This window comes from Comamonas sp. B-9, assembly GCF_000410635.1.
In the GTDB taxonomy this organism is placed as follows: domain Bacteria; phylum Pseudomonadota; class Gammaproteobacteria; order Burkholderiales; family Burkholderiaceae_C; genus Comamonas.
In genome coordinates this window covers 20622-61520 of sequence record NZ_KE148545.1, presented here as the reverse complement: position 1 = coordinate 61520, position 40899 = coordinate 20622, and the positions used below count along the sequence as shown (strand labels likewise).

Here is a 40899-nt window from a genome sequence, read left to right as displayed (position 1 = left end):
CCGGGGGCGCCCCCCCGCCAGTGCCGCCGCTGGCGCTGCTGCGCCCGCGCAGCACCGAAGAGGTCAGCGCCTTGCTGCGCATCTGCCATGCCCACCGCGTGCCGGTGGTGCCCCAGGGCGGGCTGACGGGCCTGGCCGGTGCGGCGGTGCCAGTCGCCCAGGGCGTGGCGGTGGCGATGGACCGCATGCAGCAGATCGAGGACGTGAATGCGCGCACCGGCCTGATGACGGTGCAGGCCGGCGTCACGCTGCAGGCGGTGCAGGAAGCAGCCGTGGCGGCGGGCTGGGTGTTTGGCGTGGACCTGGGCGCGCGCGGCAGCTGCCAGATTGGAGGCAATGTCTCGACCAATGCGGGCGGCAATGGCGTGCTGCAAAACGGCATGATGCGCGAGCAGGTGCTGGGGTTGGAGGTGGTGCTGGCCGATGGCACGGTGCTGCCGATGCTGCGGCCCATGCTGAAGAACAACACCGGCTACGACCTCAAGCAGTTCTTTATCGGTGCCGAAGGCACCTTGGGCATCATCACCCGCGTGCTGCTGCGCCTGCGGCCCGCCCCCCAGACCAAGGCCACCTGCATGGTGGCGCTGCCCGGCTTTGACGAGGCGCTGGCGGTGCTGGCGCGCATGCAGGCCCGCTTTGGCAACAGCGTGGCCGCGTTTGAGCTGATGTGGAGCGACTTTGTGCAGACCTCCATCCAGTGGCAAAAGCTGCAGCCGGCCTTTGACCAGCAGCACCCGCTGCAGGCGCTGATCGATGTGGATGGCAAGGACGAGGCTGCGCTGCGCGCTGCGGTGGAAGAGGCCTTGGGCGAGGCCATGGAGGCCGGTGAGGTGGTGGATGCAGTGATTGCGCAGTCGAGCGAGCAGGCCAAAAGCCTGTGGAAGCTGCGCGAGGCACCCGCCGAGATGACCGCGCACATGCACCCGCCGGTGAACTTTGACGTCAGCCTGCCCCAGGTGGACATCGGCCGCTTTGCCGCCGCCTGCCGCGCCGCCTTTGATGCGCGCTGGCCTGGCCACCACAGTCTGTTCTTTGGCCATGTGGGCGACGGCAACCTGCATGTCACCACCGACAGCCAAACCATCCATGGCGAGGACGAGGCGCTGGAAGCCGTGCTGTACGGCCTGGTGCAGCAGTTCCAGGGCAGCGTATCGGCCGAGCATGGCATTGGCCTGCACAAGATGCCTTACCTGGGCTTTAGCCGCACCTCGCAGGAGCTGGCCGCCATGCGGGCGATCAAGCAGGCGCTCGATCCGCTGGGGCTGATGAACCCGGGCAAGGTGCTGGCGGCGGACTGAACCCCGCTTTAACCCCTTCCTACAGAACCGGCGCCTGCAGCGATGCAAGCGCCGGTTTTCTTTTGGGGGCTGGTCCATCGCCCAGGGCACCGATGTGGTGCGATCGGGCTTTAGCCGGCAGCGCTGGCCAGCACTGCGCATGCCTGCAGGCCCCGTATCCAGGCGCTTTCCCGGCCGATGGCATAGAAACTGCTACCTTTTGAAACAAACCCGCAATGGATGACAACGTACAAAGGGGATGGCATGCAAATGGTGCAGATGGCTGCGATTGACAAGGCCGATACGGCCTGGCTCTTGGTCTCTACGGTGCTGGTGTTGCTGATGACACTGCCGGGCATTGCGCTCTTCTATGCCGGGCTGGTGCGGCGCAAGAACGTGGTCAACACGATGGTGGCCGTGTTTGCGGTGGCGGCCGTGGTGGCGCTCACCTGGTTTGCGCTGGGCTATTCGCTGGCCTTCAGCAAGTCCAGCGCCTGGCTGGGCGGGCTGGACCGGGCCTGGTTCTCATCGATGCGCCTGGATGCGGCAGCGGGCACCGTGTCGGTCAGCCACCTGGCGCCCCATCTGCCCGAGTCGCTCTATGCGCTGTTCCAGATGGCCTTTGCTGTCATCACCACCACCTTGATCATTGGCGCCGTGGTCGAGCGCATGCGCTTTTCGGCGCTGCTGCTGTTCTCGGGGCTGTGGAGCGTGCTGGTCTATGCGCCGGTGGCCCACTGGGTCTGGGAGAGCGATGGCTGGCTCAACAAGCTGGGCGCGCTGGACTTTGCCGGTGGCGCGGTGGTGCACGTCAATGCGGGCGTCTCGGCCCTCGTCTGCGCGGCCATGCTGGGCCGGCGCCAGGGCTATGGCCGCCAGGCCTTTGAGCCGCACAGCCTGGGCTGGACGGCGATGGGCGCCGCGCTGCTGCTGATTGGCTGGTTTGGCTTCAATGCCGGCTCGGCGCTGTCGGCCGATGGCCGTGCCGCGCTGGCGATGCTGGTGACCATGGTGGCGGCCGCTGCGGGCGCGCTGTCCTGGATGCTGGTGGAGTGGTGGGTGCGCGGCGCGCCCACCTTGCTGGGCGTGCTCTCTGGCCTGATTGGGGGCCTGGTGGCCATTACCCCGGCAGCCGGTTTTGTGCAGGTGGGCGGCGCGGTCGCCATTGGCCTCATTGCGGGCGTGGCCTGCTTTTGGGGCGCCACCTGGCTCAAGCGCCGCCTGGGTGTGGATGACTCGCTTGATGTGTTTGGCGTGCACGGCGTGGGCGGCATTGCCGGCTCGCTGCTCACCGCCTTGTTTGCCGACCGCGCCATTGCCGGTGTGGATGCGACCGTGCTCAACCAGCTGGTGGCCGTGGCGGCGGTGGCCGTCTACAGCGCAGCGGGCACCGCTATTTTGCTGACCATCATCCGGGTGCTGCTGCCTTTGCGGGTGACGGCGCAGCAGGAGCTGGATGGCTTGGACCAAAGCCTGCACCAGGAAAGCCAGCATTGAGAGTCGCTCACACGCCCCTGGATACGTCGTTGCAAACCCTTGTCGTACGCGGTGTACAGCCTACGGATTTGCGCCTCGTCTCCACCGCAAACCTGCGGTGTGCGGGGCCGTGTTAGCGCCTCTTGTTGAGGCAGGTTGCGCCGCCTGGGGCGCGCAGCCTATCCATCAGGTTCTGCCACGGAGGAGCTTGTATGAATGACAGTGAACGCCTGGCCATCGCCGCGCATTTGCATGTGGCGCTGCGCCGCAAGACGGGCCGGGTCACCGATACCGAGTGGATGGCCAGCGATACCGCCTACGGCCAGGCCATGGCCCAGTTTGCGCTGAACCATGCCCGCAGCAACCAGGATGCGGAGCTGGAGCGGCTGGCGCTGCGTTTTGCGGCCAGCTTGCCGGGCGCGCCAGCACCGGCGGCAGCAACCATGGCCGCTGCGGCGGCAGGGCCGGCTGCGGATGCCGTTGCGCCGGGCCTGGTGGCTAGCGCCAAGCGCTATGTAGGCGGCTTGCGTTGAAGGGATAGCGAGAGAGGGAGGGAAGGGGAAGCCTGGGAACAGAAATAGATCGAAATGGAACAAATGATCCAATAATATATTGAAAAATTACAAATGATCCTTATACTGTGCGTATCGCTGCCGGCGCAGGGCTGGTGACGCATTGTGAAGGAGTGCTCGCATGAGCCATGTCATCCATCGTTCTCTGGCCCAGGTTCCTCTTGTTGCGGTCGGCGGCAAAGGCGTGGAATTGTTTGACCAGGCCGGCAAGGCCTACCTGGATGCCAGTGGCGGCGCGGCGGTCTCGTGCCTGGGCCATGCGCACCCGGATGTGCTGGCGGCGATGCACCGCCAGCTTGACCAGCTGGCCTATGCCCACACCAGCTTTTTCACCACCGAGGTGCAAGAGGCGCTGGCCGACCACCTGGTCGCGCATGCGCCAGCGGGCATGACGGATGTCTACTTTGTCTCCGGCGGCTCCGAGGCGGTCGAGGCCGCGCTGAAAATGGCGCGCCAGTATTTTGTCGAGATCGGCCAGCCCGAGCGCACCCACTTTGTCGCGCGCCGCCAAAGCTACCACGGCAACACCCTGGGCGCCTTGGCCGTGGGCGGCAATGAATGGCGGCGCAAGCAGTTTGCCCCCATCCTGATGGACGTGGGGCGCGTGGCCCCCGCCTATGAATACCGCGACCGCCTGGACGGCGAGAGCCAGCCCGCCTATGTGGAGCGTTTGCTGGCCGAGATCGATGCCAAGTTCCAAGAGCTGGGCCCAGACAAGGTGATCGCCTTTGTCGCCGAGCCGGTGGTGGGCGCGACCCTGGGCGCGGTGGCCGCCCCTGCCGGCTACTGGCAGGGCCTGCGTGCGCTCTGCGACCGCTATGGCATCTTGCTGATCGCCGATGAGGTGATGTGCGGCATGGGCCGCACCGGCACCCTGCATGCGGTCGAGCAAGAGGGCATCAGCCCCGACCTGATGACCATTGCCAAAGGCCTGGGCGGCGGCTACCAACCGATTGGCGCGGTGCTGGCGCAGCGCAAGATTGTGGACGCCATGCGGCGCGGCAGTGGCCTGTTCCAGCATGGCCACACCTACATCGGCCATGCAATGGCGGCGGCCGCCGCGCTGGCAGTGCAGCAGGTGATACAGCGCGACCAGCTGCTGCCCCAGGTGCTGGCACGCGGCGCCTATCTGCAAAAGCAGCTGCATGCGCGTTTTGACGCGCACCCGCATGTCGGCGATATCCGGGGCCGGGGCCTGTTCTGGGGCGTGGAGCTGGTGCAGGACCGCAGAAGCAAGGCGACCTTTGACCCGGCGTTCAAACTGCATGCCAAGGTCAAGGCGCAGGCCTTGGCCCATGGCTTGCTGTGCTACCCCATGGGTGGCACGATCGATGGCCTGCATGGCGACCATGTGCTGCTGGCGCCGCCTTTTATCAGCAGCGAGGCCGAGCTGGACCAGGTGGTCGAGCGCCTGGGCGATGCGATTGACAAAGTGCTGGCCCAGCAACCGGTAGCCGCCTGAATACGCCCCCGAAACGATCTGAAAGAACCCATCCGATGACGTCCTCCCAGGACCGCATGCCGCCCCTGCCCCCCGAGGCCTGGAGCGAAGAGCAGCGCCGCTATGCCCAGCCCATCATCGATGGCCCGCGCGGCGCGCTGATATCGCCCTTTGTGCCCTTGCTGCGCAGCCCCGAGCTGATGGACCACACCCAGCGCCTGGGCGAGTACCTGCGCTACCGCAGTGCCATCGGCGTGCGCCTGACCGAGCTGGCGATTCTGGTTACGGCCCGCCAGTGGACGCAGCAGGTGGAATGGGCCATCCATGCACCGATTGCGCTGCGCGAAGGCCTGAGCCAGGCCACCGTGGACGCCGTGGCCCAAGGCCGCCGCCCCGATGCGATGCCTGAGGATGAGGCCGTTGTGCATGACTTCTGCATCGAGCTGCACCTGCAGCGCCAGGTGAGCGACGCCACCTGGGCGCGCGCGCAGCAGCTGTTTGGCGACAAGGGCGTGATGGACCTGATCGGCATCAATGGCTATTACAGCCTGCTGTCGATGGTGATGAATGCAGCGCGCACGGCGGTGCCAGCATCCACCGCCCAGCCATTGGCGCCCTTGGCCTGATGTGATGGCTGCCGCATCGCCGACAATGGGCCGATGCGTTTTCATTCCAACGACCAGCCCCTTTGGTCCCTTGAACCCCTGACCGCGCAGCACCTTGAGGGCCTGATGCAGGTGCAGCTGGCCTGCTATGGCGCGGACTTTATGGAGAGTGCCGCGCTGTATGCGGCGCGCTTGGCCAGCCCGGTGCAGTGCTCGCTGGTGGCCGTGCAGCAAGGCCAGGTGCTGGCCTATCTGGCCGCCTACCGCTCCGTGCTGGGCAAGGTGACCCCGCTGCATGGCGGCTTTGCTGGTGCAGCGCCTGCTGACACGCTGTACCTGCATGACATGGCCGTCGCGCCCGAGCGCGCTGGCGAGGGCCTGGCCTCTGCGCTGCTGCAGGCGATGCTGCAGCAGGCGCAGGCTGATGGGTTGCGCTACTCGGCGCTGGTGTCGGTGATGGGCTCGCAGCCGTACTGGCAGCGCAAAGGCTATGCAGCGCTGCTGCCCTGGTCGGCCCAGGAGCGTGAGGCCTTGCTGAGCTACGGCGAGGATGCGCAGTACATGGCGCAAGCTTTGGTCTGAGTCCAAACCCCGGGCGCAAAAAAGGCCAGCACGGGGCTGGCCTTGGCATCTTGCATTTAATGCCGCTTACTGGTGGATATTGCCTTCAACGGCGTTGACGCGCACTTCCACCTCGGTATTGGCCGCGTTGAGGATCTTGACGTCATAGGTCAGCACGCCCAGGTGGTCGTCCAGGTCCACTTCGATGGCCTTGCCGGGGGTGTGCTTCAAGGCGGTGGCGATGGCATCGTTGATGCCGATCTTGGCGGCAGCCAGGCGGTCGGTGTCCTTTTTCTCGGCGGCGCCATCGTCCTTGTTTTCCGTCACCTTGGCGGCGTCCAGCGCGCTGAACTTGAGCTTGATCTCACGGCCCTGGGCGTTGATGCCGCTGACTTCGTAGATGGGCTGCTTTTTCTTGGTATCGATCTCGGCCTTGAGCACCTTGAGGCCATGCTGGCTCTGCGCGCTCTGGACGGCCTGGGCCAGGTCGAAGCGGGCCGCTTGCACGGCGGCGATCTTGTCGGCGGTGCTGGCCAGGGCGCTGCCGCTCAGCGATGCCAGGGCGAGCGTCAAGGCCAGAGCGGTGGTGGAGAGGGTGCGTTGCATGGTCAATCCTTTCAAGCGGTAGCTAACAAACGATAGTCAGTATAAATAATATTAATAGAATTTTATTGGCGATAGCTTGCGCATTGTCAGTGTTTGCCCAAGCCCTTGGGGTAGGCGGTGGCCCTGCACCGACGTAGGCCAAGACTGGCGTATAGGACGCCGCGAACGGCAGGCCGCTAAAATGCGGCCTTTGTCGCTTTTTTCTTCCTCCACTCCCATGGTCAACAATCAGAATATGGCGAATGCGATCCGCGCACTCGCAATGGATGCCGTTCAACAAGCCAATTCCGGCCACCCCGGTGCGCCGATGGGCATGGCCGACATGGCAGTGGCCTTGTGGAGCAAGCACCTCAAGCACAACCCGCTCAATCCCCAGTGGATCAACCGCGACCGTTTCATCCTGTCGAACGGCCACGGCTCGATGCTGATTTACGCGCTGCTGCACCTGACCGGCTACGACCTGCCGATCAGCGAGCTGAAGAACTTCCGCCAGCTGCACAGCAAGACCCCGGGCCACCCCGAAGTGGACATCACCCCCGGTGTGGAGACGACCACCGGCCCGCTGGGCCAGGGCGTGACCAATGCCGTGGGCTTTGCGCTGGCAGAAAAGCTGCTGGCCGCTGAATTCAACCGCCCCGGCCACGATGTGGTGGACCACCACACCTATGTGTTCCTGGGCGATGGCTGCCTGATGGAAGGCATCAGCCACGAAGCCTGCGCACTGGCCGGCGCCTGGAAGCTGAACAAGCTGATCGCGCTGTACGACGACAACGGCATCTCGATCGACGGCAAGGTGCAGCCCTGGTTTGTGGACAACAGCGCCCAGCGTTTTGAAGCCTACGGCTGGAACGTGATCGGCCCGATCGACGGCCACGACCCCAAGGCCGTGAGCGACGCGATTGCCAAGGCCAAGAAGGTGGCTGACAAGCCCAGCTTCATCATCTGCAAGACTTCCATCGGCAAGGGCAGTCCCAACCGCCAGGACACCAGCAAGGCCCACGGCGAGCCGCTGGGTGCCGAAGAAATCGGCCTGACCCGCGCCGCGCTGGGCTGGACCTCGGCCCCGTTCGAGATCCCTGCCGACGTCTACGAAGCCTGGGACCACAAGACCTTTGGCGCCAAGGCCGAATCCACCTGGGATGCGCAGTTTGCCGAATACGCCAAGGCCTTCCCCGAGCTGGCCGCAGAACTGAAGCGCCGCATGGCCGGCGACCTGCCCAAGCAGTTTGCCCAAGTGGCCGTGGAAGCCGTGGCCCAGGCCCACACCCAGGGCGAGACCGTGGCCAGCCGCAAGGCCAGCCAGCTGGCGCTGGAAGCCTTTACCGCTGCCATGCCTGAGCTGCTGGGCGGCTCGGCCGACCTGACCGGCTCCAACCTGACCAACACCAAGTCGACCCCCGCTTTCCGCGTGGACGACAGCGGCGCTGTGGTCAAGACCGAAGACGGCAAGATCGGCCGCCACATCAACTACGGTGTGCGCGAGTTCGGCATGGCCGCCATCATGAATGGCGTGGCGCTGCATGGCGGCTTCATCCCCTACGGTGGCACCTTCCTGACCTTCAGCGACTACAGCCGCAATGCCATCCGCATGGCTGCGCTGATGAAGCGCCGCGTGGTGCATGTGTTCACCCATGACTCCATCGGTCTGGGCGAAGACGGCCCCACCCACCAGTCGATCGAGCACGCCGCCAGCCTGCGCCTGATCCCCAACCTGGATGTGTGGCGCCCGGCCGATACGGCAGAGACCACCGTGGCCTGGAGCGTGGCACTGACCAACCGCAACAAGCCCACCGCGCTGCTGCTGTCGCGCCAGAACCTGCCTTATGCGCCCAAGAATGGCGACGCGATCGGCAACATCAGCCGCGGCGCCTATGTGCTGTCCGAGCCCTCGGACATCGGCCTGAACAAGAAGGCGCAAGCCGTGATCATCGCCACCGGCTCGGAAGTGCAGCTGGCCTTGAAGGCCCAGCGCCTGCTGGCTGAGCGCAAGATCGCCGTGCGCGTAGTCTCGATGCCGAGCACGACCACCTTCGACCGCGAAGACGTAGCCTACAAGCGCAGCGTGCTGCCCGCTGGCCTGCCACGCGTGGCCGTCGAGATGGGTGTGACCGACTTCTGGTGGAAGTACGGTTGCGCGGCCGTGGTGGGTATTGACTCCTACGGCGAGTCGGCCCCCGCCGGCGTGCTGTTCGAGCACTTTGGCTTTACCGCCGACAACGTGGCCAACACGGTGCAAGTGGCGCTGCAAAAGCATTAATCGCTCAGCGCCTCAGCAACCAATAACGCAGGGATGCGGGCCGCAGGGCCTGCAGCCTGCGTTTTTTTATGCCTGTTGCTGGGAGATCGCGGTAGCTGGCAGGGCAGTGCTTATCGGCCCAGGCCTTCGCCGTCGTGGCGGTGCGATTGCGTGGGCTCGGACGCCACATCGAACGCGATAAAGGCCAGCACGAGTTGGACGCCCAGGATGATGGGCAGTGCGCTGACCATGACGGTGCCCGCGGTGGTGGCCACATTGGAGACGATGGACTGGACCCAGTGGAACAGGCCAAACACGGTGCCCCAGGTGATGAGCAGCAGGCCCAACGGCAGCTCCAGCGAGGCCACCGACATGCCGCGCAGGTAGTAGTTGTAGAAAATGCGCTTGCAGAAGTTGCGCAGATGGCCGCTCATGAACTCGGTCAGCACCTTGGAGATCTTGAGGTTGCTGACCTCGTCCTCGTAGCGCGAGTCGATGGGGATGTCCAGAACCACCGCGCGCACCGTGTTCAGGCGGAACAGCATGTCGGTCTCGAAAAAATAGCGCTGGCTGATCTTGTGCAGCGGCAGCTGCGCGGCCGTGCTGGCGGCAATGGCGGTAAAGCCATTGGTGGGGTCAAAGCTGCTCCAGTAGCCGGTGGAGAACTTGGTCATGAACGACAGCACCGCATTGCCAAAGATGCGGATGCGTGGCATGCGGGCGATCTTTTCGAGGTTGAAAAACCGGTTGCCCTTGGTGTAATCGGCGCGGCCACTGGCAATGGGGGCCACAAAGCGGGGCACCAGGGTCGGGTCCATCTGCCCGTCGCCATCGATCTTGACGAGCACGCCATAGCCGTCTGCAATTGCTGCGCGGTAGCCCGCCATCACGGCGCCGCCAACGCCCAGGTTGACCTCGTTGAACAGCACCCGCACGCGCGCGTCGGGGCAGTGCTCCTGCACAAAGCGGCCGCTGCCGTCGGGGCAGCAGTCGTCGACGATGTAGATGCCATCGACCTCTGGGCCGATCTCGGCAATCACCGCCAGGATATGGCGCGTCACCTTGTAGCAGGGAATGACGACTGCCGTGCGCAGGCTGGAAGGCGAAGAGGGGAGCGACTGGCTCATGGCGTTTGTGAGGCGGCCCACCATCTGGGGCAGTGTTGCTGCAGGCTGTTGAAAGGATGCCGGGAGGGCGCCCGTGCTGGCAAGGATTGTTGCACAGCCTGGGGCCCGGGCCGGCAACGGCTGGTGCGCGCTGGCAGTCACGCCGGCGATAGCTGGCGCTGGGCTGGCAATGGCCCACTATTCCAGGGCCCAGCCAGTGTTCTCTACAATACGCGGCAAAATCAGACCGCCCCTCCTCGCACCTCCCCGGCCCGCTCTCTGTAGCATGCCCCTGGCTGCGGTTTGGCAGGTCTGGCCCCTCCGGCAAGTGGCGCCAGCGGCAGCGAGCGTGGCCCAGGCCGGCGGGCATGCGGCATTTCATTACTTGGAGATCACTATGGCAATCAAGGTAGGCATCAACGGCTTTGGCCGTATCGGCCGCAATGTGCTGCGCTCTGCAGTGCAGAATTTTTCCGATATCGAAATCGTTGCGATCAACGACCTGCTCGAGCCTGACTACCTGGCCTACATGCTGCAGTACGACAGCGTGCACGGCCGCTTCCAGGGCACGATTGCCGTCGAAGGCAACACCCTGATCGTCAACGGCAAGAAGATCCGCCTGACGCAAGAGCGCGACCCTGCCAACCTGAAGTGGGACGAAGTCGGCGCCGATGTGGTGATCGAATCGACCGGCCTGTTCCTGACCAAGGAAACGGCACAAAAGCACATCGATGCGGGCGCCAAGAAGGTGATTCTGTCGGCCCCGTCGAAGGACGACACCCCCATGTTCGTGTTTGGCGTGAACTGCAAGACCTATGCCGGTCAAGCGATCATCTCCAACGCATCGTGCACCACCAACTGCCTGGCCCCTGTGGCCAAGGTGCTCAACGACAAGTGGGGCATCAAGCGCGGCCTGATGACCACCGTGCACGCAGCGACTGCCACCCAAAAGACCGTGGACGGCCCCTCGAACAAGGACTGGCGCGGCGGCCGTGGCATTCTGGAAAACATCATCCCATCGAGCACCGGCGCTGCCAAGGCCGTGGGCGTGGTGATTCCTGAGCTGAACAAGAAGCTGACCGGCATGTCCTTCCGCGTGCCTACGTCTGATGTGTCCGTGGTCGACCTGACCGTGGAGCTGAACAGCGAAGCGACCTACGAAGAGATCTGCGCCGAAATGAAGGCCCAGTCGCAAGGCGCGCTCAAGGGCGTGCTGGGTTACACCGAAGACAAGGTCGTGGCCACCGACTTCCGTGGCGAGACCTGCACCTCGGTGTTCGATGCCGAAGCCGGTATTGCCCTGGACAAGACCTTTGTGAAGGTCGTCTCCTGGTACGACAACGAGTGGGGCTACTCGAACAAGTGCCTGGAGATGGTGCGCGTCGTCACCGCCAAGTAAGCGCCTGGCGCGGTCTGTGCCCGGGCGATGGCCCGGGGCATGCGACACACACAACCAGCACCGGCAACGGCGCTGGTTTTTTTGTGCCCGTTTGCAACCGTGCTTGGGCAGAAAGGCCTATATTGCCTTATCAAATTGAGGAGATCTACCGATATGGCGCAGCAGGCACAAGCCCAGGCACAGAGCACGAACAGCAATTACCGCGTGGATCTGCAAGATCCGCAGGGCCATCTGTGGCATGGCGATGAGCCCCAGGCCGTTGGTGGGGGCGATACGGCCCCCAGCCCCATGCAGCTGCTGCTGTCGGCCCTGGGTGCTTGCACGACGATTACGGTGCAGATTTATGCACAGCGCAAGGCCTGGCCACTGACGGGGGTGCGGGTGGAGCTGGCGCTCAACCCCGATGGCGCCGCCGCAGCGGGCAACGACATCGTGCGCCGCATTCACCTGGAGGGTGATCTGAGCGACGAGCAGCGCAGCCGGCTCCAGCAGATTGCAGAAGCCTGCCCCGTGCACAAGTTGTTGGTGGGGGAGGTGCGGGTGGTCACAGCGCTGGCTTGAGGCTGGCCGGACACCCAATAAAGCGCGCAGGCCGTACAGAGCGGCATGCAGGTGAAAGCGCTTTGCAGCGCTTGAAAACGTTCAGAGTGGCTCACACAACCTGGGGAAGATGCACAAAGCGGTTAAGGAAATTAACAGCTCTGTAGCAAGGTTTCAAAGGCCGTGGTCGTCGCTCTTATTGCACAACGATATTGTTGTGGTCGATGTGGTAGTCAAAGTCGGGCTTGGCCAGCGACACGGTCACGGGTTGGCCCTCGATGGTCCAGGACAGCACAAAGCTGGCGATGGCCGTCGAGACATCGACTTCCATGGGGCTTGGGATGGTTTCGAGCTGACCGTCGCCGATGCGGTGCTGAACAATGCCTACCACGCGAGCCTTGAAGTTCTCGGGGTAGTTGTGGGAGTGTTGAGTCGTCATTGGTTGTCTCCTTTCAATGAGGGGGCACCGAATTCCAGCCTGGCATCATGCGTTGCCAAGCCGGAGTCATGGAAGCCGCCAGCACGACCTGGCAAATCTGAGAGTTGCACCGGCTGCCAGAGCGAATCCCTGGGAGCCTGTCGTCGCGCCAGCTGCTGCCGGGCGCTAACACGTTGGAATATGTGGCAGTGATGCCCTCTCTGGTCATCACGTCCGCACCACTTGTTTGTACCATACCCGCAAGACAGTCACGTGTAGGTCTGTTTCGGCGGAATGTGCGCGCCCTTCGCGCAAGCGCTCCCGCCCCCGATGAAGGAGATGGAATATGAGTATCGATAACAAGGCCTTGCGGCATTACCCCGGGCGCATTGCGGATGTGGGCGGTGTGCCGGTGCTGCGCGCGCTGCCCCAGCGCGGACGGCGCATGGTGGGCGCCTGGTGTTTTCTGGACCATGCGGGCCCCTCGCACTTTGAGAGCGGGCCTGGCATGCAGGTGGGCCCGCACCCCCACACCTGTTTGCAGACCTTCACCTGGATGATCGAGGGCGAGATCCTGCACCGCGACAGCCTGGGCAGCGAGCAGCCGATCCGCCCCGGCCAGGTCAACCTGATGACCGCCGGCAAGGGCATTGCGCATTCGGAAGAGAGCCTGGGCAAGCCGGACTTTCATGCGGTGCAGCTGTGGATAGCGCTGCCCAAGGACCAGCGCTTTATGCCGCCGCGCTTTCAGCACTACCCGCAGCTGCCCCGGCTGCAGGAACAAGGCATCCAGATGACGGTGCTGGCGGGCGATTGGCTGGGCCAGCAGGCACCCACCGAGGTGCACAGCCCGCTGGTAGCCGTCGATATGGAAGCGGCGCAGGCCAGCAGTGCCAGCCTGGCGTTGCGGCCCGATTTTGAATACGCGGTGCTGTGCCTTTACGGCGAAGTGCAGGTCAATGGCGAGCCGGCCCCCAGCAACGAACTGGTTTACCTGCCCGATGGCCAAACCAGCCTGGATCTGCAATGCGGCGCCGGCAGCCGCTGCATTCTGCTGGGCGGCACGCCCTATGAAGGCGGCGTGATGATCTGGTGGAACTTTGTCGGCCAGAGCCAGAAAGAGATCGAGGGCTTTTTGCGCGACTGGCAAAACGGTGAAGGCTTTGGGGCGCCGGTGGCCTCGCCGCTGCCGCCGCTGGTGCCACCGTCGCTCGAAGGCGTGCACCTGCGCAGCCCGGGCGAGGCGCCCGCCAAGGACTAAGATTCGCTAACACAACCCTTGATACGTCGTTGCCGAGCCTTGTCGTACTACTGTACTGCCTGCGGCTCGGCGCCTAGTCGTGGACGCCTAGTCTCAACCGCAAACCTTCGGTTTGCTGAGTCGTTTTAGCGACTCTAAGCAGTGCTGGCTGTGCGGCGCTGCAGCGTAAAAGGCGGCAGGCTGGCCAGCAGCCGCTGGCCATAGCCGGTGCGCACCAGGCGTTTGTCGTAGCAGTAGACATGGGCCTGGTCCACCTCGGTGCGGATCGCGCGCCCGACCCACTGGGCCAGGCGGATGGCGGTGGCGGGCACCACAATCTCGCTGAAGGGGTCGCGGCCCGAGTTTTTCAGCCATTCGGCGCGGGCCTCATCCACGGGGTCATCGGGCGGCGCAAAGGGCAGCTTGGTGATGAACAGCGATTCGCACAGCGCGCCAGGCAGGTCCAGCCCTTCGCCAAAGCTTTGCATGCCAAAGATGATGCTGGGCATGCCCGCGGCCACACGCTCGCGGTGCTGGTGCAGCAGCTGGCTGCGTGGCAAGGTGTTTTGCACCAGCACATGCTGGCGCATCGCGGTGGGCAGTGCATCAACGGCCAGGCGCATCTGCTCGCGTGAGGTGAACAGCACCAGGCCACCCGATTGCACCTGGGCCAGGTCTTCCAGCAGCGCATCGACCATCTCGTTGGCAAACTGCTGGGGCGTGCGCGGATCGGCCTGGGTCTCGGTGACGATCAGGCTGCCTTGTTCGGCATAGTTGAAGGGGCTGGCGACCTCCAACGTAGAGACGGCCGGGTCGTTGTAGAGGCCCGACTCGCGCAAGAAGAAATCGAACTGACCGCCGCTGGTGAGCGTGGCCGAGGTCAGCACCGCGCCGCGCACCTGGCTCCACAAGTGGTGGCGCAAGGTGGAGCCGGGGATTACTGGGCTTGCATAGGCCTTGATCGCGACAAAATCGCCCACGACATCCAGGGTGAACCATTTGGCAGCCGGCACGCTGCCCTGGGGCGCATCCTGCAGCAGCAGCTGGGTGGTGTCATGCACGGCCTCCAGGCGCGGGGCCAGGCTGCCCACCTGGGCATACAAGGTGGACAGGCGCTTGGCCTCGTCGGGCCGGTCGCGCATCTGCGAGCGCAGGGCCTTGGAGATGGCCTGCAGCACATCCAGAAAAGCGCTGGCATGGTGCGCGGCTTGGGCCAGCGGCTCGACCAGCGCGGGCGGCAGCTCGCCCCGCGGCAGGCGCACGCGGGCGGGGCCCCGGCCGCCCGACTGCAGCTGCTGGCGCATGCCCTCGCCGTATTCATCCATCAGCAGCCTGGCGCAATCTTGCAAATGCTGGCGCAACTGGCCCGAGTGGCGCGGGATATCGGCAATCTCGCTGACTTCGACCAAGGCGCCCACGCGCTGGGCGCGGCTGGCGAGCTTGTCGATCCAGGTGAGCTGGCTCAGGTTCATCTCGCAGGCGAACTGCGACAGCGCAGTGGCGGGCAGGGGGGGGGCCTCGTCCAGGATCAGCAGGCAGTTGTCCAGCTCGGGCAGCAGGCGTGCGCCCAGGGTGGACAGCAGCAGATCATGGTTAGCCACCAGCACCTGGGCCTGGACCAGGTCCTTGCGTTTTTCGTAATAGCTGCAGCTGCCAAACACCGGGCAGTGCTTGCCGGTGCAGGAGCTGCCTTCGGCGGCGACCGGGCTCCAGACCTCGGGCTCGGGCGGCGTATCCAGGCTGTCGCGGTCGCCATCCCAGCCCCGGGTGGTCAGCGCATCGGCCATGCTGGTGTAGAACTGCAGGCGCGCGGCGTTTTCTTGCGGGCTGCGCTGCGACTGGCGTGCCTGCGCCGCTTCTTCGGGAAAGAAATCGTCGTCGATGGGCTCGCCGCCCTCCGCACCATCCCCCTGGACCACGCTGGCCAGGCGCTCAAGCTTGAGCTTGCAGACATAGCGGCCCCGGCCCTTGGCCAGCGCGTATTTGAAGGGCTGGTCCATCTGCTGGGCCAGCGCCGGTAAATCCTTGTTCACCAGCTGCTCCTGCAGCGCGACGGTCGCCGTCGAGATCAGCACCCGGGTGCCCCGCTGCAGTGCCATCGCAATCGCCGGCACTGCATAGGCGAGCGACTTGCCCACCCCCGTGCCCGCCTGGATCACCGCAATGGCGCGCTGTGGCTCCTCGTCCTCTTCGAGCTTGCCCAGCTGGGCAGCTGCAAAAGTCTCGGCCACTTTCTCCGCCATCAGCCGCTGGCCGGGGCGCGAGCGAAAGCCACCCTCGACATTGACCATGCGATCGAAGGCGGAAACAGCGCTGCGGGCCCATTCGGAACTAGACATAGGCGGGGAGTGTGGCATGGATTGGCCGCTATCGCGGGTACTGGGGTTTTATGCGGTAGTCGCCGAAACCCAGGCGGCTGTCAGGAGGAAGACGGACGTGCCTATCCGCTAAGCAAAGGGCTTGTAGTGACATTTGGCTGCAATCCCCGGCGTCCCTGCACAGTAGAATCATGCGGCTGTTCAAATAAGCGATTTGAGCAGGGTAAAAGAATTTTCTGTTTCAGGCAGTAAAGACGCCGCCATGGGGCATGCGCCGCTTGCGCCTTATCCGGGCCTTCGGTATGTCCCTGTGAATCAAGGTTGGAATGGCCAATTATCAAATTACGACCACCGTTCTGGGTGTGCTTTTTGCTGCGGTGATTTTGTTTCTGATCCGCGGCGACCGGCTGTATTTGCGGCTGGGCCTGTTCTGGATGGCTGTTGCCCTGCTGGCCGTATTGCTGGGCGTGTGGCCGCGTCTGCTGGACCACTTTGCCGACGAGCTGGGGATTCGTTACTCCCCCACCTTGCTGCTGGTCTGTGCAGTCGGTGTGCTGTTTATCAAGGCCCTGCATGCGGATATGGTCAATACCCGTATTGAGCGGCAGGTACGGCGCCTGAACCAAAGCCTGGCGCTGCTGCAGCTCAAAAACCAGCAAGCGGCCAACGACAAGCGCTGAGGCGCTGCTGCAACTCCTATTTACCGAGATTGATTCGAATGCCAAAACTAACGCCTGTCATTCTGTGTGGTGGCAGTGGAACCCGCCTGTGGCCTTTGTCGCGCGAGCACTATCCCAAGCAGTTTTTGAGCCTGGGAGGCGATGGCCAGTCGATGTTGCAGAACACGGCGCTGCGCTTGAATGGCGTCCACCCCGGCATTACGCAAACCAGCCCTGTGCTGGTGTGCAATGCCGACCACCGCTTTTTGGCCGCACAGCAATTGCAGGAGCAAGGTATTGCTGATGCCAAGCTGGTGCTGGAGCCCGCTGGTAGAAATACTGCCCCTGCGCTGACCTTGGCCGCCTTGGCTGCAGACGCCGATGCGGTATTGCTGGCCATGCCGGCCGACCATGTGATGACGCGCCCCGAGCAATTGCACCGAGCCGTTGAAGCGGCTTGGCCGCTGGCCAGCGAAGGCGCGATGGTGACTTTTGGCATTGTGGCCAACCGCCCCGAGACGGGTTATGGCTATATCCAAAAGGGCGCTGCAGACAGCAATGGTGCTTTTGGCATCGAGAGCTTTGCCGAGAAGCCAACCCTGGAACTGGCCGAGCAGTACCTGCGCAGCGGCCAGTACCTGTGGAACAGCGGTCTGTTCATGGTGCGTGCCGACCAGTGGCTCAAGGCCATGGCCGCCCTGCAGCCCACGATGCTACAGGCCTGCGAGCAGGCCATGGCGCAGAGCAGCCGAGATATGGACTTTATCCGCCCCCATGCCGAACTGTTTGGCGCCTGCCCAGCCGATTCCATCGACTATGCGGTGATGGAAAAGTTGCCGGTTCGCCCCGAGCTGGGTGTGCCCGCACGCGTAGTGCCGCTCGATGCCGGCTGGTCCGATTTGGGGGCCTGGGATGCCCTGTGGGATGTATTGCCGCGTGATGCACAAGGCAATGCCGGCAGTGGCGAGACCCTGGCCATCGACACCAACAACAGCCTGCTGTTCTCCGAAAGCCGCCTGATCGCTGCCGTGGGAATGGACAATGTGGTGATCGTCGAGACCCCCGATGCGGTATTGGTGGCCGACAAATCCCGTACCCAGGATGTGAAGAAAGTGGTGGCTGAGCTCAAGGCCCAGAACCGTAGCCTGGCCTCGGCCCACCGCAAGGTGCACCGCCCCTGGGGCTGGTACGACAGCATCGACAGCGGCAGCCGTTTCCAGGTCAAGCGTATTGTCGTCAATCCGGGCGGACAACTGAGTTTGCAGATGCACCACCACCGTGCCGAGCACTGGATTGTGGTCAAAGGTACGGCGGAGGTGACCAAGGGCGACCAGACCTTTCTGCTCAGCGAAAACGAATCAACCTATATTCCGCTGGGCCATGTGCACCGGCTGGCCAACCCCGGCATGGTGCCACTAGAAATCATTGAAGTGCAGTCGGGCAGCTACCTGGGTGAGGATGATATTGTTCGGTTTGAGGATACCTATGGGCGTGCGCCCGATCTGGTGAGCGGCAAATGAGTTTGCCGGGCTTGTCGATGATGCGTGCGCTATGGGCGTACCGCAGTTTTGTGTGGAGCAGCGTCATGCGCGAGTTCCATGGCAAATACCGAGAGTCGCTGCTGGGTGCTTTCTGGTCGGTGGCCAATCCGCTGACGATGATCATCATCTACACGGTGGTGTTTGGGCAGCTGATGCGCAACACCTTGCCCGGCCATGAGCAGACGCCTTTCGCCTTCAGCATCTACCTGTGCGCCGGTGTCGTCACCTGGAGCCTGTTTGCCGAGATGCTGTCCCGGCTGAACAATGTGTTCCTGGAGCATGGCAACCTCATCAAGAAATCCAATTTCCCCAGGATCTGCCTGCCCGTCATCGTCACCGTCTCGGCGTTGATCAACTTTGGCATCGTCTTTGCGCTGTACCTGGCATTTCTTGCACTCATTGGCCACTGGCCGGGTATTGCGCTGCTGGCGGTGCTGCCGCTGCTGGCATTGCAGATCCTGTTTGCCTTGGGTCTGGGCGTTTTTCTGGGCACGCTTAATGTGTTCTTCCGGGACGTGGGCCAACTCACCGGGGTGGTGCTGCAGTTCTGGTTCTGGTTGACGCCGATCGTCTATACCCTGCCTGCGTTGCCGCCCCAGGTGCGGAGTCTGGTGGCGCTGAACCCCATGCAGCCCTTGATGGCCGCCTACCAGCAGATCTTTCTGGACAAGACGCTGCCAGCCTTTGGCCCGCTGCTGCCATTGCTGATGCTGACTGCGGGCTTTCTGCTGCTGGGCGCTTACTTTTTCCAGGCCCGCGTGGGTGAGCTGGTGGATGAGCTGTGATGACTGCGCTGACTGTTACCAATATCGGCAAGGCCTACAAACGCTACCCCAGCAAATGGATGCGGGCCTGGGAGTGGATCACGCAACGCACCAGCCACGAAAAAACCTGGGTGCTGCGTGACATCAATTTCACGGTGCAACCGGGCGAGGCGGTGGGCATCATCGGTGTCAATGGCGCCGGCAAGAGCACCTTGCTCAAGATCATCACCGGAACCACACAGCCCACTCAGGGAAAGATCAGCAGCCAGGGCCGTGTGGCAGCTTTGCTGGAGCTGGGCATGGGTTTTCACCCCGACTTCACGGGCCGGCAGAACGTTTTCATGGCAGGGCAGTTGCTGGGCTTGAAACAGGAAGAAATTGCTGCCAGTTTGCCCGCCATTGAAGCGTTTGCTGAGATTGGCGACTACATCGACCGCCCCGTGCGCATGTATTCCAGCGGCATGCAGATGCGCCTGGCATTCAGCGTCGCCACCGCTGTGCGCCCCGACCTGCTGATCGTGGACGAGGCCTTGTCGGTGGGCGATGCCTACTTCCAGCACAAGAGCTTCAGCAAGATTCGGGAGTTTCGGCAACTGGGAACGTCGCTGTTGATCGTCTCGCACGACCGTGGCGCCATCCAGAGCCTGTGTGACCGTGCCATTTTGTTGGAGCGCGGCTTTGTCATCAAGGATGGTGCTCCGGAAGAGGTGATGGACTATTACAACGCCTTGATCGCGGAAAAGGAAAACGCCACGGTGGAGGTCAAGCGGCTGCAAGATGGGCGCGCACAAACCCGGTCGGGGACAGGAGAAGCTCGGGTCCAGGGCATCAGGCTGCTCAATGCCAAAGGCGAGGCTGTTGAATATGTGAATGTGGGCGAGCCAGTCCAGCTGGACGTGCAAATCCGCCTGCATGCCGACTTGCCCGAGCTGGTACTGGGCTACATGATCAAGGATCGTCTGGGTCAGCCGGTCTTTGGCACCAACACCTACCACCTGGGCACGGACTTGAAGCAGCTCAAGCAGGGCGAGACACTGAATTTGCGGTTCTCCTTCCCGGCCAATATGGGCCTGGGATCGTATTCGGTGTCCACCGCGCTGCATACCTCGGACTCCCATCTCGCTGCCAACTATGAGTGGCAGGATCTGGCGCTGATGTTCAACGTGGTCAATATCGATCGACAACCGTTTGAGGGGCTCAATTGGTTACCTCCTGACGTGGAATGTAAAAGATGAGTGTTGCTGGTTTTTATCGCGCCTTTGAAGATCGCCACCGTGGCTCGCGCGAATTGATTCGTGAACGTCTCCAAGTCTATCTTCCCTATATCAAACCGCTGCTGGCGCTGCACCCGCCAGCGGCGGCCCTGGATCTGGGCTGTGGCCGTGGTGAGTGGTTGGAGTGGTTGGGCCAGCTTGGTTTTCAAGCGCATGGCGTGGACCTGGATGCCGGCATGCTGGAGGCCTGTGTCTCGTTGGGCTTGTCAGTGTCGCAGCGCAGTGCGCTTGTGCAGTTGGCTGATCAAGAATCTGAGTCGCTGAGCATCGTGTCCGGCTTTCATATCGCGGAGCACTTGGAATTTGCAGATCTGGAAAAGCTGGTGATGGAGGCGATGCGGGTACTCAAGCCCGGTGGCTTGTTGATCCTGGAAACGCCGAACCCCGAAAATCTGGTTGTTGGTAGCTGCAATTTCTACATGGACCCGACGCACCAACGGCCAATCCCACCTTTGCTGCTGAGTTTCCTCGCCGAACACCAGAATTTTGCGCGGGTTGGAACACTGCGTTTGCAGGAGTCTCCCAGCCTGTATGCGCAGAGGGACATCGGACTGATGGATGTGTTGGGCGGTGCCAGTCCGGACTATGCCATCGTGGCCCAGAAGCACGCTGCGCCTGAGGCGATGGCCGGTTTTGATGCGGTGTTTGAGGCCTCTTATGGCCTGCAAATCCATCAGTTGGCTCAGCGCTACGACAGCAAGTTGACTGAACTTAGCCAACGCATTGCCAGCACGGAGATGCAGTTAATCAGCCTTTCCCGGCTATCAGAGTGCGTTGAGGAAAAGATGCAATTGGCAGCAGCGCTGGAAGCGGATAACGCTGCGTTGCGTAGCAGCTGGTCATGGCGTTTGACTGCACCGTTGCGTTGCGCTATGGGCGGCCTTGTCGGGATCAGGCAAGGGCTCCAAGAGCCTGATGCTGGCAGCAAAGTACAACCATCCATCGTTTGGATGATGGCGCAGGTACTGCGTCATCCCCGTCTGAGTAACCTGATCAATATCGGACTCATCCGATTTGCACCGGGTTTGCATGCCCGCTTGCTGGCGGTGGGGCGCAACCATGGCATGGTGGAGCAGTCAGAGGCTGCACAGCAGGAGCCGGCGATGACCTGGGCGGAGTTGACGCCCCAGGCGCGAAGGATATATACGGATTTAAATCTGGACACAGAGCCGCGCCAGGATAGCAAGGGAGGCCCGCATGCGGATCGTCATTGACATGCAGGGTGCACAGACGAGCAGCCGCCTGCGAGGTATTGGCCGGTACAGCATGGCGCTGGCCCAGGCCATGGTCCGCCACCGGGGCGAACACGAAATCATTCTGCTGCTCAATAGCATGTTCCCGGAGACGATTGCACCTATCCAGCAGGCCTTCGCCGGTCTTCTGCCGCGCAAGAACATCCGTACCTGGCATGCCCTGGCGCCCGTGGCGATGGATGTTGCCGACAATCAGCAGCGGCGGCATATTGCGGAGGCCATCAGAGAAGATGTCATCCACCAACTGCAGCCCGATGTTCTGCACATTACGAGTCTGTTCGAGGGTTTTGGGGACAATGCCGTCCACAGCATCAGGGCCTATGAAAAATCGCCGCTGGTAGCGGCCACTTTCTACGACCTGATTCCGCTGATCCAGAAGGACATCTATCTCGACCCTAACCCCCGATTCAAAAAGTCCTACGGCGAAAGAATAGAGCATCTGAAACGTGCCGATTTGCTGCTGGCGATCTCCAGTTCATCACGACAGGAGGCCATAGACCACCTGGCCTTTGAAGAAGGCAAGGTGGTGAATATTTCTGCGGCGGCAGACGATTGCTTCCAACCGCTTGCACTGGATCAGGACGCCAAGGAGGCGCTGAAGCGGCGCCTGGGGATCAAGGGGGCGTTCCTGATGTATTCCGGTGCTACCGATGATCGGAAAAATCACCTCGGTTTGATAGAAGCCTACAGTTTGTTACCCGCATCTATGCGGGAGGCGTACCAGCTGGTACTGGTGGGTGGGCTGCCTTTGGCGCATCGCCAGAAATTCGAAGGCTATGTACGCAAGCTTCGCTTGAACAAGGCCGACGTAATCATCACTGGGCGTGTCAGCGACGAAGATCTCATCGGGCTGTACAGCATTTGCGATCTCTACGTATTCCCGTCCTGGCATGAAGGCTTCGGTTTGCCGGTGCTGGAGGCGATGTCCTGTGGTGCTCCCGTTATTGGCTCCAACAACACCAGCGTTCCCGAAGTGATTGGTTTTGAACGCGCGTTATTTGACCCCTATTCGCCCCAGTCGATCGCGGACAAGATACAGGAGGTCCTGAACAACCAGACGTTGCATGCCGAACTGAAGACCCATGCCCTGATCCAGGCTGCGCAGTTCTCCTGGGAAGCCTCTGCACGGCGCAGTATTAAGGCCCTGGAGGCGCTGTATGAAAATGCCCAACGTGCAGGAGCGCCCCCGCATGTCGAGCCGACAGAGCACGCTGGCCTCCATCACCATGTGGTGGAGATCCTGAAGCGGGACAAGCAGAAGCTGGATTTGCTGCGCTTGTCGCAAATCATGGCCCGGAATGTGCAGCTCAGCAGGCCACAGCTGCTGGTCGATGTTTCCGAGCTGGTGCAGCGCGACTCGCGTTCAGGTATCCAGCGGGTGGTACGCAGCATTCTGAAAGAGTGGCTATCGTATTCTTCGGAGAAATTCGATGTGCGCTTGGTGTATGCCAATGACACCGAACTGGGCTACCGCTATGCCGCCCGCTTCGCCAAATCATTTTTGTCCCAGGATGGTCAGCTCGCAGCGCAGGCCTCAGAAGACGATGCACCGATCGATTTTTACTGCGGTGATCATTTTTTTGTACTGGACATGCAGCATGAGGTGCAGATCTTCCAGCAGCCCTTCTACCAGAGGATGCGTGAGAGAGGCGTGACGCTGCAATTCCTGGTGCACGACATCCTGCCGGTGACCATGCCTGCTTTTTTCCAGGAACGCGCGGTTGCAAACCACGAGGCATGGCTGCAAGTAGCAGCAGCAGGCGACACCGTCATTTGTGTATCTCATGCCACAGCGCAAGCACTGCAGGCCTGGATGGCTGTGCAGGCGCCAGACGGCCGCAAGCCGGAGGTGGGCGTGTTCCACCTGGGCGCAGACATCCACAGTTCCTTGCCCAGTACGGGCATGCCAGAAGATGCGGACTTCATCTTAGGGCAGCTATCAGAGCGTCCCACCTTTCTGATGGTCGGCACCCTGGAGCCTCGCAAAGGCCATGTTCAGGCTTTGGATGCCATGGAGGTCCTGTGGCAGACCCAGTGCGATGTGAATCTGGTGCTGGTTGGCAAGCTGGGCTGGCACATGGAAGAACTGGCACAGCGTCTGCACGACCACCCTGAGCGCAATCAGCGTCTTTTCTGGCTCGATGGCATCAGTGATGAGTACCTGACTCAGCTGTACCAGCACGCAGACTGCCTGCTGGCTGCATCTGTCGGAGAAGGTTTTGGTCTGCCTTTGATTGAGGCTGCCCGGCATCGATTGCCCATCATTGCGCGTGATCTGCCAGTGCTGCGGGAAGTGGCTGGCGAGTATGCCTACTACTTTAATGCAACGGATGCCGAGCAGCTCGCGCAGGCGCTGCGCCATTGGCTAAGCCTCTATGAAGCCAAGGAACACCCGGGCTCAGAGGAGATGACTTGGTTCAGTTGGAAGCAGAGTGCCCAAGATCTGTTTGAGCTGGTGCAAGGCAATCCGCCGCCGCATCTGACCACACGCGTCTCGCGCCCTGCGCTGTATCGCCAATGCCTGCCACAAGAAGAAAGCACTCCATGAAGCTGATCATTCAAATACCTTGCCTCAACGAAGCCGGCACCTTGGCCATTGCATTGCAGGCACTGCCTCGTCAGGTCGCGGGATTCGACGCCGTGGAATGGTTGATCATCGACGACGGCAGCTCAGACGATACCGTGCGCGTGGCCCAGGAAAATGGCGTGGACCACATCGTTCGCCACACGCGTAACCAAGGGCTGGCACGCGGCTTCATGACGGGGTTGGATGCCTGCCTCCGTCTGGGCGCCGATGTCATCGTCAATACAGACGCCGACAACCAGTACAACGCGCAAGATATTCCACTGCTGACCGCCCCCATCGTTGCTGGCACCGCGGACATCGTGGTGGGTGCGAGGCCGATAGAAACCATTGCGCATTTCTCACCCCTCAAGAAAATGCTGCAGAAGCTCGGTAGTTGGGTGGTGCGGGTTGCCAGCAATACCGATATACCCGATGCTCCCAGCGGTTTCCGTGCCATGGGCCGCATGGCCGCGCAGCGTTTGGTGGTCTTCAATGACTACACCTACACGCTGGAAACCATCATCCAGGCGGGCCAAAAGAACATGGCCATCACCTCGGTGCCCATCCGCGTCAATGGTGATCTGCGCCCCTCTCGTTTGGTCAAGAGCATCAGCTCCTACATCAAGCGCAGCATTGTCACCATCATTCGCATTTTCATCATCTACCAGCCCTTCAAGTTTTTCATTTCCATCGGATCGATACTTTTTGGCTTGGGTTTTTTGATTGGCCTGCGATTTTTATGGCGGTATTTTCACGGGGAAGGCTCTGGAAACATCCAGTCGCTGATCCTTTCCGGTGTACTGCTGGGGATGGGCTTTCAAACCTTCCTGGTGGCTTTCCTCGCAGATCTGCAGGCGGCCAACCGCAAACTGATGGAAGACATGCGTTTTGAATTGAAGCTGCAGAGCAGTGCGAAAGCTGTGTTGCACAGCGACAGCGAAAGGAAAACCCAGGGATGAAGATTTCCGGAGGCTTGCAGGAGCAGGGTATTGTCGTGGGGAATAATTATGATAAATACTCCTCGAAAAATCCGATAGCGCGTCGAATGGTGCAAGGTTTCTCCGATACCTTGTCATCGCTGGTGAAGAAGACCGGTGCGCAGACGATCCATGAGGTGGGCTGTGGTGAAGGCTATTGGACCTTGGGTTGGAATCGGCAGGGCATGGATGCCAGAGGCAGCGACTTTTCTGAGCAAGTGATTGCGCTTGCGCAGGACAACGCAAGGTCGCAAGGGATTTCACCCTCCATATTCTCCCAGCGCAGCATCTATGATCTCGTGCCCGCCAGTGACGGCGCAGAGCTGGTGGTGTGCTGCGAGGTGCTCGAGCATCTGGAAGATCCCCGGGCGGGTCTGGAGGCGCTCCAGCGGGTGGCCCAGGAACATGTCATTCTGAGCGTCCCGCGGGAGCCCATCTGGTGTGCGCTGAACATGGCCCGAGGCAAGTACTGGGGAGATCTGGGCAACACACCCGGGCATATCCAGCACTGGTCCAGCGATAAATTTGTCCACCTCGTCTCCGAATATTTTGAGGTCCAGGAGGTCTGCAAGCCTTTGCCGTGGACCATGCTGCGATGTAAAAAATTCCAGTCCTCCACTTGATGCCTGCCAAATTATTCTCCAAAAAATACCTGCACCTGATAGGCGGGGTGCTGGGTGTTCTAGGTATATTTTTTGTTGCAGCGCGGCTCTATAAATACGCTGACCAAATTAGCATCGCGCATTTCTCATCCCGAGAAATTTTCTGGATGGTATTGGCTGTGTGTGTGTATGGCGCGGCCAATGTCCTTCTGGCACTGGCCTGGCAAAAAATACTGGCTTTCTTTGATGCACCTGTCGCAACCCCGTGGGCGATTCGAGCCTATGGCGTTTCGCAGTTGGCCAAATATGTACCGGGCAATATCTTTCAATTTGCGGGGCGGCAAGCCATCGGTATGGCCGCTGGCCTGGAAGCGCGCGCTTTGCTGAAATCCACCCTCTATGAGTTGGGCTTGCTGGCGCTGGTTGGCGCATGCTATGGGATTCTGGCCTTGCCACTGTTGCTCGGCTGGCTGACCGGATGGATGGCCTTGCTGCTCTTTATCGCGACGATCAGCGCTTTGGCATGGGGCATCCACCACTTTTTCTCTGCAAAACTGGCTGCCGCGTGGGGAATGCACACGCTATTTCTGTTGGTGTCTGGCCTGATTTTCTGGCTGATTTTGCAAAATATCAGCCATGCCACGCCGCTGCCGGTCGCTGGCGTGGCAGGGGCCTATGTGTTGGCATGGCTGATTGGCTTGGTCACCCCGGGGGCCCCCGCTGGCGTGGGTGTTCGAGAGGCGGTGCTGTTGTTTCTATTGGGTGCCTGGGTACCACCAGGTCAGTTGGTGTTCACCATTGTGGTGGGGCGTATGATGACCGTGATCGGTGATCTGCTTTTTTTCGGCGTCAGTTGTGCAATGAAGCGCAGCCCAGCCTGAGCTCATAAAAAATATATGCGTTTTTCTTTTCCCAAGCCGGGGATGTCGGTATCGGGCATGGGTCTGGCTGGTGTTTATGCAGCTGCCTGTCTGTTTGTGCTTTTTGTCAATGGTGCACTTCCTTTTGTGGGCATCCCGACCCTTGGTCAAGCGGTATGGACCACCGGCTTTTCTCATTCGTTTGCGAATGAGTCCATGCTCAGTATCCATGCCCACAATTTTGGCGCGCCCCATCCCGCCGCGATGGCTTTCGGTTTGGCTGGCGCATGGCTGGCTGGGGTGTTCATCAGCCTGGGGCTGCATGCCGCTGATGCCTATGCCTTGATGGTGGCATTTTGGCTCGCGTTGGCTTTCTGGGGCGCTTACCAACTGTCCCGGGCATGGGATGTCTCTGCATCTTTGTCGATACTCGCAGCACTGGCATGGGGAACCATGCCCATGGTCTGGAACCATGTCGCCTATTCGATGCTCTCGACAGGTATTGCGCTGCTGCCGTTTTATGTCTGGGCGGCATGGCGATTCTTTAATGCACCCTTCGCCAGCGCCAAGGGCAAAGCAGCTCTTTATGCCTTGGTTTGCGTACTGTCCATTTTTATGGACGGCTACAGTTTCATGATGTTTGCGGTAGCTGCCAGCATCGTGGCCATCGCTGCTTACTGGAGAAAAACGGCCGGCTTGGCGCATTTGCTGGTGCATGGCCTGTGTTTTGCCATCGCCTATGTGTTGTTTGCGCTCTATATTGGCAAGGGGCAGTACAGTGCCGCCAATCTGGATTTCTTCCGAGGCTGGGGTGCCGACATCAGCTTTTTCCTGATCCCGTCCAAAGGGGTGCATTGGCTTGCCGATCTGATGGGCTGGAGCAGAGCCAGGTCCATGAACGAATATTTCGGCGACACATCGGTCTGGATCACGACGTTCTGCCTGCCTTTGCTGGTGTTTGCTACTGTTTTTTGCTTCTTGCTGAAAAGCCAATACAAATATCCGCTGATGGTGGTGGCCTTGTTTGGTTTCTATATGGCCATGGGGCCCTCGCTGAAATTCAACTCGGTCAAGCCAAGCCCTGAAACGCCCGACTTGATGGAGGCCCGGTATGCCATCGCCCCGACGGGATCGGGACTTCTTTCTGAAAATCTCCCGGGCTTCAAGAATATGCGTGCCAGCTACCGCTGGGGTGCCTTGGGCTTCTTTGGTGCCTGGGCCCTGATGGTGGTCGCGCTTTCTGGAAAACAGCGCAGGGGACTGACGACAGCTGCCGCTCTGTCGATGCTGTGCATCACCGCGCTGAACCTGCCAGACTTGCCTAAAAAATATGTGTTGTACAAAGCCTATCGTTCGCAGTTCATGCAGATTGACCATGATCTGGTGCTGAAGATGGGAGACTATTTGAAGCCGCGAGAGAAAGTGGTCTTCCTGCCTTGGAGAAACGATTTTCTGGTGAATTATGTGGCGGGGAAATTAAATATCGTTACCTACAATGTTGGCGGTGACAAGAACTATGAGGATGCGCGACCATTCTGGCCGGGTGTCTTGAAGGCGGTGCCACAGGGCACCAGCCCGGAGGACTTTTCCATCCGCGTCACCAGCCTGCTGATGAACGGCGACGCAGACGCCGTGGTCGTCCCTTACATCGACATGCTGTGGGCGGCACACCGCTGGCCGTACCCGGCATCAGAAAAAATGGCATTGGCACCCAAGATCCAGGAATTAAAGGATTCTGCCTATGTCAGCGTGACCGAGGAGGCTTTGTATGCCGCCGTGAGGCTCAAGGCCGGGGGTGTCTCTGCTGCGCAGCGCCAGGAATTTGCAGAGCAGATCCAACAAGACTATTGCTTGGAGCAGAGATGCTTGAAGGTTCAGCGTTTCTCCAAATTGCCATTTACCCAGGTGGGTCGCCTGCAAGACGATCAGTTGGTATCTTCCGGCAAGGCTGGCTTCATGCACTTTGGGCCCTATGCACCGATGGAGTCTGGTGATTACCTGCTACAGGTACGAGGTGAAGCGCCATTGCCGGCAGGTGCATGGGTCGACGTGGTCAGCGGCAATGGATCGCTCAACCATGGGAAGTTCCTCATCGGGCAGCCGGACGCATCGCGTCCAGGGGTGCTGGTCCAAGAACCGATTCATCTAGCGAATGCGGTGCAGGATCTGGAGATCCGCCTTTACGTGAGTGCAAATACGCAGCTGTCCTTGGCGGGCTACGACATGAAGTCATTCAATCGCGCGGGACAGCATTAAGCCTATCGCTTTATTCCATGGGCAGACACGTAGCCGACGATATGGAGCAGACAAAGAGTTTTAATTTTGATTACAAATTGGGCGAGGTTTCGCCAGTGCCTCAGGGGAAAAATACTGCATAGTCAGGCGGGTTTCTGTCCTTGCAATGGCTCTCCAGCAGGCAACCGTGGTTCCATAGATTCAATGAGAAATTTGTCATGAAAAAAGCCATCATTACCGGCATTACCGGCCAAGACGGGGCCTATCTGGCCGAGCTACTGCTCTCCAAGGGTTACACCGTTTATGCCACGTTCCGCCGTACCAGCTCGGTCAACTTCTGGCGCATCGAAGAGTTGGGTATCCAAAACGATCCGAACCTGCATCTGGTCGAGTACGACTTGACCGATCTGTCATCCAGCATCCGCCTGCTGCAGACCACGGAAGCCACCGAGGTCTACAACCTGGCGGCACAAAGCTTTGTCGGCGTGTCGTTTGAGCAACCGGTAACCACGGCAGAAATCACCGGTCTGGGCGCTGTGAACCTGCTTGAGGCCATTCGCATCGTCAACCCCAAGATCCGCTTCTACCAGGCCAGCACCTCCGAGATGTTTGGCAAGGTGCAGGCGGTGCCGCAGAAGGAAGACACGCCGTTCTACCCGCGCAGCCCCTATGGCGTTGCCAAGCTGTATGCGCATTGGATGACGGTGAACTACCGCGAGAGCTATGGCATCTTTGGCGCCAGCGGCATTCTGTTCAACCACGAAAGCCCGTTGCGCGGTCGCGAGTTCGTCACCCGCAAGATCACCGACAGCGTGGCCAAGATCAAGCTGGGCAAGCTGGGTGTGATGGAACTGGGCAATATCGATGCCAAGCGGGATTGGGGTTTTGCCAAGGAGTATGTCGAAGGCATGTGGCGCATGCTGCAGGCCGATGCGCCTGACACCTTTGTGCTGGCCACCAACCGCACCGAGACCGTGCGCGATTTTGTGCGCATGGCGTTCAAGGGCGCCGGTATGGATGTGGATTTCCAAGGCAAGGCTGAGGATGAGACCGCCATTGATACTGCCACCGGCAAGACGGTGATGAGGGTCAATCCCAAGTTCTACCGTCCTGCCGAGGTGGAGTTGCTGATTGGCGACCCCGCCAAGGCCAAGGCCAAGCTGGGCTGGGAGCCGCAAACCTCGCTGGAGCAGCTGTGCCAGATGATGGTTGAGGCCGATATGCGCCGCAACCAGGTCGGGTTCTCGTTCTGATGAACGCCGCTGCCAATGCCGTGGGTGCAGCAGCGCAAAAGCGGGTGCTTCTGACGGGTGCGCAAGGCTTTACCGGCCAGCATCTGGTGCCCTTGCTGCGCGCTGCTGGCTGGGATGTCTGGTCGCTCGATCGCTCGCCACCCGAGGGCGCTGGGCTGATTCCAGCAGCGCAGTGCCTGCAGGCGGATCTGCTGGACGACGCTGCCTTGCAACGCGCCGTGCACCAAGTGGAGCCGCAGGCCGTGGTGCATCTGGCTGCCATCGCCTTTGTGGGCCATGGCTCGGCGGATGACTTTTACCACGTCAACGTAGTGGGCACACGGCATTTGTTGCAAGCCTTGAGCACCTTGCCAGTCAAGCCGCAATGCGTGCTGCTGGCCAGTAGCGCCAATATCTACGGCAACAGCCATGAAGGTGCCTTGCCCGAGAGCACTACCGCCAACCCTGCCAATGACTATGCGGTGAGCAAGCTTGCGATGGAATACATGGCGCGGCTGTGGCTGCCGCAGTTGCCGGTGGTGTTGGTGCGGCCTTTCAATTACACGGGTCTGGGCCAGTCGCCGCAGTTTCTGATTCCCAAGATCGTGGAGCATGCTCTGCGCAAAGCCGAGGTGATTGAGCTGGGAAACCTCGATGTGGACCGCGATTTCTCGGATGTGCGCGATGTGGCCGCTGCCTATGTGCGGCTGCTCGATAGCGCGGCGCAAGGCCTTGCGGTGGGAAGGGTGTTCAATGTGGGTTCGGGCCGCACTTGGTCGTTGCGCAACGTATTGGCGCAAGTGCAGCAGATCAGCGGGCATGGGATGGAGGTACGGGTGAATCCTGCCTTTGTGCGAGCCAACGAAGTGCGTATCTTGCGGGCTGACACCACTGCATTGGAACAAACTATTGGTGAGTGGCGAAGATACCAATTGGTAGACACCTTGCGTTGGATGCTAGATGCTCAAAGGACAACATGGGTGGTTTAGACATTATCTTGGGTGCGGATGCACTCCATGCGCCGTTGACCGGCATTGGGCGCTACAGCTATGAGCTGGCAAGCCAGCTGCGTCAGCACTCCGATGTGGATTGTTTGCGCTACTTCTCTTTGGGCCGTTGGGTGGCTGACCCGCTGGCCTCGCTGGATGCCAAGCCTTCAAGCCTAGGCAAGGCTCAGGAGGAGCAGCGCGTATCTACTAGCACTTTTCTCCCGAAGACCTCAAAGGTGCGCAGAGTTCTTTCTGCCAACCGCGTAGCCGTACGTATTTATCAGGCTCTGGTGCCTACCCTGTCGCGCTGGCAATTGCGCGGGCAGTCAGAGGCGATTTTTCATTCTCCCAATTTACTGGTGCCGGATTTTCCTGGGAGAACGGTCAACACCGTGCATGACCTCTCGCATGTGTTCTACCCGGAGTTCCACCCACAGGCGCGGGTGGACTTCATGAACATTGCCTTTGGCAGCAGCCTGCGTAACACGACGCATGTCATCACCGACACGGAAACCGTGCGCCAGGAGTTCATCCAGCACTTTGGCTGGTCAGCGGACAAGGTCACTGCCATTGGTCTGGGCATGGATGCCGCCTACCACCCGCGCAGCGATGCTGAATTGGCACAGGTACTGGCCAAGCATGGGCTGCAGCCGCGCAGCTACGCGCTGTATGTGGGCACCATTGAGCCGCGCAAAAACATCGGCCGTTTTCTGCAAGCTTACGAGCAGCTGGACCCGGCCTTGCGCAAGGCTTGCCCGCTGGTGCTGGCGGGTGGCAAGGGCTGGAAATCGGAAGACGTACACCGCCGCATGGAGCAAGCCGCCAACGAGGGTTGGCTGCATTACCTGTCCTATGTCGACCAGGCCGACCTGCCCATGCTCTATGCGGGCGCGCGCCTGTTCGCCTACCCCTCGCTCTACGAAGGCTTTGGGCTGCCGATTGTGGAGGCCATGGCCAGCGGCACGCCGGTGCTGACGTCTGACGCCTCCTGCATGCCCGAGGTGGCTGGCGGCGCAGCGGCCCTGGTCAACCCGCTGGATGTGGACGACATTCTGCGGGGCCTGCAAAGCCATCTGGGTGATGAGGTGTGGCTGCGTGATGCCAGCGCCAAGGGCCTGGCGCGTGCAGCCACCTACTCCTGGCAGCGCTGCGCAGCGGAGACCTTGGCTGTCTATAAGGCGCTGTAAGGCGGTAAAGGTCCTAGACCTTGTTAGGCCTGGTTAGGCCTGGTTAGATCTTGCTATCAGGCCAATCCACAAACGAATGCCGCCACCCCGTCCACACCCCAGGCCCCTGCGCCATCTCCGCATCGCTGAGCAAGCAACTGTCCAGCTGCGCACGCAGCGCAGCCTCATCCATATCGATACCGATCAGCACCAGCTCCTGGCGCGCATCGCCCACGCGCTCGTCCCAGGCTTTGCGGATCAGGGCTAGCGCCTCTTCGTCTTGCGGCCAACGCTCTTGTGGCACGGCGGCCCACCAGTAGCCGGCGGCGCTGTGGCGCGCCACCGCACCGGCCTGTGACCACTGGCCTGCCAACGTGGGGTGGCTGGCCAGCCAGAAAAAGCCTTTGGAGCGCACGACCCCCGGCCATTCCTGGTTGATCAGCGCAAAAAAGCGCTCGGGATGGAAGGGGCGGCGGGCGCGGTAGACAAAGCTGCCAATGCCGTAGGCCTCCGTCTCCGGCTGGTGGCTGCCGCGCAGCTCCTGCAGCCAGCCGGGGGCCTGGGAGGCCTGCTCAAAATCGAACAGACCCGTTTGCAGCACCTTGTGCAGGGGTACCTGGCCAAACTCGGCCAGCTCGATGCGGGCGCGGCGGTTCAGGCCGCGCAGGATGCCCATCAGTTGCTCGCGCTCGGCGTCAGACACCAGGTCGGCCTTGTTGAGCACGATCACATCGCAGAACTCAATCTGCTCGACCAGCAGGTCAACGACGGTGCGCTGGTCCTCATCGCCCAGCGATTGGCCGCGTGCCCGCAGCTGGTCGCGCGAGCTGTAGTCGCTCAAAAGATTGAAGGCATCGACCACGGTGACCATCGTGTCGAGCTGCGCCACATCGCCCAGGCTGCGGCCGTCCTCGCCGGCAAAGGTAAAGGTCTCTGCTACGGGCAGGGGCTCGGAGATGCCGGTGGATTCGATCACCAGCTGGTCAAAGCGGCCTTCGCTGGCCAGACGGCTGACTTCCAGCAGCAAATCCTCGCGCAAGGTGCAGCAGATGCAGCCATTGCTCATCTCCACCAGCTTCTCATCGGTGCGCGACAGCTCCGCCCCGCCCTGGCGCACCAGGGCTGCGTCGATGTTGACCTCGGACATGTCATTGACGATAACCGCCACGCGCCGGCCTTCGCGGTTGTTCAGGATGTAGTTCAGCAGGGTGGTTTTGCCGGCGCCCAGGAATCCGGAGAGCACGGTGACGGGGAGTTTGGGGGGGCGTGTCGTGGCCAGTGGGTAGGAGAGGGTGCTGGAAGTCATCGTGGAATGCGGGGTTGGCGCTGGCTTGGGTGGCTTGCTGCATGCCAAAGCCAGCGTTGGGTGGTGCGTGTGTTGCGGATGTGATATGTTATAACATAACAAATTGAAGCTGATTTTTCTCAAGCGTTCACGGGGGACCGGGGCTGGCAGCCGTTGAGATGTGGAAAGAACACTGATGATTCCAAGAACTTACGCGCAGTGGCGGCACTGCATCACGGTTGAATGCGGCATTCCCTTGAGCGCCGACTTCATCGCGCAACGCCTGGCGGTGTGGCGCAATCCGGGGCTGGAAGAAACCCAGCGCTTCAGGCGCCTGTACGGCGATGCGCATTGGCAGGCGGTGCAGCGCTGGTTGGTGCAGGCGGCGCAGGAGCAAAAGCAGGAGGGCGCCGCTGCGGTGCCCCCGCTGGCAGCGCCTGCGCAGCAGACCGGCTAAACTCGGGCCTCTGCCTTTGTTGTCACCATGTCCACAGCCGCCAAAACGCCCCAGCCCGAGTTGACCAAGCACCAAGCCCTGGTGCTGCAAGCGCTTGCGCGCGAGGCCAATCCGGCCAGTGCCTATGCGCTGCTCGACCAGCTGCGTGACGAAGGCCTGCGCGCGCCCCAGCAGGTGTACCGCGCGCTGGACAAGCTGATCGAATACGGTCTGGTGCACAGGGTGGAAAGCCTCAACTCCTTTGTGGTCTGCGCACATACCCATGCCGAAGGGCATGACCATGGTCTGGTGGTGTTTGCCATCTGCGATACCTGCGGTCAGGTCGATGAGTTCCTGGAGCCTGCGGTGGAGCGGCGCCTCAAGACCTGGTCGAAGGCCAACGGCTTCCGCCCCAGCAGCACCCATGTCGAGATGCATGGCATTTGCAGCCGCTGCGCTGCGGCACCGGCGGCCTAAGAACCTGTTCAAAGTCTCTACGCAGCCGCGTTGGAGTGCAATCGGGATGAGTTCGAAGGGATGGAACGCAGCTTGCACCGGGTTGCAAGCAGGGGCCAGCGTGCATAAATCGCCCGATTTCACTCCAACTCGTAGGGACAGTGGCTTTGCGAGCGGTCTGCGTCGTTGCAAATCCTCGCAATAGCTGGGCTATTGCTGCGGTATTGCGCGGCTGGGCGCCCCCCTAGCATCCCATCTCGCAAAGACACTGTCGCGGCGCGAGGAGACTTTGAACAGGTTCTAAGCGCCTCGGCCAGCCTCCTTCTCTTCTCACAACACACGATTTTTCTGCTTCGGTGCATGGCGGCCTGCGCCAGGCTGGGCTGCGCATTTTCTGTTGGTATTTTCATTTGATGTTATAACATCACATTTTGAAAATGCTGCAGGTGCATCGCCGATGTTGCCAGCTTGACTGGGCGGCATGGCACCTGCGAATGGGCGAGCTATGGGATCAATACAAACAACCAGGCGCCGCAGCGCCTTGCAGGCGTCTGCGCTTTCGCGCTGCCTGCTGGCGCTGGGCCTGAGCGCGCTGCTCTGGGGCGTGGTGCTATGGGCGGTGCAGCAGCCATGATGCAGTCTGTTCCCAGCCTGCCGGCGGCGGCAGTGCATGGCATCGATTTTGAACTCTCCAACCTGGGCCTGGGCTATGGCGGCAAGCTGGCGCTGCGCGGTGTCAGTGGGCAGTTTGCGGCCGGCTCGATGACGGCCATCGTCGGCCCCAATGGCGGCGGCAAATCGACCTTGCTCAAGGGCTTGCTGGGGCAGCTTGCGCCTATGCAGGGGGCGCTGCGCTGTCGCTATCCGCGTGCGGCGCTGGGCTACCTGGCGCAGGCCTGCGAGGTGGAACGTGACTTTCCCATCAGCGTGGAAGACTTTGTCAGCATGGGCCTGTGGGCGCAGACGGGTGCGCTGGGGGCCGTTAGCGATGCACAGCGGGCGCAGATCAGCGCAGCGCTCGCGACAGTGGGCCTGCAGGGCTGGCAGCCGCGCTGGATTGCCGAGCTCTCGGGCGGGCAGTTCCAGCGCATGCGCTTTGCCCGGCTCTGGGTGCAGAACCCGCCGGTGATCCTGCTGGACGAGCCCTTCACCGGCGTGGATGAGCCCTCCATCGATGTGCTGCTGCAGCTGTTGCAGCAATGGCATACGCGGGGCCGCACCGTGCTGGCCGTGCTGCATGACCGCGAGATGGTGGAAGCGTTTTTTCCGCAGGCCTTGGCGCTGGCAGGCATCCAGCTGGCCTGGGGTGCAAGCGCCGATGTGCTGCCGTGCCTGGCTGCGCGCGCAGGTGCCAGTAGGCGCGCATGATCGCTGAGCTGTTGTGGCAGCCCTTTGTGGACTACGGCTTTATGCGCCGCGCGTTGGCCGGTTGCCTGGCTTTGAGCGCCGGCGCCGCACCCTTGGGCACCATCTTGCTGTTGCGCCGCATGAGCCTGGTGGGCGATGCGATGTCGCATGCCATCTTGCCAGGGGCCGCCCTGGGCTATTTGCTGTTTGGCCTGTCCTTGCCGGCGATGACGATCGGCGGCCTGGCGGCTGGCCTGATCGTGGCCATGCTCTCGGGCGTGGTGACCCGCTACACCGCCTTGCGCGAGGACGCGAGCTTTGCCGGCTTCTACCTGATCTCGCTGGCGCTGGGCGTGTTGTTGATCTCGCTGCGCGGCTCCAATGTGGATCTGCTGCATGTGCTGTTTGGCTCGGTGCTGGCGCTGGACGATCCCACCCTGTACCTGACCGCCACCATTGCCAGCCTGTCGATGCTGGGCCTGGCGCTGGTGTACCGGCCCTTGCTGATGGAATGCCTGGACCCCGGCTTTCTGCGGCTGCAGGGGCGCATGGGCAGCATCAGCCATGCGCTGTTCATGCTGCTGCTCGTGCTCAATCTGGTGGGGGGCTTCCATTCGCTGGGCACCTTGATGGCGGTGGCCCTGGTGGTGCTGCCCGCCGCCAGCGCGCGCTTCTGGCTGCGCGGTGTGGGCCTGCAGATGGCGCTGTCGATGGGTATCGCCATGGCTGGCAGCGTGCTCGGCCTGCTGCTGTCCTACCACGCGGGCATTGCGGCATCGGCCGCCATCACCTTGAGCCTCGGCTGCCTGTACCTGCTGTCGCTCTGCCTGGGGCGGCTGGGCAGCGTGCGCGCGCAGCGCCAACGGCCGGCCAACGATTCTGTGTCTGAACCAATGGGAGTATCCGAATGAGCAACTTTTACCTGAACCGCCGCGCGCTGCTGGGGCTGGCGCTGACCAGCGCCTTGCCTGCCAACGTCGTCTGGGCCGCGGGCCAGCCGCTGCCCGTGGTGGCCAGCTTTTCCATCTTGCAGGATTTGACGCGCCAGGTCGGCGGTGATCGGGTCAGCGTCTCTGCGCTGGTCGGCCCTGACGGCGATGCCCATGTGTTTGAGCCCACGCCGCAGCAGGCACGCCAGTTGCAGCAGGCCAAGGTGCTGGTGGCCAATGGGCTGGATTTTGAGGGTTGGTTGCCGCGCCTGAAGAAGGCTGCGGGCTTTCAAGGCCAGGAGATCGTGGCATCCCAAGGCATTGCCGTGCGCAGCTTGCCCAAGGGCCAGGGCCACGACCATGGGCATGACCACAGCGCTGGCAAGGAAGGGCATGACCATGACCATGGACACGGCCATGCCCACCACCATGGCCCCAACGACCCCCATGCCTGGCAGGATGTAAAAAACGCCATCGCCTATGTGCGCAATATCGCCAAGGGCCTGGCCACGGCAGACCCGGCCAATGCGGCCCAATACGACCAGCAGGCCACGCAGTACATCGCCCGCCTGACAGCGCTGGATGCCAGCCTGAGCCAGCGCTTTGCCGCGCTGCCGGCCGATCGGCGCAGCGTCGTCAGCACCCACGATGCCTTTGGCTATTTTGCCCAGGCCTATGGCCTGCGCTTTGTGCCGGTGCGCGGCCTGTCAACCGAGTCCGAGCCTTCGGCCCGTGATCTGGCGGCCCTCATCAAACAGGTCCGCGAAGAGCGCATTGGCGCCATCTTTGTCGAGAACATCTCCGACCCGCGCCTGCTGGAGCAACTTGCCCGCGAGACCGGTGCTGCCATCGGTGGGCGCCTGTACTCCGATGCGCTGTCGCCCGCCGGCGGCCCTGCCAGCACCTACATCGACATGGTCGAGACCAACGCTGCTACCTTGCTCAAGGCGTTGCAGGCGGGTTAAACAATCTGCTGCCATAGTGGATCGCCGTTTGTCCCTGCAGCATGACAGACGGCGTATACGACCACGATGGACTACTGCCGTCCATGGTGCGGAGCGCCCTCCATCTTGACGATTCTCCATGGCGTTACGCACCCGTTTGGCGTCAGGTGGATCACGCACACAGGCTGGGATCTGGCGCGGGTCTGACTTTGTTCAATGTGCGCGTTTGCAGCAGTTTTTGGTTTGGAAGGTGCACATTCGACCGCCGGTGTGAACGCTTTGACCATCTCTCTGCCTGATACATACCGTGGGCTAGGGTCGCCCATACGAGCAATCAAATATCTGTTAAGGCTCTCAAATTATAAAAAAACTGATATCAAATTCGCTTTTCTGATCATTGTCAATTGATGTTAATTTGCTTAAATTTTCAGCATTTTAGAAACCCAAAGTAGCGGCAGATGGACTTGTTTTTGCTTGATGGGTAAAAGGTCATCTATGATCCGATCTAATAAATAATCTATAAAAATGTAATTGAAAATAGTATTTATTAATTATTTGTGGATGATGCAATCCAGACCCCTACGACCAAAAGCAACCTCTCTGTACTTGTGTGAGGACTGCAGCACCTTGTGCAGGCTACAGACCACGCTGACCGGTGCCTACGCCTATCCAAAGCTGCGTTTGCTGAATCTGCAAGGATTCAGAACTTTGATGGCTCTGCGCTTAGCGGTTAAGCGGTGTGCATTAGCCGTTGTGGGGGCACTGGCGGCGGGGGTATGCCCCAAGGTGGCGACCGCCGGTCCTATTTTGCCGCATGCTCAAGATAGTGCTGCCGCTAGCCTTGCGGCCATTCATGCGACTAGCAGGAGTGGTAACACCCACCAGAAATTGGTCTTGGATGGGGAGGCCTTGGCGCTAGCGAGCCAGTACTGGTATGTTCAAGGCACCCACACCGTCACCAAAAACCTGTACCAGCAGCGCCTGAGCTGGACCTACATACATAAAATGCAGTATCGACAACGGTGCATAGCCACCCAAAGCGCCCCCGCAGATGTGGACCAGGATGCCAACTGTGTGTCCGTGGCAGTCAACGGCGCCAATGGAGAAACGGACAACAGCTGTGCCATTACCAGCGCACCGGTATGGGATGCGCTCAGTGGCATCTATACCGCGTGTGCGCAGCGTTCGGACGCAGAAATGGTTGCCTTTTGCGAGCCAGGGAAGGGCGATGACCAACCCGGGCGGATGGACCTCTACTGCGAAGGCCGTGGCAGCCCCTTGAGCAGCACTGTCGCCCCCAGCGCCTGCCATGCGGGGTTAGAAGGCAACTACATGGTTGAATGTACCGACCCCCAGAACCACTGGAGCAGGCGGGAGCACGGCGGACCGGGCGCCTGCCGCACCACTGTCACGCCCGGCTACGATTTGACCTGTGATGTGCGCCGCACCCCGTGGAGGCCAGTGTCGTCTTGCACACCCCAGGTCCCTGGTGCTCGTAACGGCTGGGTGGGCACCGAATGCCTGCAACAGGACAACATACAGCCCCAAGATCCGACGGCGCAGAGACACAATGGACGACCTGTGCAGGGCGTTCGAGCTTTAAGTGTGATACCAGACGGGGTGCTGGCACCCTGAAACACTGCGTATTGGTGATTGCCGCAGCATTCAGCGCGTGCCAGTGACGGTGGTGGTATGAGGCAGCCCCGCCCCCAGCTGCAGCACCGCCGTTACCATCGTGCCGGCCGGGCTCGATTGCACGCTGAAGCTGGCGCCCAGGCGTTCGGCGCGGGCAGCCATGCTGCGCATGCCCACCGATTGGCCAGCGCGCTGCACGGCCTGCACATCAAAGCCCACGCCATCGTCCTCGACCCGCACCAGCAGCTGGTTGGGCCGGGGCTGCGAGTACTCCACCCGCACCTTGCTGGCATGGCTGTGCTTGATGACGTTGGACAGCGCCTCCTCCACCAGCCGGGTCAGCAGCAGGCATTGCAGCGCATTGGGGCGCTTGCCTTCTTCGACCGTGCCCTGCCACTGCGCGGCAATGCTCCAGTGCGTTTGCACGCCAATCTCATCGAGGATGCGGGTGATGCGGTGGCGCAGCGGCGCGGCCCATTGCACGGGGGTGTCGGGCACCGATGCGCCGGCGCTGGAGCCGTAGTCGATCAGCTGGTTGAGGTCATCGCGCATGCTTTTGAGCAAGGACAGCACGCGCGCGCTGCTGATGGTCTCGTCCGCCTGCTCGACCAGCGCCATGCTGCGCACCAGGGCACCGCCCAGGCCGTCGTGCAGGTCATGGGCCAGGGCCATGCGCTCCTGCAGCTTGGCGTTCTCCAGCGCCTGCACATGCTCGCGCTGCAGCGCCTGGGCCAGCTCGCTGCGGGCAGATTCCACCCCTTGTTTGAGCTCGCGGTTGAAGCGCCGCACCTCATGCATCTGCCGCACCAGCTGGCCGCCCAAGAGCAGCATCAGCAGGCCAATCACCAGCACGCCGCTGAGCGCCGCCCAGTCGCGCGCCACCTGCCAGCGGTCCAGCACCGAGTACAGGTTGTTCAGCGCCACCAAGGTCAGCAGCAGCCAGATGCAGGCGAGCAGGATATGCGCCAGATTGCGCGGCCGTTTGCGCGGAAACCAGGCATGGAGCTGGAACTGCAACCCATTGACCAGGAACACCGCCGTCGCGCCCTGCCACACCAGGCTAAAGCCCTGGCGTGCATGCTCGGCCGGCACCAGACAGGTGATAGCGGTACCGATCAAGGCCAGCAGCCACAAAAAGCGCTCCACCCAGGGCAGCTTTTGCGCGCCAAAGCGGAAGGTGAAGATGCACACGCTCAGCACATAGCCCAGCAGCGCCACCAGGCTGAAGCGGGCACGGGTGAGCGAATCCGGCCAGGGCCACTGGCCGCCCGCCAGGTAGGTGCTCAAATACAGCATCCAGCACAAGGCCATCAGCGCAAACCAGCCATAGGTGCGGGCCTTGCGCTGCAGCAACCAGATGCTGAAGAACAGCACCCCGGCCATCGCACACAGCACGGCATTGACAAAGTAGACCGTGCGCTGGCGCCATTGCTTGCCCGCCTGCACCTGGGCCACCTCTTGCGGCGCGCCCAGGCGCAGCTGGCCCAGGCCCGGGCTCAAGGCGCGGTGGCCCACCGCATACACCCAGATAGTGTTGACCCCGGGCTGCAGCAGCGATTCGGGCAGCAGCCACCAGCGCGGCACATTCCAGCTGCGTGACAGCGGCTCGACCAGGGAGGCATCGCTCCAGAGCAGGTCATGGTTCACATACACCGCACCGGCCACGCTGATGCCATCAATGCCCAATGCAATGGGCTCAGGGGGCGAGGAGGACTCGGCATCGAGCCCAGGTGGTGGGCTGGCGCAGCTGCGCTGCCAGGCAATGCGGTACCAGACGGCGCCATCGTGCGCAGGCCAGCGCTGGGTCCAGAGATCGGGCAGCGTGACCGGCTCCCAGCCCTCGGTCGGGGCTGGCAGCTGCGGGTTGAGTGCGCTGGCGCGTGCCGCATCCACGTGCAGGATTTGCGCCTTGCAGCTGCCGGCCTGGGGAGTGCTGGCTGGCGCGGGTTGGGCC

The 40899-nt window shown here is 61.6% G+C and carries 34 protein-coding genes; 28 read left to right on the top strand and 6 right to left on the bottom strand.

Annotation, left to right across the window (positions count from 1 at the left end; all coding sequences use genetic code 11):
• The 6 genes from H928_RS26905 to H928_RS0109085 form a co-directional block, all read left to right on the top strand.
• On the top strand, window positions 1-1298 hold a 1298-nt coding region (locus tag H928_RS26905), incomplete at its 5' end, for an FAD-binding oxidoreductase (protein ID WP_239644924.1).
• Between the two features lie 243 nt (window positions 1299-1541).
• Complete coding sequence (locus H928_RS0109105; RefSeq protein ID WP_027010741.1) at window positions 1542-2774, top strand: ammonium transporter; 1233 nt, start codon at window positions 1542-1544, stop codon at window positions 2772-2774.
• A gap of 191 nt (window positions 2775-2965) precedes the next feature.
• Window positions 2966-3286: a hypothetical protein gene (locus tag H928_RS33155; RefSeq protein WP_021026210.1), complete on the top strand. Its 321-nt coding sequence runs from the start codon at window positions 2966-2968 to the stop codon at window positions 3284-3286.
• Window positions 3287-3446: 160 nt separating this feature from the next.
• Window positions 3447-4787, top strand: a complete 1341-nt coding sequence (locus H928_RS0109095; protein ID WP_021026209.1) for an aspartate aminotransferase family protein — start codon at window positions 3447-3449, stop codon at window positions 4785-4787.
• A gap of 35 nt (window positions 4788-4822) precedes the next feature.
• Window positions 4823-5392: a carboxymuconolactone decarboxylase family protein gene (locus H928_RS0109090; RefSeq protein WP_021026208.1), complete on the top strand. Its 570-nt coding sequence runs from the start codon at window positions 4823-4825 to the stop codon at window positions 5390-5392.
• Between the two features lie 33 nt (window positions 5393-5425).
• Complete coding sequence (locus H928_RS0109085) at window positions 5426-5953, top strand: GNAT family N-acetyltransferase (protein WP_021026207.1); 528 nt, start codon at window positions 5426-5428, stop codon at window positions 5951-5953.
• A 66-nt stretch (window positions 5954-6019) separates the two neighbouring features.
• Here H928_RS0109085 and H928_RS0109080 read toward each other — a convergent pair whose 3' ends face one another.
• Window positions 6020-6538 (bottom strand): PepSY domain-containing protein, encoded by a 519-nt coding sequence (locus H928_RS0109080; RefSeq protein ID WP_148293103.1) that lies wholly within the window; start codon window positions 6536-6538, stop codon window positions 6020-6022.
• 217 nt (window positions 6539-6755) lie between these two features.
• Here H928_RS0109080 and tkt point away from each other — a divergent pair, with 217 nt between their 5' ends.
• A complete protein-coding gene (tkt, locus tag H928_RS0109075) occupies window positions 6756-8795 on the top strand; it encodes a transketolase (RefSeq protein ID WP_021026205.1) in 2040 nt (679 codons plus the stop codon).
• A gap of 110 nt (window positions 8796-8905) precedes the next feature.
• Here tkt and H928_RS0109070 read toward each other — a convergent pair whose 3' ends face one another.
• Window positions 8906-9901, bottom strand: coding sequence for a glycosyltransferase family 2 protein (locus tag H928_RS0109070; RefSeq protein WP_027010739.1), 996 nt, complete (start codon window positions 9899-9901; stop codon window positions 8906-8908).
• Between the two features lie 376 nt (window positions 9902-10277).
• Between H928_RS0109070 and gap the strand changes: the two genes are divergently transcribed.
• Window positions 10278-11279, top strand: coding sequence for a type I glyceraldehyde-3-phosphate dehydrogenase (gene gap, locus H928_RS0109065; protein WP_021026203.1), 1002 nt, complete (start codon window positions 10278-10280; stop codon window positions 11277-11279).
• 153 nt (window positions 11280-11432) lie between these two features.
• Window positions 11433-11840: an OsmC family protein gene (locus H928_RS0109060; RefSeq protein ID WP_021026202.1), complete on the top strand. Its 408-nt coding sequence runs from the start codon at window positions 11433-11435 to the stop codon at window positions 11838-11840.
• Between the two features lie 175 nt (window positions 11841-12015).
• Here the strand turns inward: H928_RS0109060 and H928_RS30730 are convergent, their stop codons facing one another.
• On the bottom strand, window positions 12016-12258 hold the full coding sequence (locus tag H928_RS30730) for a hypothetical protein (protein WP_021026201.1): 243 nt from the start codon (window positions 12256-12258) through the stop codon (window positions 12016-12018).
• A gap of 325 nt (window positions 12259-12583) precedes the next feature.
• Between H928_RS30730 and H928_RS0109050 the strand changes: the two genes are divergently transcribed.
• Window positions 12584-13498 carry a pirin family protein gene (locus H928_RS0109050; protein ID WP_021026200.1) on the top strand — a complete coding sequence of 305 codons (915 nt, stop codon included), beginning with the start codon at window positions 12584-12586 and terminating at the stop codon, window positions 13496-13498.
• Between the two features lie 134 nt (window positions 13499-13632).
• Here H928_RS0109050 and dinG read toward each other — a convergent pair whose 3' ends face one another.
• Window positions 13633-15816, bottom strand: a complete 2184-nt coding sequence (gene dinG, locus H928_RS0109045; RefSeq protein WP_027010738.1) for an ATP-dependent DNA helicase DinG — start codon at window positions 15814-15816, stop codon at window positions 13633-13635.
• Between the two features lie 305 nt (window positions 15817-16121).
• Between dinG and H928_RS0109040 the strand changes: the two genes are divergently transcribed.
• From H928_RS0109040 to H928_RS0108980, 13 genes are all read left to right on the top strand, one after another.
• Complete coding sequence (locus tag H928_RS0109040; protein WP_021026198.1) at window positions 16122-16475, top strand: DUF2304 domain-containing protein; 354 nt, start codon at window positions 16122-16124, stop codon at window positions 16473-16475.
• A gap of 38 nt (window positions 16476-16513) precedes the next feature.
• A complete protein-coding gene (locus H928_RS0109035) occupies window positions 16514-17974 on the top strand; it encodes a mannose-1-phosphate guanylyltransferase/mannose-6-phosphate isomerase (protein WP_021026197.1) in 1461 nt (486 codons plus the stop codon).
• Window positions 17971-18780 carry an ABC transporter permease gene (locus tag H928_RS0109030; protein WP_043339388.1) on the top strand — a complete coding sequence of 270 codons (810 nt, stop codon included), beginning with the start codon at window positions 17971-17973 and terminating at the stop codon, window positions 18778-18780. The genes H928_RS0109035 and H928_RS0109030 overlap by 4 nt, the downstream gene beginning before the upstream one ends.
• On the top strand, window positions 18780-19994 hold the full coding sequence (locus H928_RS0109025) for an ABC transporter ATP-binding protein (RefSeq protein ID WP_021026195.1): 1215 nt from the start codon (window positions 18780-18782) through the stop codon (window positions 19992-19994). Before H928_RS0109030 ends, H928_RS0109025 begins: the two co-directional genes overlap by 1 nt.
• A complete protein-coding gene (locus H928_RS30725; protein WP_021026194.1) occupies window positions 19991-21247 on the top strand; it encodes a bifunctional 2-polyprenyl-6-hydroxyphenol methylase/3-demethylubiquinol 3-O-methyltransferase UbiG in 1257 nt (418 codons plus the stop codon). Before H928_RS0109025 ends, H928_RS30725 begins: the two co-directional genes overlap by 4 nt.
• On the top strand, window positions 21231-23834 hold the full coding sequence (locus tag H928_RS26890; RefSeq protein ID WP_084635742.1) for a glycosyltransferase family 1 protein: 2604 nt from the start codon (window positions 21231-21233) through the stop codon (window positions 23832-23834). Before H928_RS30725 ends, H928_RS26890 begins: the two co-directional genes overlap by 17 nt.
• On the top strand, window positions 23831-24811 hold the full coding sequence (locus tag H928_RS0109010; RefSeq protein ID WP_027010735.1) for a glycosyltransferase family 2 protein: 981 nt from the start codon (window positions 23831-23833) through the stop codon (window positions 24809-24811). Before H928_RS26890 ends, H928_RS0109010 begins: the two co-directional genes overlap by 4 nt.
• Window positions 24808-25452: a bifunctional 2-polyprenyl-6-hydroxyphenol methylase/3-demethylubiquinol 3-O-methyltransferase UbiG gene (locus H928_RS0109005; RefSeq protein ID WP_021026193.1), complete on the top strand. Its 645-nt coding sequence runs from the start codon at window positions 24808-24810 to the stop codon at window positions 25450-25452. Before H928_RS0109010 ends, H928_RS0109005 begins: the two co-directional genes overlap by 4 nt.
• Window positions 25452-26312, top strand: coding sequence for a lysylphosphatidylglycerol synthase domain-containing protein (locus tag H928_RS0109000; RefSeq protein ID WP_027010734.1), 861 nt, complete (start codon window positions 25452-25454; stop codon window positions 26310-26312). The genes H928_RS0109005 and H928_RS0109000 overlap by 1 nt, the downstream gene beginning before the upstream one ends.
• 15 nt (window positions 26313-26327) lie before the next feature.
• The gene (locus H928_RS0108995; protein WP_148293102.1) at window positions 26328-28547 is read left to right on the top strand and encodes a hypothetical protein; all 2220 of its coding nucleotides are present in this window, start codon (window positions 26328-26330) and stop codon (window positions 28545-28547) included.
• Between the two features lie 197 nt (window positions 28548-28744).
• Window positions 28745-29779 (top strand): GDP-mannose 4,6-dehydratase, encoded by a 1035-nt coding sequence (gmd, locus tag H928_RS0108990; protein ID WP_021026191.1) that lies wholly within the window; start codon window positions 28745-28747, stop codon window positions 29777-29779.
• Window positions 29779-30747, top strand: coding sequence for an NAD(P)-dependent oxidoreductase (locus tag H928_RS0108985; protein ID WP_021026190.1), 969 nt, complete (start codon window positions 29779-29781; stop codon window positions 30745-30747). Before gmd ends, H928_RS0108985 begins: the two co-directional genes overlap by 1 nt.
• Before the next feature lie 359 nt (window positions 30748-31106).
• Window positions 31107-31934 (top strand): glycosyltransferase family 1 protein, encoded by an 828-nt coding sequence (locus tag H928_RS0108980; protein WP_158400500.1) that lies wholly within the window; start codon window positions 31107-31109, stop codon window positions 31932-31934.
• Window positions 31935-31977: 43 nt separating this feature from the next.
• Here the strand turns inward: H928_RS0108980 and zigA are convergent, their stop codons facing one another.
• A complete protein-coding gene (gene zigA / locus H928_RS0108975) occupies window positions 31978-33219 on the bottom strand; it encodes a zinc metallochaperone GTPase ZigA (RefSeq protein ID WP_021026188.1) in 1242 nt (413 codons plus the stop codon).
• 175 nt (window positions 33220-33394) lie between these two features.
• Here zigA and H928_RS26885 point away from each other — a divergent pair, with 175 nt between their 5' ends.
• From H928_RS26885 to H928_RS0108950, 5 genes are all read left to right on the top strand, one after another.
• A complete protein-coding gene (locus H928_RS26885; RefSeq protein ID WP_021026187.1) occupies window positions 33395-33655 on the top strand; it encodes a hypothetical protein in 261 nt (86 codons plus the stop codon).
• A 27-nt stretch (window positions 33656-33682) separates the two neighbouring features.
• Window positions 33683-34111 (top strand): Fur family transcriptional regulator, encoded by a 429-nt coding sequence (locus tag H928_RS0108965; protein ID WP_021026186.1) that lies wholly within the window; start codon window positions 33683-33685, stop codon window positions 34109-34111.
• A 612-nt stretch (window positions 34112-34723) separates the two neighbouring features.
• Window positions 34724-35458 carry a metal ABC transporter ATP-binding protein gene (locus tag H928_RS26880; protein WP_052329879.1) on the top strand — a complete coding sequence of 245 codons (735 nt, stop codon included), beginning with the start codon at window positions 34724-34726 and terminating at the stop codon, window positions 35456-35458.
• Complete coding sequence (locus H928_RS26875; RefSeq protein WP_021026184.1) at window positions 35455-36348, top strand: metal ABC transporter permease; 894 nt, start codon at window positions 35455-35457, stop codon at window positions 36346-36348. The genes H928_RS26880 and H928_RS26875 overlap by 4 nt, the downstream gene beginning before the upstream one ends.
• Window positions 36345-37331, top strand: coding sequence for a metal ABC transporter substrate-binding protein (locus H928_RS0108950; protein ID WP_021026183.1), 987 nt, complete (start codon window positions 36345-36347; stop codon window positions 37329-37331). The genes H928_RS26875 and H928_RS0108950 overlap by 4 nt, the downstream gene beginning before the upstream one ends.
• A 1644-nt stretch (window positions 37332-38975) precedes the next feature.
• Here H928_RS0108950 and H928_RS26870 read toward each other — a convergent pair.
• The coding region (locus tag H928_RS26870) for an ATP-binding protein (RefSeq protein ID WP_084635745.1) at window positions 38976-40899 on the bottom strand (1924 nt) is incomplete at its 5' end.

What these genes read in the sequence shown, in the direction of transcription:
- H928_RS0109105 (WP_027010741.1), top strand. Translation starts at nt 1,542, where the DNA reads ATGCAAATGGTGCAGATGGCTGCGATTGACAAGGCCGATACGGCCTGG.
- H928_RS33155 (WP_021026210.1), top strand. Translation starts at nt 2,966, where the DNA reads ATGAATGACAGTGAACGCCTGGCCATCGCCGCGCATTTGCATGTGGCG.
- H928_RS0109095 (WP_021026209.1), top strand. Translation starts at nt 3,447, where the DNA reads ATGAGCCATGTCATCCATCGTTCTCTGGCCCAGGTTCCTCTTGTTGCG.
- H928_RS0109090 (WP_021026208.1), top strand. Translation starts at nt 4,823, where the DNA reads ATGACGTCCTCCCAGGACCGCATGCCGCCCCTGCCCCCCGAGGCCTGG.
- H928_RS0109085 (WP_021026207.1), top strand. Translation starts at nt 5,426, where the DNA reads ATGCGTTTTCATTCCAACGACCAGCCCCTTTGGTCCCTTGAACCCCTG.
- H928_RS0109080 (WP_148293103.1), bottom strand. Translation starts at nt 6,538, where the DNA reads ATGCAACGCACCCTCTCCACCACCGCTCTGGCCTTGACGCTCGCCCTG.
- tkt (WP_021026205.1), top strand. Translation starts at nt 6,756, where the DNA reads ATGGTCAACAATCAGAATATGGCGAATGCGATCCGCGCACTCGCAATG.
- H928_RS0109070 (WP_027010739.1), bottom strand. Translation starts at nt 9,901, where the DNA reads ATGAGCCAGTCGCTCCCCTCTTCGCCTTCCAGCCTGCGCACGGCAGTC.
- gap (WP_021026203.1), top strand. Translation starts at nt 10,278, where the DNA reads ATGGCAATCAAGGTAGGCATCAACGGCTTTGGCCGTATCGGCCGCAAT.
- H928_RS0109060 (WP_021026202.1), top strand. Translation starts at nt 11,433, where the DNA reads ATGGCGCAGCAGGCACAAGCCCAGGCACAGAGCACGAACAGCAATTAC.
- H928_RS30730 (WP_021026201.1), bottom strand. Translation starts at nt 12,258, where the DNA reads ATGACGACTCAACACTCCCACAACTACCCCGAGAACTTCAAGGCTCGC.
- H928_RS0109050 (WP_021026200.1), top strand. Translation starts at nt 12,584, where the DNA reads ATGAGTATCGATAACAAGGCCTTGCGGCATTACCCCGGGCGCATTGCG.
- dinG (WP_027010738.1), bottom strand. Translation starts at nt 15,816, where the DNA reads ATGTCTAGTTCCGAATGGGCCCGCAGCGCTGTTTCCGCCTTCGATCGC.
- H928_RS0109040 (WP_021026198.1), top strand. Translation starts at nt 16,122, where the DNA reads ATGGCCAATTATCAAATTACGACCACCGTTCTGGGTGTGCTTTTTGCT.
- H928_RS0109035 (WP_021026197.1), top strand. Translation starts at nt 16,514, where the DNA reads ATGCCAAAACTAACGCCTGTCATTCTGTGTGGTGGCAGTGGAACCCGC.
- H928_RS0109030 (WP_043339388.1), top strand. Translation starts at nt 17,971, where the DNA reads ATGAGTTTGCCGGGCTTGTCGATGATGCGTGCGCTATGGGCGTACCGC.
- H928_RS0109025 (WP_021026195.1), top strand. Translation starts at nt 18,780, where the DNA reads ATGACTGCGCTGACTGTTACCAATATCGGCAAGGCCTACAAACGCTAC.
- H928_RS30725 (WP_021026194.1), top strand. Translation starts at nt 19,991, where the DNA reads ATGAGTGTTGCTGGTTTTTATCGCGCCTTTGAAGATCGCCACCGTGGC.
- H928_RS26890 (WP_084635742.1), top strand. Translation starts at nt 21,231, where the DNA reads ATGCGGATCGTCATTGACATGCAGGGTGCACAGACGAGCAGCCGCCTG.
- H928_RS0109010 (WP_027010735.1), top strand. Translation starts at nt 23,831, where the DNA reads ATGAAGCTGATCATTCAAATACCTTGCCTCAACGAAGCCGGCACCTTG.
- H928_RS0109005 (WP_021026193.1), top strand. Translation starts at nt 24,808, where the DNA reads ATGAAGATTTCCGGAGGCTTGCAGGAGCAGGGTATTGTCGTGGGGAAT.
- H928_RS0109000 (WP_027010734.1), top strand. Translation starts at nt 25,452, where the DNA reads ATGCCTGCCAAATTATTCTCCAAAAAATACCTGCACCTGATAGGCGGG.
- H928_RS0108995 (WP_148293102.1), top strand. Translation starts at nt 26,328, where the DNA reads ATGCGTTTTTCTTTTCCCAAGCCGGGGATGTCGGTATCGGGCATGGGT.
- gmd (WP_021026191.1), top strand. Translation starts at nt 28,745, where the DNA reads ATGAAAAAAGCCATCATTACCGGCATTACCGGCCAAGACGGGGCCTAT.
- H928_RS0108985 (WP_021026190.1), top strand. Translation starts at nt 29,779, where the DNA reads ATGAACGCCGCTGCCAATGCCGTGGGTGCAGCAGCGCAAAAGCGGGTG.
- zigA (WP_021026188.1), bottom strand. Translation starts at nt 33,219, where the DNA reads ATGACTTCCAGCACCCTCTCCTACCCACTGGCCACGACACGCCCCCCC.
- H928_RS26885 (WP_021026187.1), top strand. Translation starts at nt 33,395, where the DNA reads ATGATTCCAAGAACTTACGCGCAGTGGCGGCACTGCATCACGGTTGAA.
- H928_RS0108965 (WP_021026186.1), top strand. Translation starts at nt 33,683, where the DNA reads ATGTCCACAGCCGCCAAAACGCCCCAGCCCGAGTTGACCAAGCACCAA.
- H928_RS26880 (WP_052329879.1), top strand. Translation starts at nt 34,724, where the DNA reads ATGCAGTCTGTTCCCAGCCTGCCGGCGGCGGCAGTGCATGGCATCGAT.
- H928_RS26875 (WP_021026184.1), top strand. Translation starts at nt 35,455, where the DNA reads ATGATCGCTGAGCTGTTGTGGCAGCCCTTTGTGGACTACGGCTTTATG.
- H928_RS0108950 (WP_021026183.1), top strand. Translation starts at nt 36,345, where the DNA reads ATGAGCAACTTTTACCTGAACCGCCGCGCGCTGCTGGGGCTGGCGCTG.